43 protein-coding genes are annotated in these 57,671 nt (G+C 73.4%); 9 read left to right on the top strand and 34 right to left on the bottom strand.

What is annotated here, in order from left to right; all coding sequences use genetic code 11:
- Positions 1-142: 142 nt before the first annotated feature.
- The 6 genes from guaA to ACFVVX_RS22765 all read right to left on the bottom strand — a co-directional run bounded on the left by guaA (position 143) and on the right by ACFVVX_RS22765 (position 11,221).
- The gene (gene guaA, locus ACFVVX_RS22790; protein ID WP_387948351.1) at positions 143-1,738 is read right to left on the bottom strand and encodes a glutamine-hydrolyzing GMP synthase; all 1,596 of its coding nucleotides are present in this window, start codon (positions 1,736-1,738) and stop codon (positions 143-145) included.
- Positions 1,739-2,807: 1,069 nt separating this feature from the next.
- Positions 2,808-4,550 (bottom strand): hypothetical protein, encoded by a 1,743-nt coding sequence (locus tag ACFVVX_RS22785; protein ID WP_387948349.1) that lies wholly within the window; start codon positions 4,548-4,550, stop codon positions 2,808-2,810.
- A 120-nt stretch (positions 4,551-4,670) separates the two neighbouring features.
- Positions 4,671-6,476 carry a GMC oxidoreductase gene (locus tag ACFVVX_RS22780; protein WP_387948347.1) on the bottom strand — a complete coding sequence of 602 codons (1,806 nt, stop codon included), beginning with the start codon at positions 6,474-6,476 and terminating at the stop codon, positions 4,671-4,673.
- Positions 6,477-6,530: 54 nt separating this feature from the next.
- Positions 6,531-8,168 carry a succinic semialdehyde dehydrogenase gene (locus tag ACFVVX_RS22775; RefSeq protein ID WP_387948345.1) on the bottom strand — a complete coding sequence of 546 codons (1,638 nt, stop codon included), beginning with the start codon at positions 8,166-8,168 and terminating at the stop codon, positions 6,531-6,533.
- Positions 8,169-8,258: 90 nt separating this feature from the next.
- Positions 8,259-9,968, bottom strand: coding sequence for a serine/threonine-protein kinase (locus ACFVVX_RS22770; protein WP_387948343.1), 1,710 nt, complete (start codon positions 9,966-9,968; stop codon positions 8,259-8,261).
- A 158-nt stretch (positions 9,969-10,126) separates the two neighbouring features.
- A complete protein-coding gene (locus ACFVVX_RS22765; RefSeq protein WP_387948341.1) occupies positions 10,127-11,221 on the bottom strand; it encodes a hypothetical protein in 1,095 nt (364 codons plus the stop codon).
- 69 nt (positions 11,222-11,290) lie between these two features.
- On the opposite strand from ACFVVX_RS22765, the gene ACFVVX_RS22760 reads away from it, so the two are divergent.
- Positions 11,291-11,833 (top strand): SHOCT domain-containing protein, encoded by a 543-nt coding sequence (locus tag ACFVVX_RS22760; protein ID WP_387948339.1) that lies wholly within the window; start codon positions 11,291-11,293, stop codon positions 11,831-11,833.
- 36 nt (positions 11,834-11,869) lie between these two features.
- On the opposite strand, the gene ACFVVX_RS22755 is transcribed toward ACFVVX_RS22760, so the two are convergent.
- Positions 11,870-13,927 (bottom strand): serine/threonine-protein kinase, encoded by a 2,058-nt coding sequence (locus ACFVVX_RS22755; RefSeq protein ID WP_387948337.1) that lies wholly within the window; start codon positions 13,925-13,927, stop codon positions 11,870-11,872.
- A gap of 251 nt (positions 13,928-14,178) precedes the next feature.
- Here ACFVVX_RS22755 and ACFVVX_RS22750 point away from each other — a divergent pair, with 251 nt between their 5' ends.
- Positions 14,179-14,766, top strand: coding sequence for a hypothetical protein (locus ACFVVX_RS22750; protein ID WP_387948335.1), 588 nt, complete (start codon positions 14,179-14,181; stop codon positions 14,764-14,766).
- 94 nt (positions 14,767-14,860) lie between these two features.
- Here ACFVVX_RS22750 and ACFVVX_RS22745 read toward each other — a convergent pair whose 3' ends face one another.
- The 4 genes from ACFVVX_RS22745 to ACFVVX_RS22730 all read right to left on the bottom strand — a co-directional run bounded on the left by ACFVVX_RS22745 (position 14,861) and on the right by ACFVVX_RS22730 (position 19,566).
- The gene (locus ACFVVX_RS22745) at positions 14,861-15,988 is read right to left on the bottom strand and encodes a GuaB3 family IMP dehydrogenase-related protein (protein ID WP_387948333.1); all 1,128 of its coding nucleotides are present in this window, start codon (positions 15,986-15,988) and stop codon (positions 14,861-14,863) included.
- Positions 15,989-16,134: 146 nt separating this feature from the next.
- Positions 16,135-17,637: an IMP dehydrogenase gene (guaB, locus tag ACFVVX_RS22740; RefSeq protein WP_387948331.1), complete on the bottom strand. Its 1,503-nt coding sequence runs from the start codon at positions 17,635-17,637 to the stop codon at positions 16,135-16,137.
- Positions 17,638-17,896: 259 nt separating this feature from the next.
- A complete protein-coding gene (shbA, locus tag ACFVVX_RS22735) occupies positions 17,897-18,481 on the bottom strand; it encodes an RNA polymerase sigma factor ShbA (RefSeq protein ID WP_387948528.1) in 585 nt (194 codons plus the stop codon).
- A 473-nt stretch (positions 18,482-18,954) separates the two neighbouring features.
- Entirely contained in the window at positions 18,955-19,566 is a 612-nt protein-coding gene (locus ACFVVX_RS22730; protein ID WP_014136228.1) for a response regulator transcription factor, read from the bottom strand.
- Positions 19,567-20,128: 562 nt separating this feature from the next.
- Between ACFVVX_RS22730 and ACFVVX_RS22725 the strand changes: the two genes are divergently transcribed.
- Positions 20,129-20,455, top strand: a complete 327-nt coding sequence (locus ACFVVX_RS22725) for a WhiB family transcriptional regulator (RefSeq protein WP_387948329.1) — start codon at positions 20,129-20,131, stop codon at positions 20,453-20,455.
- 77 nt (positions 20,456-20,532) lie between these two features.
- Here ACFVVX_RS22725 and ACFVVX_RS22720 read toward each other — a convergent pair whose 3' ends face one another.
- From ACFVVX_RS22720 to groES, 3 genes are all read right to left on the bottom strand, one after another.
- Positions 20,533-21,561, bottom strand: coding sequence for a LysR family transcriptional regulator (locus tag ACFVVX_RS22720; RefSeq protein WP_387948327.1), 1,029 nt, complete (start codon positions 21,559-21,561; stop codon positions 20,533-20,535).
- 145 nt (positions 21,562-21,706) lie between these two features.
- On the bottom strand, positions 21,707-23,335 hold the full coding sequence (groL, locus tag ACFVVX_RS22715) for a chaperonin GroEL (protein WP_387948325.1): 1,629 nt from the start codon (positions 23,333-23,335) through the stop codon (positions 21,707-21,709).
- Between the two features lie 134 nt (positions 23,336-23,469).
- A complete protein-coding gene (groES, locus tag ACFVVX_RS22710; RefSeq protein WP_014136232.1) occupies positions 23,470-23,775 on the bottom strand; it encodes a co-chaperone GroES in 306 nt (101 codons plus the stop codon).
- A gap of 261 nt (positions 23,776-24,036) precedes the next feature.
- Here groES and ACFVVX_RS22705 point away from each other — a divergent pair, with 261 nt between their 5' ends.
- The gene (locus ACFVVX_RS22705; RefSeq protein ID WP_387948323.1) at positions 24,037-24,354 is read left to right on the top strand and encodes a hypothetical protein; all 318 of its coding nucleotides are present in this window, start codon (positions 24,037-24,039) and stop codon (positions 24,352-24,354) included.
- Between the two features lie 17 nt (positions 24,355-24,371).
- Positions 24,372-25,547: a methyltransferase domain-containing protein gene (locus tag ACFVVX_RS22700; RefSeq protein ID WP_387948321.1), complete on the top strand. Its 1,176-nt coding sequence runs from the start codon at positions 24,372-24,374 to the stop codon at positions 25,545-25,547.
- A 6-nt stretch (positions 25,548-25,553) separates the two neighbouring features.
- Here the strand turns inward: ACFVVX_RS22700 and ACFVVX_RS22695 are convergent, their stop codons facing one another.
- The 5 genes from ACFVVX_RS22695 to tsaB all read right to left on the bottom strand — a co-directional run bounded on the left by ACFVVX_RS22695 (position 25,554) and on the right by tsaB (position 29,108).
- Positions 25,554-26,525, bottom strand: coding sequence for a polysaccharide deacetylase family protein (locus tag ACFVVX_RS22695; protein WP_387948319.1), 972 nt, complete (start codon positions 26,523-26,525; stop codon positions 25,554-25,556).
- Positions 26,526-26,589: 64 nt separating this feature from the next.
- Complete coding sequence (locus tag ACFVVX_RS22690; RefSeq protein WP_387948317.1) at positions 26,590-26,853, bottom strand: hypothetical protein; 264 nt, start codon at positions 26,851-26,853, stop codon at positions 26,590-26,592.
- Entirely contained in the window at positions 26,850-27,956 is a 1,107-nt protein-coding gene (gene tsaD, locus ACFVVX_RS22685; protein ID WP_387948315.1) for a tRNA (adenosine(37)-N6)-threonylcarbamoyltransferase complex transferase subunit TsaD, read from the bottom strand. Before tsaD ends, ACFVVX_RS22690 begins: the two co-directional genes overlap by 4 nt.
- Positions 27,949-28,428, bottom strand: coding sequence for a ribosomal protein S18-alanine N-acetyltransferase (gene rimI, locus ACFVVX_RS22680; RefSeq protein WP_387948527.1), 480 nt, complete (start codon positions 28,426-28,428; stop codon positions 27,949-27,951). The genes tsaD and rimI overlap by 8 nt, the downstream gene beginning before the upstream one ends.
- 23 nt (positions 28,429-28,451) lie before the next feature.
- Positions 28,452-29,108 (bottom strand): tRNA (adenosine(37)-N6)-threonylcarbamoyltransferase complex dimerization subunit type 1 TsaB, encoded by a 657-nt coding sequence (gene tsaB / locus ACFVVX_RS22675; RefSeq protein WP_387948313.1) that lies wholly within the window; start codon positions 29,106-29,108, stop codon positions 28,452-28,454.
- A 174-nt stretch (positions 29,109-29,282) separates the two neighbouring features.
- Here tsaB and ACFVVX_RS22670 point away from each other — a divergent pair, with 174 nt between their 5' ends.
- On the top strand, positions 29,283-29,861 hold the full coding sequence (locus tag ACFVVX_RS22670; protein WP_387948526.1) for a hypothetical protein: 579 nt from the start codon (positions 29,283-29,285) through the stop codon (positions 29,859-29,861).
- A gap of 36 nt (positions 29,862-29,897) precedes the next feature.
- Here ACFVVX_RS22670 and ACFVVX_RS22665 read toward each other — a convergent pair whose 3' ends face one another.
- The 5 genes from ACFVVX_RS22665 to ACFVVX_RS22645 form a co-directional block, all read right to left on the bottom strand.
- Complete coding sequence (locus ACFVVX_RS22665) at positions 29,898-30,140, bottom strand: hypothetical protein (protein ID WP_387948311.1); 243 nt, start codon at positions 30,138-30,140, stop codon at positions 29,898-29,900.
- A gap of 163 nt (positions 30,141-30,303) precedes the next feature.
- Positions 30,304-30,822: a tRNA (adenosine(37)-N6)-threonylcarbamoyltransferase complex ATPase subunit type 1 TsaE gene (tsaE, locus tag ACFVVX_RS22660; protein WP_387948309.1), complete on the bottom strand. Its 519-nt coding sequence runs from the start codon at positions 30,820-30,822 to the stop codon at positions 30,304-30,306.
- Between the two features lie 93 nt (positions 30,823-30,915).
- Positions 30,916-32,250: an alpha/beta fold hydrolase gene (locus tag ACFVVX_RS22655; protein ID WP_387948307.1), complete on the bottom strand. Its 1,335-nt coding sequence runs from the start codon at positions 32,248-32,250 to the stop codon at positions 30,916-30,918.
- Entirely contained in the window at positions 32,247-33,464 is a 1,218-nt protein-coding gene (alr, locus tag ACFVVX_RS22650) for an alanine racemase (protein ID WP_387948305.1), read from the bottom strand. The genes ACFVVX_RS22655 and alr overlap by 4 nt, the downstream gene beginning before the upstream one ends.
- Positions 33,465-33,627: 163 nt before the next feature.
- Positions 33,628-35,175, bottom strand: a complete 1,548-nt coding sequence (locus ACFVVX_RS22645) for an NAD(P)H-hydrate dehydratase (protein WP_387948303.1) — start codon at positions 35,173-35,175, stop codon at positions 33,628-33,630.
- A gap of 287 nt (positions 35,176-35,462) precedes the next feature.
- Here ACFVVX_RS22645 and ACFVVX_RS22640 point away from each other — a divergent pair, with 287 nt between their 5' ends.
- Positions 35,463-36,020 (top strand): Uma2 family endonuclease, encoded by a 558-nt coding sequence (locus tag ACFVVX_RS22640; RefSeq protein ID WP_387948301.1) that lies wholly within the window; start codon positions 35,463-35,465, stop codon positions 36,018-36,020.
- A gap of 40 nt (positions 36,021-36,060) precedes the next feature.
- Here ACFVVX_RS22640 and glmS read toward each other — a convergent pair whose 3' ends face one another.
- Positions 36,061-37,917 (bottom strand): glutamine--fructose-6-phosphate transaminase (isomerizing), encoded by a 1,857-nt coding sequence (gene glmS / locus ACFVVX_RS22635; RefSeq protein ID WP_387948299.1) that lies wholly within the window; start codon positions 37,915-37,917, stop codon positions 36,061-36,063.
- Between the two features lie 111 nt (positions 37,918-38,028).
- Here glmS and coaA point away from each other — a divergent pair, with 111 nt between their 5' ends.
- Positions 38,029-39,024 carry a type I pantothenate kinase gene (gene coaA / locus ACFVVX_RS22630; protein WP_387948297.1) on the top strand — a complete coding sequence of 332 codons (996 nt, stop codon included), beginning with the start codon at positions 38,029-38,031 and terminating at the stop codon, positions 39,022-39,024.
- Positions 39,025-39,091: 67 nt separating this feature from the next.
- On the opposite strand, the gene glmM is transcribed toward coaA, so the two are convergent.
- From glmM to ACFVVX_RS22585, 9 genes are all read right to left on the bottom strand, one after another.
- A complete protein-coding gene (glmM, locus tag ACFVVX_RS22625; protein ID WP_387948295.1) occupies positions 39,092-40,456 on the bottom strand; it encodes a phosphoglucosamine mutase in 1,365 nt (454 codons plus the stop codon).
- Between the two features lie 189 nt (positions 40,457-40,645).
- Positions 40,646-41,149: a 30S ribosomal protein S9 gene (gene rpsI, locus ACFVVX_RS22620; protein ID WP_387948293.1), complete on the bottom strand. Its 504-nt coding sequence runs from the start codon at positions 41,147-41,149 to the stop codon at positions 40,646-40,648.
- Positions 41,150-41,194: 45 nt separating this feature from the next.
- The gene (gene rplM / locus ACFVVX_RS22615; protein WP_363605520.1) at positions 41,195-41,638 is read right to left on the bottom strand and encodes a 50S ribosomal protein L13; all 444 of its coding nucleotides are present in this window, start codon (positions 41,636-41,638) and stop codon (positions 41,195-41,197) included.
- Positions 41,639-41,846: 208 nt separating this feature from the next.
- On the bottom strand, positions 41,847-43,505 hold the full coding sequence (locus tag ACFVVX_RS22610; RefSeq protein ID WP_387948290.1) for an ABC-F family ATP-binding cassette domain-containing protein: 1,659 nt from the start codon (positions 43,503-43,505) through the stop codon (positions 41,847-41,849).
- Between the two features lie 267 nt (positions 43,506-43,772).
- On the bottom strand, positions 43,773-45,077 hold the full coding sequence (locus ACFVVX_RS22605; protein ID WP_387948288.1) for a PLP-dependent aminotransferase family protein: 1,305 nt from the start codon (positions 45,075-45,077) through the stop codon (positions 43,773-43,775).
- A complete protein-coding gene (locus ACFVVX_RS22600) occupies positions 45,074-46,132 on the bottom strand; it encodes an alpha-hydroxy acid oxidase (RefSeq protein ID WP_387948525.1) in 1,059 nt (352 codons plus the stop codon). Before ACFVVX_RS22600 ends, ACFVVX_RS22605 begins: the two co-directional genes overlap by 4 nt.
- Before the next feature lie 155 nt (positions 46,133-46,287).
- On the bottom strand, positions 46,288-47,397 hold the full coding sequence (gene hppD, locus ACFVVX_RS22595) for a 4-hydroxyphenylpyruvate dioxygenase (protein WP_387948286.1): 1,110 nt from the start codon (positions 47,395-47,397) through the stop codon (positions 46,288-46,290).
- A gap of 72 nt (positions 47,398-47,469) precedes the next feature.
- On the bottom strand, positions 47,470-47,682 hold the full coding sequence (locus ACFVVX_RS22590; RefSeq protein ID WP_387948284.1) for an MbtH family protein: 213 nt from the start codon (positions 47,680-47,682) through the stop codon (positions 47,470-47,472).
- A gap of 129 nt (positions 47,683-47,811) precedes the next feature.
- Complete coding sequence (locus ACFVVX_RS22585; RefSeq protein WP_387948282.1) at positions 47,812-48,585, bottom strand: thioesterase II family protein; 774 nt, start codon at positions 48,583-48,585, stop codon at positions 47,812-47,814.
- 711 nt (positions 48,586-49,296) lie between these two features.
- Here ACFVVX_RS22585 and ACFVVX_RS22580 point away from each other — a divergent pair.
- The coding region (locus ACFVVX_RS22580; RefSeq protein ID WP_387948280.1) for an amino acid adenylation domain-containing protein at positions 49,297-57,671 on the top strand (8,375 nt) is incomplete at its 3' end.

Here is a 57,671-nt window from a genome sequence, read left to right as displayed (position 1 = left end):
TCTGCACGTTTCTGAGCACATTCGGTGGGACGGCCCACCCGGCGAACGCCCGGTCCACCGCGAACGGCCGCGCCGCCGCTCCCTTGTATACGGGAACGACGGCGCGGCCGTTCAATGCCGGTTCACGCCCGACGGGGAGCGGTCACTCCCACTCGATGGTGCCCGGCGGCTTGCTGGTGCAGTCCAGCACCACGCGGTTCACATCGCGGACCTCGTTGGTGATCCGGGTGGAGATCTTCGCCAGCACCTCGTACGGCAGGCGCGACCAGTCGGCCGTCATGGCGTCCTCGGAGGACACCGGGCGCAGCACGATCGGGTGGCCGTAGGTGCGGCCGTCGCCCTGGACGCCGACGCTGCGGACGTCGGCCAGCAGCACGACCGGGCACTGCCAGATCTCGCGGTCCAGACCGGCCGCGGTGAGCTCCTCGCGGGCGATCGCGTCGGCCTCGCGGAGCAGGTCCAGGCGCTCGCGGGTGACCTCGCCGACGATCCGGATGCCCAGGCCCGGGCCCGGGAACGGCTGGCGCTGGACGATCTCCTCCGGCAGGCCGAGCTCCTGGCCGACCATCCGGACCTCGTCCTTGAACAGCTTGCGCAGCGGCTCGACCAGCTGGAACTGCAGGTCCTCGGGCAGGCCGCCGACGTTGTGGTGCGACTTGATGTTCGCGGTGCCGGTACCGCCGCCGGACTCCACCACGTCCGGGTACAGGGTGCCCTGGACCAGGAAGTCCACCGACTCGCCGTGCTCGCCGGCCTCGGCCACGATCTCGGCCTGCGCCTGCTCGAAGACCCGGATGAACTCCCGGCCGATGATCTTGCGCTTCTCCTCCGGGTCGCTGACGCCCTTCAGCGCGTCGAGGAAGCGCTCCTGCGCGTCGACGACCTTCAGCTGGACGCCGGTGGCCGCGACGAAGTCCTTCTCGACCTGCTCGGTCTCGCCCTTGCGCATCAGGCCGTGGTCGACGTAGACGCAGGTGAGCTTGGAGCCGATGGCCTTGTTGACCAGGGCCGCCGCCACCGCGGAGTCCACGCCGCCGGACAGGCCGCAGATGGCGCGCTTCTCGCCGACCTGGGCGCGGATCAGCGCGACCTGCTCCTCGACCACGTTGCCGGTGGTCCAGGTCGGGGCGAGGCCGGCGCCGCGGTAGAGGAAGTGCTCCAGGACCTGCTGGCCGTGGTCGGAGTGCAGCACCTCGGGGTGGTACTGGACGCCGTAGAGGCGGGCCTCGTCGTTCTCGAAGGCGGCGACCGGGACGACCGCGGTGGAGGCGGTGACGGTGAAGCCCTCGGGGGCGGCGGAGCAGGCGTCGCCGTGCGACATCCACACCGAGTGCTCCGCCGGGACGCCCTCGAACAGGGTCGAGCCGGAGCGGGAGACGGTCAGCGGGGTGCGGCCGTACTCGCGGGCGCCGCTGTTGTCGACGGTGCCGCCGAGCGACACGGCCATCAGCTGGAAGCCGTAGCACATGCCGAAGACCGGGACGCCGGCCTCGAAGATCGCGCGGTCGATCTGCGGCGCGCCCTCCTCGTAGACCGACGAGGGGCCGCCGGAGAGGATGATCGCCTTCGGGTTCTTGGCGAGCATCTCGGCGACCGGCATGGTGCTCGGCACGATCTCGCTGTAGACCCGGGCCTCACGCACCCGACGGGCGATGAGCTGGGCGTACTGGGCACCGAAGTCGACCACCAGGACGGTGTCGGTCTCAGGTGCGGACTGAACGGGAATAGCAGAGGACACGGACGGCCTTCCGGCAGCGGTACGAAAGGTGTCGCGCGCAGCGCGTCCTTCGAGGGTGGCGCCGGGCGACGGGCGGGGGTCTGAGGACGAGTCTACCGGCCGCCGCGTTTCACTCGTCTGCCCCGCCGGGCGGCCGTGACCGGCCGGGCAGCCGGTTCGTTGCTCCTGACGACCGTACGACCGCGCCGCGCCTGCCAGGTGCGCCGCCTCCGCCCCGGCCAGGGGCGCCGCCGTACGGGCTTGCAGGACCACGCGTGGAGCTCATCCCAGTCCACCGGCGCGCGTGGCGCAGCCGCGGTCCCGGCCCTGCCGGGAGCGGTGCGCCGTGGGACCGTGCGCGGGTGCCGCGGCCGGCCAGCAGGGGACAGCGACCCCGGCCGCGACTGGACCAAGGAGGTGGGGTGGTCGGCCTCCGGGGACGCCCGGAGGCCGACCACCGCACCCCGGCGCACACCTTTCACCGTCCCGCGCCGCTACGCGCGTCCCTGTGCGCTCCGGCCTACACCACTACTCACCGTGATCATCGATGCCACCCGTCCGCGCCCTCCCCGGGGCCTGCGAGTGGGTCCCGGCCGGACGCCCCGAAGCGGCCCGGCCGAAAATGGACTGTGCCGAAGTGTGCCGAATCGGTTGCAGAGCAAGCCCTTCGTCCAGCACGATGCTGGTGGACGGGGTTCTCCCGGCGGCCACCGGCCAGCCGCGGGGCACCTGTTCCGCTGCCACCGAGACCCGCGGTGACAACGATTATCACCTCACGCTCCGTGAGCGAGGGCCCGGCGCAGGCATGCACGCCGACCCGCCGCACCGCGAGCGTGCGCGCCCCGTGTGACCGGCCCACCCGCGCCGGAGCCGCGACGGCGCGCCCGACGAGCCATCCGACGCGACGGCGCTCCTCCCCCGGCGCCGTCACCCCCAGCACCGGCGCAGCCCTGACGCCGCGTGCTGAGCGACAAAGGGCCCCGTTCCCCCGCGGGGCCCTTTGCCCTGTCCGGGGCCGGCCGGGCCTCCCCCGCTCCCGCACGGCGCGCGGGGCCGGGTGCGCGCCGTGCGCACCCGGCCCCGCGCGCGGCTACGGCTGCTTGCGCCAGACGCTCGGGTCGGGGGTGTCCTCACCCGGCGGCCGCTCGGCGGACACCACGGCCGGACCGGAGGCCGGCGGCGCCTCGTGCGAGCCGATCACCTCGCCCACCACGGCCACCGGCGGGTCCGCCACCACCTGGCCGGGGCCGTACGCCTCCGGGCCGGGCCCGTACGGCGCGCCCTGCGCAGGGACGGTGCCGGGCGCGGTGGCGCCCGGTCCGCCGCGTCGCAGCGCCGCCAGGGCCGGGGGCACCGCCAGTGCGCCGACCGCCGCCCAGATCACGTTGGCCGCCAGCACGGTGGCGAACGCCAGGCTGACCGAGAACTCGCGTCCGCTGTCCCCCCGTCCGCTCCAGGTGCCGCTGCCCGAGGAGGTCGTCGTGGCCAGGAAGCCGGCCACCGCCATCAGCAGGGTCAGCCCGGCCGCGTACACGACGGCCAGTCGGATCCGGTCCAGCGCGTCGAGCCGGCGCCGGTAGGCCGTCCAGCCGAGGAAGGCCACCGCGGCCAGCGCCAGCAGCCCGGCCCAGCGCCAGTCGGCGCTCTCGCCGTGCAGGTCGAAGAAGGAGAGCTCCTCCGCCGGGCTGTCCGAGTCGCGGTAGCCGTCCCCGTCGTAGCCGCCCTCGTAGCCGGTGGTGCCCCGGCCCGCCCGGGCGGTCGCCCCCGAGCCCACGCCGAGCAGGAGCAGTCCGAGGTTCGGCAGGAACGCCAACGAGACGCCGGTCTGCCAGCCCTCGTCCTGCGCGGCGACCACGACGAACGCGGCCAGCGAGGAGAGGCCGACCGACAGCGCCAGCGCCCGGCCCGCCGTCAGCCCGGCCACCGCCCAGCCGCGGACCGCGCGGTTGCGCCAGGCCGCCCAGCGCAGCGCGTCGGTGCCGTGGACGGCGAAGGCGAGCAGCCCCGCGAGCAGCAGCGTCCAGCCGACCGCCTCCAGCCAGCCGGAGTCGGCGACGTACTCGAAGCCGCCGTAGGAGTCGCTGCCGAACACGCTCCGCCGGTCGACCACGGGGCGCCAGGTTGCCCCGCCGACCAGCCCGACCAGCAGGGTCACGCCGGCCGCGAGCACGGCGGTCCGCAGGGCCTCGCCGGCCGCCTGCGACCTGGTCGGCTGCGCGCCGGTACGGGCCTGGCGCAGTCGGGCCCCGGCCCGCAGGCCGAGCCAGAGCGTGAACAGCCACAGCACGGTGACCGTCATCGGCACCACCCGCAGCACGACGTCCGAACTGCCCGCCGACCGGATCATCCCGCCCGAGAAGCCCAGCTTGAACGGCGCGCCGAGCCCGCCCAGGGCCATCGCCAGCGTCATGCCGAACCGGTCGCCGAACTCGGGCGTGCCGACGAGTTCGCCGAGGTCGTAGTCGCTCGGGATCGCCGCGATCAGCGCCACCAGCAGCAGGACGGCGGTCGGCGCGATCACCGCCTTGAGCGCCGGGCGCCAGTCCGAGCCGGTCAGCCAGCGCAGCACGGCGGGCTGGGCGGCCGCCGCGTCGTAGGGCGTTCCGGTGCCCCAGCCGCCCACCGCCGGCGGGACGGCGGGCGGGGCGTGGCCCGGCGGGGCGACCGGCGGCGGCCCGTAGGAGGGCGGCCCGGCGGGCGGCGGCCCGTAGGAGGACGGCGGTCCGACGGGCGGCGCGGCCGGCGGCGGAGGCGGTGCCAGCGGCCTGCCGCACGAGGCGCAGGCGATCGCGCCCTCCGCCGAAGCCGCGCCGCACGATGCGCAGATGGCCATTCCCACGATCCCCCCGTCAGAACGAGTTCCCTGGTCCCCCCAGGAAGCCCCGTTTATCCCATCGGGTGCGGACGGCTGTCAACCGGCATGGGCATGGCGCACGTTGGGGCGTCCGGGCGGTCAGCTCCCCCGCTTCGGGACCTCGGGAACGGCGAGCAGCGGCAGCCTCAGCGCACCGAAGGCGTCCTTCGGCACGGCCGGCTCCAGCGGGGCCACCGCGGCGACCCGCCGGTACTCCTCACCGGCGGCCGGGCGCGGGTCCTCCTCGCCCTTGTTCGGCCACATCGACATGGCGCGCTCGGCCTGCGCGGTGATCGTCAGCGAGGGGTTGACGCCCAGGTTGGCGGAGACCGCCGAGCCGTCCACCACACTGATCCCGGGGTACCCGTAGAGCCGGTGGTACGGGTCGACCACCCCGCTCTCCGGGGAGTCGCCGATCGTGCAGCCGCCGAGGAAGTGCGCCGTCATCGGGATGTCGAAGATCTCGCCGACGGTGCCCCCGGGGAACCCGTTGATCTCGGTGGCCAGCGCCTGGGCGCCCTGCTCGGCGGCCGGGATCCAGGACGGGTTGGGCGCGCCGTGGCCCTGGCGGGAGGTCAGCTGCCCCTTGCCGAGGCCCTTCGTCTTCAGCGAGACGGTGATGGAGTTGTCCAGCGACTGCATCACCAGTCCGATGATGGTCTTCTCCGACCAGCGGTGCTGGTTCACCGACCGGGCGAAGTTCACCGGGTGGCGGGCCGCGGTGCCCAGGTAGCGCAGCCAGCGCGGGCCGCGCCCGACGCCCTTGACCTGCATGATCGACAGCGCGCCCATGGCGTTGGAGCCCCGGCCGTAGCGCACCGGCTCGATGTGGGTGTTCTCGTCCGGGTGGATCGAGGAGGTGATCGCGACGCCCTTGGTGAAGTCCACCCGGGAGCCGTACCGCCGGTCGGTGGTCTGCGCGCCGACCAGCGCCTCCGAGTTGGTGCGGGTCAGCTCGCCGAGCCGGCCGGAGATCCGGGGCAGGTGGCCGCCGTCGCGCATCCGGTGCAGCAGCGCCTGGGTGCCGTAGGTGCCGGCCGCGACCACCACCCGGGCGGCGGTGAGGGTCCGCGCGCCGGCCTTCACCGGGTCGGTGGTGGAGCGCGCGTCGGTGCGGCGCACGTCCACCGCGAAGCCCTCGGCGCCGTCGGCCCCGGCGAGCTCGCGGATCCGGGCCACCGTGGTGAGCGGGTGGATCTCGGCGCCGCCCTGCTCGGCCAGGTGGAGGTAGTTCTCGGTGAGCATGTTCTTGGCGCCGTGCCGGCAGCCGGTCATGCACTCGCCGCACTCCGTGCAGGCCCTGCGCTTCGGGCCGGCGCCACCGAAGTACGGGTCGTCGATCTCGGTGCCCGGGGCGGCGTGGGCGGTGCGGTCGGAGTCCTCGCCGTCGCCGAAGAAGACCCCGACCGGCGCCATGTGGAAGGTGTCCCCGACACCCATCCGCTCGGCGGCGGCCTTGAGGTGGACGTCGGAGGGGGTGACGGTCGGGTTGAGGCGCACCCCGAGCATCCGCTGCGCCTGGTCGTAGAACGGCGCCAGCTCGTCCTGCCAGTCGGTGATGTGGCCCCACTGGCGGTCCTCGAAGAACGCCTTGGGCGGCACGTACAGGGTGTTGGCGTAGTTCAGCGAGCCACCGCCGACCCCGGCGCCGGCCAGGATCAGCACGTTGGCCAGCAGGTGGATCCGCTGGATGCCGTACAGGCCGAGCTTGGGCGCCCACAGGTAGTTGGCCAGGTCCCAGGAGTTCCTGGGCAGTTCGCCGCGCTCGAAGCGCCGCCCGGCCTCCAGGACGGCGACCCGGTAGCCCTTCTCGGTCAGCCGCAGCGCGGAGACCGAACCGCCGAAGCCGGAGCCGATCACGATCACGTCGTAGTCGAACTCGGAATCACCGCGGGACCCCACCATGTGCCACTGCTCCTTCGGGAAGAGAACCGATGTCGGGGACGGTCCGGGGACCGGTTACTTGAACCGCAGGGCCTTCAGCACCCGCAGCCCGCCGGTGAACACCGCGGCGAACTGCCGGTCGTCCAGCCCGAGCGAGGGCGCGAGCGGCAGCAGCCGCTGGGTGGCGATGGTCTGCGCCTCGGTGAACCGCAGGATGCCCTCGGCCCCGTGCCGCCGGCCGAGCCCGGACTCGCCCATCCCGCCCATCGGCGCGCCGACCGAGCCGTACGCCGCCGCGAAGGCCTCGTTCACGTTGACGGTGCCGGTGCGCAGCCGGGCCGCGACCGCCCGGCCGCGCCGCAGGTCCTTCGTCCAGACGCTGGAGTTCAGGCCGTACGAGGTGGCGTTGGCGGCGGCGACCGCCTCGTCCTCGGTGTCGAAGCGGTAGACCGCGACCACCGGGCCGAAGGTCTCCTCGGCGCAGACCGCCATCTCGGGGGTGACGCCGTCCAGGATGGTCGGCTCGTGGAAGAACGGGCCCAGGTCGGGCCGGGGACGGCCGCCGGCCACCACGGTGGCCCCCGCCTTGACCGCCTCCTCCACGTGCCGGGTGGTGGCGTCCAGCTGCCGGACCGAGACCAGCGATCCCATGTCCGCGCCGTAGGCCAGGCCGCCGCCCAGGCGCAGCGCCCTGGTGCGCTCGGCGAACCTCGCCACGAACTCGTCGGCCACCGAGCGGTGGACCAGCAGGCGCTCGATCGAGATGCAGAGCTGGCCGGCGGAGGAGAAGCAGGCCCGGACGGCCCCCTCGGCGGCCCGGTCGAGGTCGGCGTCGGCGAGCACCAGCATGGCGTTCTTGCCGCCGAGCTCCAGCGAGGCGCCGACCAGCCGGGCGGCGGCGCGCTGCGCGACGTCCCGGCCGGTGCGGGTGGAGCCGGTGAACGAGACGTAGTCGGCGTGCTCGACCACGGCCGGTCCGATCACCGGGCCGTCGCCGACCACGATCTGCCAGAGGTCGGCCGGCAGCCCGGCCTCGACCAGCAGTTCGCGGGCCCAGAGCGCGGTCAGCGCGGTCTGCGTGTCCGGCTTGTTGACCACCGCGTTGCCGGCCACGAAGGCGGGCAGCGCATCACCGATGGACAGCTCCAGCGGGTAGTTCCACGGCGAGATGTGGCCGACCACGCCCTTGGGCCGACGGGCCTCGACGACGTGGGTGAGCACCGGAAGCGCCCCGCCGCGGCGCCTGTCGCGCAGGTAGGAGTGCGCGGCCCGGCCGTAGTGCCGGGCGGCCAGGGCGACGGCCAGCACCTCCTCGAAGGCGTGCAGCCGGGCCTTGCCGGTCTCGGCCTGGATCAGGTCGAGCACCTCGTCCTGGCGCCTGAGCAGCAGGTCGTGGAAGCGCAGCAGGACGGCGGCCCGGCGGCGAACCGGCTGGGCGGCCCAGCTGCGCTGGGCGCGGCGGGCCAGCTCGTACGCCACCTCGACGTCGGCCGGGGTGGACTGCGGCAGGCTCGCCAGCCGCTCGCCGGTCAGCGGGGCGACGGTCTCCACCAGGGCGGGCTCCCCGGCGGCGGTGATGCCGCCGGCGAGGCGGGCGACCAGCGAGGACGGGACGGCCGAGGCGACGGTGCGGCCGCCGCCGGGCGCGGCGGGGTTGCCGGCCCCGGAGCCGTTCTGCTCGGCGACCGGTGCATCTGCTGTGAGGTCCGTCATACGGCGCAGCCTAGGCGCTCGGCGGCCGGTTCGGTACCCGTCGGTAACAAGAAACTGCCGGTGCCGTCCGAAACCACCCGACGGGTGGGTTCAGCGGGTCGGGGTGAAGTGGTTGAGCACCGTGGTGAAGCGCTGCTCGCCCTCGGTCCAGTCCTTCTCCTTGTCCGGGCAGGACAGGTAGATGGCGTAGCCGGTGCCGTCGCCGTCGATGAACTCCGCCTCGATCGCGCGCCGGCGGCCGCCCTCCTTGGCCGCGTAGCTGAACTCCCAGACGGCCGCGTCGTGGCCGTTCACCTGGACGCTGGTCAGCTTGTGCTGGCGGTACTCCTTCAGCTTGGAGACGGTGGTCTCCATCTGCTGCAGGTGCTCCAGCGGCTTGACCGACTGGCCGACGGTGACCGCGAACTGCAGGTAGTGCGACTTGTTGTCGGGGCTGTAGAAGATCTGGTTCGCGGTGTCCGTACTGCGCTGCCACGCCGGGACGCCGCTCGGCAGCGGGAAGCGGAAGCCCGCCGGGTCGTCCACCCAGCGGTAGCCGGTGGGCGCGGCGGCGGCGGTGTCGGCCGGGTCCGGCCCGGCCGTGAGGGTCGGCGTCGGGTCGGCGCCCGGCGCGCCGCCGTGGCGGGTCGCGAGGTACGTCGCCCCGGCGGCCAGCACGGCGACCGCCAGCGCGGCCAGCGCGACCCGAAGCACTCGGCGGCGCTTGGCCGGCCCGCGCGCGGGCGCGACGCGGTGCGCGAGGGGCGCGCCGGGGGCGGTGTGCGCTTCGGCTCCCCCGGGTGCGCCCGCCTCGACGGCACCGGCCGGGCCCGCCGCGGCGGCCGGCTGCGGCGCGGTGACCGCCTCCGCCCCGCCCGGGTCCGCGGACTGCGCCCCGGCCGGACCACTGCTGCGGTCCACCACCGGCACCGCCTGGGTCGGCGTCTTCAGCGGCGCGACGGGCTTGAGGCCGACGGTGTGCCCGGCCTGCACCTCGGCCAGCATCCGGGCCGCCTCGTCCGCCGTGGGCCGCTCGGCCGGGTCCTTGGCCATCAGCGCGGCCAGCACCGGGCCCAGCGGCCCGGCCCGCTGCGGCTCCGGCAGCGGCTCCCCGACCACCGCGGCCAGCGTGGTCAGCGGCGAGGTCCGGCGGAACGGCGACTCGCCCTCCACCGCCGCGTACAGCGTCGCCCCCAGGCCCCACAGGTCGGAGGCCGGCCCCGGGCGCTCGCCCTGGGCCCGCTCCGGGGCCAGGTAGTCCGGCGAGCCGACCAGGTCGCCGGGGCGGGTCAGCTCGGCCGAGCCCTCGTAGGTCGCGATGCCGAAGTCCAGCAGCACCACCCGCCCGGTGCCGCGCTCCAGCAGCACGTTGGCGGGCTTCACGTCCCGGTGCAGCACGCCCAGCTGGTGGCCCCGGTGCAGCGCGGCCAGCACCTGGCCGCCGACCTCGGCGGCGGCCCGCGGCTGCAGTGTGCCGTCCTGGCTGATCACATCGGCCAGCGAACGGCCGTCGACCAGCTCCATCACGATCCACGGCCGACCGTCCTGCTCCAGCACGTCGTGGACGGTGATCACGCCGGGGTGCTTGATCCGGGCGGCCGCACTGGCCTCCCGCTTCATCCGGGCGTGCAGGATCTGCAGGTCCTCCTCGGGGAGGTGGCTGACGGTCAGTTCCTTGACCGCGACCTCGCGGTCCAGCATCCGGTCCCAGGCCCGCCAGACCGTGCCCATGCCGCCACGGCCCAGCCGCTCGCCCAGCTCGTAGCGACCGGCCAGCAGCCGCTCCGCGTCGGGCGACTGTGGCCCGTCCTGCACGCCCATCGGTGACCGCTCCCCCTCATCCACCTGCCGTCACCGCGACGGAGGGCCCGGTGCAGACCACTGTTCGAACAAATCCCATGCACACATTAGGCGCAGCGACCGTACCCCGGTAATCTCCCCCGGCCGCAGCGGAGGCGGCGGGGGCCCTGCGGGCACCGTCAGCCTGCGAACAGCACCACGGCCGCCACCCCGAGCACCAGCAGCACGAGGATCCCGCCGACCAGCAGCGGGCCGAGCAGAGCCGGAGGTATCCGCGGCGGCCGGACCGGTGCGGGGTCGCCCGCGTCCTGCGCCGGCTCCGCCGACCGTCTGCCGCGCCTGCGCTGACGCGGCACCAGGGGCACCAGCGGCCCGTCCGGGCGCAGCGCGAGCACCCGCCCGGCCCGCTCCCCGTCGACCGGCTCCGGCGCGCCAGCCAGCAGCGCCGCCAGCTCCCGCTGGATCTGCTCCGCCGTGGGCCGGATCGCCGGATCGGGCTGGAGCAGCCGCTCCACCAGCGGCGCCAGCGGCCCGCACACCACGGCCGGTTCCCGCCGCCCGTCCCGCACCGCCGTCACCAGCTCCGGCACCCCGCGGTCCGGGAACGGCGAGCGGCCGGTGACCAGCCGGTGCAGCAGCACGCCCAGCGCCCAGCAGTCCCCGGCCGGGCCGCCGTCCAGCGGCCAGCGCTCCGCCACCGGGCCGACCAGGGTGGCCCGGACGTCGTACCGGCGCCGGCCGCCCGGCCCGCCGAGCTCCTCGGCGAGCGCCTCCTGGGCCACCCCGGGGAGCAGTCCGCCGAGCAGGGCCGCGCCGTCCTCGCAGACCAGCACCGACTCGGTGGTGAGGTTCCCGTGCACGAGCCCGGCCTCGTGCAGCGCCCGCAGCGCACCCGCGATGTCCGCCGCCAACTCGGCCGCCCGGTAGGGCGGTACCGGGCCGGCCGCGGCCAGCGCGGCCAGCGACGCCCCGGCCGGATGCTCCTCGACCGTCCACAGCAGGCCGCCCTCGACGAAGGCCCCGGCCCCCTGGAGCAGTCGCTGGTGCGTCGGCGCGGCGGAGCCGACCGCCGCCACCCGGCGGACCAGCCGCTCGCCCTGCTCGGGCACCGGGTCGTCCGGGTCGTGACCGCTCGTCAGCAGGGCCGGCAGCTCCAGGCCGCGCAGCAGCACGGCGGCGCCGGTCCGCTCGTCCACCGCGAGCGCGCGCACCGCCTCCGGGTGGTCCGTCAGCCGGTATCGCCCTGCCAGAACCTGTCCCGGGCCCGCTCGCATGCGTGTTCCTCTCGCTCGCCGCCCAGCCTAGTTGGCCCCGGTGGACACCCCGATCGTTACCCTCGGTCCATGGACTGGACCGATCTGATCGACGCGGCCTTCGATGTGGCCGGCAACAGCAACAGTGACACCCGGGCCGAGGCTCTGCGCACCGTGGAGGCGAACGTCGTGCCCGACGAGAGGCCGGTCGCGTCGACGGCCGGACGGCACCCCGACCACTTCCGCAGGGGCGTCCTGGTCCTCACCACCCAGCGGCTGCTCTTCCTGAAGGACGGCAAGCCGCCGATCCCGGTTCCGCTCGCCGCGGTGACCGACGCGACCGTCACCAGGACCAGGATCAACGGCGAGGTGCTGCTGGTGGTCGCGCTGACCGGCTCGCACCGGTTCGAGGACGTGGTGAAGGCCGAGGTGTTCGCCGAGCAGGTCCGCGCGGCCGCCCAACTGGCCCGCGACGCCGCGCACAAGGCCGTCGCCGCCCCGGCCGCCGGGCCGGCGGCCGCCTCCTCGGGTGCGGAACTGCTGGACCAGCTGGAGCGGTTGGCGTCCCTGCACGGCGCCGGGGCGCTCACCGACGAGGAGTTCAGCCGCGCCAAGCAGCGCCTGATCGGCTGAGCCGCCGCACGGCCCCGGCGCGGGTCACGGCGCGGTTCACGGCGCGGGCTGGAAGGTCTCGAACGCGGTCTGCCGGGCCTGGGCGTTCGCGGGCGAGCCCCACTCCGCGTCCGGGGTGGTCCAGTAGATCGCGTAGCCGTACTTGGCCGGGGTGCCGGTGACGAAACCCCGGTTGAGCGAGTGCATCCGCGGGCTGCCGAAAGTCCACTCCCAGTCGGCGGCGTTGCTCCACTCGCGGTAGGTGAGCGCCTGCAGCGCCACCCGCTGGTAGTTGGTCAGCTGTCCGCGCAGCCCGGGCTCGGACTCCTGCCAGTCCGCGACGGCGCTCGGGCCGGGCGAGGTGGTCCACTCGATCTTCAGGGTGCTGCCGTTGCCCTTGAAGGTGCGGCGGATGGACTCCGAGCCGGCCGGCTGCAGCCAGTCCGGCAGCACGATCGAGAAGCCGGACTGGTCCTTGTACTCGTGGTAGCCGGCCGGCACCGCCGCGCCGGTCGGCGCCGGGGCGGCCGGAACCGGGGCGACCGGGGTCGTCACCGGGGGCGCGACCGGCGTCGTGGACACGGGCGCTGCCGTGGCCGGCGCCGGCGGCGCCGCCTCGGCGGGCGAACCCGCCGCCGTGGGGCCGGCCCCGGTGGCCGTCACCGCCGCGGACGCGGGCGCGCCCCCGCTGGTCGACGCCACCGGGGAGGTGGAGCCGGCGCCGGTCGCCGAACCGTCATCCGGGCCGCCCAGCGCCTGGACCACCGCGACCACCCCGGCGATCAGCAGCAGCACCAGGACCACCGCGACCACGGCCAGCCGCCGCCGGCCCTTGCGCGGGTCGGCCCCGGCGGCCTGGGTCGCGCCACGGGTCCACTCGCCGCTCACCGTCCGGACCGGATCGGGCCCCGGTGCGGCGCCCTCCCCCGTCTCCGGGACCGACGCGCCCGACGCGCCGGAGGTGCCCGACGGGGTCGAGGAGGCCGGCGCAGTGGCGGAGGCGGCCGGAGCGGCCTTCTCGGCGTCCCGCGCCCGGCTCCCCACCCGGACGGTGCCGAGCAGCCCACCGATGGTCCGCTTCCCGACCGGCGCGTCGCCGCCCCGACCGTCCTCGGCGCCCTCGGCACCCTGGGCGCCCTTGATGTCCTCGGAGCCCTCGGAGCCCTTGGAGTCCTCGGCCTTCCCGGCGGCGCCGGTGTCCTCGGTGCTCCGCTCCGCCCCGGCGCCCGGACCGGGCAGCGCCACCGGCACCGCGTGCTCGGTCGTCGACTCGGCCCGCGCGGTCGCCTCGGCCGCCACCCGCTTGAGCATCGAACGGGTCTGCGAGGCGTCCAGCCGCTTGGCCGGATCCTTCTCCAGCAGCCCCTCGATGACCGGCCTCAACGACCCGGCGTTGTACGGCGTGCCGAGGTCCTCGGTCATCACCGCCGTCAGGGTGGCCAGCGCCGACCCCCGGTCGTACGGCGGACGGCCCTCCACCATCGCGTACAGCGTGCCGCCCAGCGACCACAGGTCGGCCGGCGGGCCGGGCTTCTGCCCCCGGGCCCGCTCCGGGGATATGTACGAGGGCGCGCCGACCAGCATCCCGGTGGAGGTCACCGAGGCGTCGCCCTCCACGCTGGCGATGCCGAAGTCGGTGAGCACCACCCGGCCGTCCTCGCCGATCAGCACGTTGGACGGCTTCACGTCACGGTGCAGGATGCCGAGCGCGTGGGCGGCTCCCAGCACGCCCAGCACGTCGAGCGCGATCTCGGCGGCCCGGGCGGGCGCCAGCGGCCCGTCCTCCTTGATCACGTCCGCCAGCGAGCGGGACTCGACCAGCTCCATCACGATCCACGGCCGGTCGTCCTCCTCGACCACGTCGAAGACGGTGACCGCCGAGGCGTGCCTGATCCGTGCCGTCGCCTTGGCCTCGCGCAGCGTACGGACGATCAGCCGGTGCTTCTCGTCCTCGTCCACGCCGCCGTGCATCCGCAGTTCCTTGACCGCGACGATCCGGCCGAGCATCTCGTCCTCGGCCCGCCAGACGGTACCCATGCCACCGCGGCCGAGCACCGCGTCCAGCCGGTAGCGTCCGGCCAGGAGGCGGCCGGTGGAACCCTGCGCCTGGCTCATTCGGAACGCTCCCCCATGTGCTGCCGGCCTGTCGACGTGACGGCGTATCGGCCCGACGCCGGACCGGAATGCCAAGCCTCCATCATCCCCTGTCCCGAGGGCCCGCGGCCACCCGCCCCCCGGCCACCCTGCGGGAACCCGGCCCGGCGCGGCGCTCCGTGCCCGATCTGTGATCGAAAACCCTGTCCGCCCCGCCCCGCGCGCTGCTAACGTTCGGCCGCTCACAGTCTTTCCGGGGGGATTCGACACCCATGACCGCACCCGAACCGGGCACTGACGGCCAGTCGGTCCGGCCGCGCATGGCCCAGCACTACTCGGTGGCACCCGAACCGGACGCCCCAGAGGGCTATGTCGCCCCCGGCATGCCCGGCGCACCGGTGGCCGGTTACGACCCCGCCCCCGACCCCGCCGAACCGTCGGCCGGGCGCCGGCGCCGTCGTCGCCGCCGGCGGACCGGCCTGGCCGTGGCCGTCTCCGCCACCGCGATGCTGGTCGGCGCCCTCGCGTACGGCGCCGCCCTGTCCCGGGTGCAGAGCAGCATCGGCTGGCTGGCGATCGCCCTGGCCGCGGCCGTCGCCTGGCCGCTCGGCCGGATCGGCGGCCAGAACCGGACCCTGCCGCCGCTGGGCGCGCTGCTCTCGGCCACCGGGCTCCTGCTCGGCCAGCTGCTCGGCCAGACGCTGCGCCTGCACCGCCTGGAGGGCACCCCGTACGGGGAACTGCTCGGCGACGCCCTGCGGATCTGGCGCGCGGACCGGCACCCGGTGGACCTCGCCTTCTACGGCATCGCCCTGATCGGCGGCTTCCTGCTCACCCGCCGCACGGCCTCCACCGACTGAGGCCGGAAGCCGGGAGCCGGGGCCGGGTACGGCAGGGCCCCCGCCGGAACGCGTCCGGAGGGGGCCCTGAGACCGGCGGTCGGCGCCGGTCGGCTCAGCGGTGGCTGAGGCCCGGGTTGACCGTCACCTCGACGCGCTGGAACTCCTTGAGCTCCGTGTAGCCGGTGGTGGCCATCGCCCGGCGCAGCGCGCCGAACAGGTTCATGGTGCCGTCGGGGGTGTGCGAGGGCCCGGTGAGGATCTCCTCGGTGGTGCCGACGGTGCCGAGGTCCACCCGCTTGCCGCGCGGCAGCTCCTCGTGGACGGCCTCCATGCCCCAGTGGAAGCCCTTGCCGGGCGCGTCGGTGGCGCGGGCCAGCGCGGCACCGATCATCACCGCGTCGGCGCCGCAGGCGACGGCCTTGGGGATGTCACCGCTGTAGCCGACGCCGCCGTCCGCGATCACGTGCACGTAGCGGCCGCCGGACTCGTCCATGTAGTCGCGGCGGGCCGCGGCCACGTCGGCGACGGCGGTGGCCATCGGCACCTGGATGCCGAGCACGCCGCGGGTGGTGTGGGCGGCGCCGCCGCCGAAGCCGACCAGCACGCCGGCCGCACCGGTGCGCATGAGGTGCAGCGCGGCGGTGTAGGTGGCACAGCCGCCGACGATCACCGGGACGTCCAGCTCGTAGATGAACTGCTTGAGGTTCAGCGGCTCGGCCGCACCGGAGACGTGCTCGGCGGAGACGGTGGTGCCGCGGATGACGAAGACGTCGACGCCGGCGTCCACGACGGCCTTGGAGAACTCGGCGGTGCGCTGCGGGGAGAGCGCGGCGGCGGTGACCACGCCGGAGTCGCGGACCTCCTGGATCCGCTGCTTGATCAGCTCGGCCTTGATCGGCGCGGCGTAGATCTCCTGCAGGCGGCGGGTGGCGGCGGCCTGGTCGTTGATCGTGGCGATCTCGTCGAGCAGCGGCTGCGGGTCCTCGTAGCGGGTCCAGAGGCCTTCGAGGTTGAGCACGCCCAGCCCGCCGAGGCGGCCGATGGCGATGGCCTGCTGCGGGGAGACCACGCTGTCCATCGGGGCGGCCAGGAACGGCAGCTCGAAGCGGTAGGCGTCGATCTGCCAGGCGATCGAGACCTCCTTCGGGTCACGCGTACGCCGGCTGGGGACGACGGCGATGTCGTCGAATGCGTATGCCCGGCGGCCGCGCTTGCCTCGCCCGATCTCGATCTCAGTCACTTCGTTCGAGCCCTTCTGGTTTGTTGCTCATGCCCGCCGGGTCACCCCGGCCGCCCCCAGTATCCCGCACCTGCTCCGACGCGCGCGCTCGCCTCCCGGACACGCGCGAGGGGCCCGCGGCTGCGGGCCCCTCGGTGTCGGACGTGTCAGCGGGTGGTGTAGTTCGGCGCCTCGACGGTCATCTGGATGTCGTGCGGGTGGCTCTCCTTGAGGCCCGCCGAGGTGATCCGCACGAAGCGGCCCTTGCTCTCCATCTCGGCGACGGTGGCCGCACCGACGTAGCCCATGGTCTGCCGCAGGCCGCCGACCAGCTGGTACAGCACGGCGGAGAGCGGGCCGCGGTAGGGCACCTGGCCCTCGATGCCCTCGGCGATCAGCTTCTCGTCCGAGGTGACCTCGCCCTGGAAGTACCGGTCCTTGGAGAAGGACTTCGCCTGCCCGCGGGACTGCATGGCGCCCAGCGAGCCCATGCCGCGGTAGGACTTGAACTGCTTGCCGTTGATGAACAGCAGCTCGCCCGGGGACTCCTCGCAGCCGGCCAGCAGCGAGCCCAGCATCACGGTGTCGGCGCCGGCGGCGAGCGCCTTGCCGATGTCGCCGGAGTACTGCAGGCCGCCGTCGCCGATCACCGGCACCCCGGCCGCCTGACAGGCGACCGCGGCCTCGTAGATCGCGGTGACCTGCGGGACGCCGATGCCGGCGACCACGCGGGTGGTGCAGATGGAGCCGGGGCCGACGCCGACCTTGACGCCGTCCACGCCGGCGTCGATCAGCGCCTGGGCGCCGTCGCGGGTGGCGACGTTGCCGCCGACCACGTCGACGCCGACGGCGGCCTTGATCTTGGCGATCCAGGCCAGCGCGTTGTGGCTGTGGCCGTGCGAGGTGTCGACGACCAGGAAGTCCACGCCCGCCTCGACCAGGGCCTGGGCCCGGTCGAAGGCCTCGGCGCTGGCACCCACCGCGGCACCGACCAGCAGACGGCCCTCGGCGTCCTTGGCGGCGTTCGGGTACTTCTCGGCCTTGACGAAGTCCTTGACGGTGATCAGGCCCTTGATCCGGCCCTCGTCGTCGACCAGCGGGAGCTTCTCGATCTTGTGGCGGCGGAGCAGCCCGATCGCGTCCTCACCGCTGATGCCGACCTTGCCGGTGATCAGCGGCATCGGGGTCATGATCTCGCGGACCTGGCGGCGGCGGTCCGACTCGAAGGCCATGTCGCGGTTGGTGACGATGCCGAGCAGCTTGCCCGCCTCGTCCGCGATCGGCACACCGCTGATCCGGAACTTGGCGCACAGCGCGTCGGCCTCGGCCAGGGTGGTCTCCGGGCCGACCGTGATCGGGTCGGTGACCATGCCGGACTCGGAACGCTTCACCAGGTCGACCTGGTTGGCCTGGTCCTCGACCGAGAGGTTGCGGTGCAGGACGCCGACGCCGCCCTGGCGGGCCATCGCGATCGCCATCCGCGCCTCGGTGACCTTGTCCATCGCCGCGGACAGCAGCGGGATGTTGACGCGCACGTTCCGGGAGACCCGCGAGGAGGTGTCGACCTGGTTCGGCAGCACCTCGGAGGCCCCGGGCAGCAGCAGCACGTCGTCGTACGTGAGCCCGAGCATCGCGAACTTCTCGGGTACGCCTGCGGCGTTGTAGGACATTTTGGGGGTACCTTCCGTGGCCGGCCTAATCCGCTCGCGCCCTGAGGGTGGGGGCGCACTCCATCGCTCACTCGCTCAGGCCGCCGAAAGCTCGGTGCCATTGGAGGAACCTCCAGGGAAACCCCGCTCGCACCCACGGAACTTTGGCGACCCGCCCAGGCGCCGATACCCCATGGTACTGGCACCGCGAATGTGTCCTCGTGTGCCCTTGACAACACCAACCGCCCATGGGCCATTCCGGCCCCACCGGGGCGGACGATCAGGAGGACTCCTCCGCGAGCGCCCGCAGCCGGCTGAGCGCACGGTGCTGGGCCACCCGGACGGCGCCGGGCGACATCCCGAGCACCTCCCCGGTCTCCTCGGCCGACAGCCCGGCGGCCACCCGCAGCAGCACGAGTTCGCGCTGACGGGCCGGCAGGTTGGAGAGCAGTTCCTTGGCCCAGGCCGCGTCGCTGCTGAGCAGCGCCCGCTCCTCCGGGCCGAGCGCCTCGTCCGGCACCTCCGGCAGGTCGTCCTGCGCGATCACCGTCGAGCCGGGCCCGCGCATCGCGGCCCGCTGCAGATCGGCGATCTTGTGCGCGGCGATGCCGTAGACGAAGGCCTCGAACGGCCGCCCCTGGTCCCGGTAGCGGGGCAGTGCGCAGAGCACCGCCACACAGACCTCCTGGGCGACGTCGTCCACGTGGTGCCGGGCGCCGCCCGGCAGCCGCACCAGCCGGCCGCGGCAGTAGCGCAGCGCCAGCGGGTGGACGTAGGCGAGCAGCGCGTCGATCGCCGGACCCTCGCCGCGGACGGCCGCCGCGACCAGTTCGCCGACCAGCGGCGAGCTGCCGGCACCGAGCACCGGGGGCCGGACGACCCCGCTCCCGCCGGTCACGCCCCCGCCGGTCCCGTCGTCGGAATCCGCGTACGACGAATCGTGGCCCTGGCCGGAGGGCTCGGCCTCCACCGGGTCCGCCTCGCCGGTAGCACCGGCAACGTCGTCACGCATCGGTCCATGGTGCCTGGTCGAACGGGAAAACGCGGCACCGCGTCCGGAGTTGTGCACCGGAACGTTATGCGGTGCGGCACCGCCCACCACGGCACCGCGCACCACCGGCCCCTCCTGCACCGTGCCTCCCGCCCCGCCGCCGTCGGTGGCCTCGTCCGTTGCGCCGTCCGCCGAGTGAGCTGCGGCCGTGTGGTTCGCCGCAGTGCCTGTCCGCTGGTCCCCGAGGTGCTCCACTCCTCCATGGTGCAACCTCGGGACCGTAACGTCACACGCCTCGGCACGGGGAATCGCGAGCAGCCCGCCGATTCCGGCGGGGCCGCCGGCGGTCAGCGGACCAGGCCCCAGCGGAACCCGAGGGCCACCGCGTGCGCACGGTCCGATGCGCCGAGCTTCTTGAACAGCCGCCGGGCGTGGGTCTTCACGGTGTCCTCGGAGAGGAACAGCTCGCGGCCGATCTCGGCGTTGCTCCGGCCGTGGCTCATGCCCTCCAGCACCTGGATCTCACGTGCCGTCAGGGTCGGCGCGGCGCCCATGTCGGGGCTGCGCAGCCGGCGCGGGGCGAGCCGCCAGGTCGGGTCGGCGAGCGCCTGGGTCACGGTGGCCCGCAGCTCGGCGCGCGAGGCGTCCTTGTGCAGGTACCCGCGGGCCCCGGCGGCCACCGCGAGGGCGACGCCGTCGAGGTCCTCGGCGACGGTGAGCATGATGATGCGCGCGCCCGGGTCGGCGGACAGCAGCCGCCGGACCGTCTCGACCCCGCCGAGGCCGGGCATCCGGACGTCCATCAGAACGAGATCGGAGCGGTCGGCCACCCAGCGGCGGAGGACCTCCTCCCCGTTCGTCGCGGTGGTGACCCGGTCGACGCCGGGTACGGTCGCGACCGCGCGGCGAAGCGCCTCGCGGGCGAGCGGGGAATCGTCGCAAACGAGAACGGAAGTCATGACCGTCGTCCTCCGCAGCTGATCCGCGTCACGTTGAGCCTCCTGGCTGGTACGAATCTCTCCGACACGGCCGATTGGCGACAGACCCCGTACTGATCGCCGGTACTTCCCCGCGATCGTTCCCGACGTCCGGCGCCCGCTAACCGCCTCCGCACTTCCAACGACCGTCACTCGAATGAGTTACGGCTTTCAGGGCCATCTCCACCACTGTACGTGGCCAACCCGTTACCGATCAGCCGCATCGCGGTGCACACGCCGCACTTTTGTGCAGCTCGCGCGCGGTGGGCGCGCGACCCGCACACCGGCGCGGGGCGCCGTACGCCCGTCGACCACCCGATTGCCACGTCTGCGCCCGCCGAAGGCCATGCCCACTTTGCCCGTTTTTATAGCTTTTGTATGGTCATTGACTGTTGTGCCACTCTGTGGGTGACTTGTCCATGGAGTTGCCTTAAGTCATATTTCCAGGTGTCCACACCAGCGCATCGAAGCCTCGCCGTGCCGCACAGTCCAGCCCGCCGCTGGTGGCCGGCCCCGGCCGACGAGCCTCTGAAGGGAATGAGCCATGGCAGATTTCTCCCGCCTCCCCGGGCCCAACGCGGATCTCTGGGACTGGCAGCTGTCCGCAGCCTGCCGCGGCGTGGACAGCTCGCTCTTCTTCCACCCCGAGGGCGAGCGCGGGGCCGCACGCAGTTCGCGCGAGGCGAGCGCCAAGGAGGTCTGCATGCGCTGCCCGGTACGCACCGAGTGCGCCGCGCACGCGCTGGCGGTCCGGGAGCCGTACGGCGTCTGGGGAGGGCTCACCGAGGACGAGCGCGAGGAGATGATGGGACGCTCGCGCAACCGCCTGGTCGAGGTGCCGCTGGCCATGCCGTCCGGCATTCCGCGCTGAACGCGGTCCGTCCCGCGTCGTGAAGAAACGTTTCTTCGCGGCGCCTCAGGGCGCCTCCGAGCCAGTGTGATCGCGGCTCAGCGCCCGGCGGCCGCCCCCGCCAGCCGCTCCAGCATCAAGGCCACGGCCGGCACCTCGGCGAGGTCCGGCAGGGTCAGGGCGACCACCTGCCGCACCGCGGGCGCCCCCGAGGCGGTCCGCACCGGCACCGCCGACACGCCGTCAGGGCGTACCGACTCCAGCGCCAGACCCGGCAGCACCGCCACTCCGAGCCCGGCCGCCACCAGGCCGACCACCGCCGGGTAGTCGTCCGTCGCGAAGTCGATCCGCGGCTCGAAGCCCGCTCCCGCACACAGCTCCACCAGGTGGCCCCGGCACTGCGGGCAGCCGGCGATCCACTGCTCCCCCGCCAGCTCGGCCAGTTCCACCGGCTCCGCCGCGGCGCCCGACCCGCCGCCCGCCGCGCCGCGCCCCGCCAGCGGGTGCGCGGCCGGCAGCAGCCCGATCAGCGGGTCGTCCAGCAGCGGGGTGACCACCAGGTCGGACCAGTCGGTGACGGCGCTGAGCTGCTGCGCCTCCAGGTTCGCCTCGGCCCTCGCCTCGCGCGGGGTGCCGTGGGCGGGCGCCGGCGCCGGGGCGCCGCCGGGCGTGTGCGGGTAGCGGAACGCCAGCGCCACCTCGCACTCGCCGCCGCGCAGCATCGCCAGCGACTCCGGCGGCTCCGCCTCGACCAGCGACACGCGCACCCCCGGATGGCTGTCCCGCAGCCGGGCGACGGCGGGTGGCACCAGAGTGGAACTCGCCGTCGGGAAGGAGACCAGCCGCACCCGCCCGGCCCGCAGCCCGGCGATCGCCGCCACCTCCTCCTCGGCCGCGGAGAGCCCGGCCAGGATCCCGGTGGCATGCTTGAGCAGCACCCGCCCGGCCTCGCTCAGCTGCATGCCGCGGCCGGAGCGGACCACCAGCGGGGTGTCCACGGACTTCTCCAGGGCCTTCATCTGCTGGCTGATGGCAGGCTGGGTACAGCCCAGCTCACGCGCGGCGGCGGAGAAGGAGCCGGTGCGGGCGACAGCACGCAGGACGCGCAGGTGGCGGGCCTCGATCATGCCTCAGTTATAAGGCAATCTTTGCCGTAAGCAAAATTATACTGATGGTTGAATGCGGGACAACGCGCCGGCGCGTTGCAAAACGCCGGCGGCCCGGCCGCACCCCCGAGGGGGGCGGACCGGGCCGCCGGTCACTGATCAGGCGTCAGTGGGAGTGGCCGTGGCCGCCGTGCGCGTGGCCGTTGTCGGCCTCCTCTTCCTTCTTCTCCACCACGAGGGTCTCGGTGGTGAGCAGCAGGGAGGCGATCGACGCGGCGTTCTCCAGCGCGGAGCGGGTGACCTTGACCGGGTCGATGACGCCGGCCTTCAGCAGGTCGCCGTACTCACCGGTGGCCGCGTTGAAGCCGTGACCGGCCTCCAGCTCGGCGACCTTGTGGGTGATGACGTAGCCCTCGAGGCCCGCGTTCTGGGCGATCCAGCGCAGCGGCTCGGCGAGCGCCTTGCGGACGACCGCGACACCGGTCGCCTCGTCGCCCGAGAGGCCCAGGCCGCCCTCCAGCACCTTGGCGGCGTGGACGAGGGAGGCGCCACCGCCGGCGACGATGCCCTCCTCGACCGCGGCACGGGTCGCCGAGATGGCGTCCTCCAGGCGGTGCTTGCGCTCCTTCAGCTCCACCTCGGTGGCGGCGCCGACCTTGATGACGCAGACGCCGCCGGCCAGCTTGGCCAGGCGCTCCTGCAGCTTCTCGCGGTCCCAGTCGGAGTCCGTGTTGGCGATCTCGCCCTTGATCTGGGCGACGCGGCCGGCGACGGCCTCGGTGTCACCGGCACCGTCGACGACCGTGGTCTCGTCCTTGGTGATGGTCACGCGGCGGGCGGTGCCCAGCACGTCCAGACCGGCCTGGTCGAGCTTGAGGCCGACCTCCTCGGAGATGACGGTGGCACCGGTCAGGGTGGCCAGGTCGCCCAGGATCGCCTTGCGGCGGTCACCGAAGCCCGGGGCCTTGACGGCCACGGCGTTGAAGGTGCCACGGATCTTGTTCACCACGAGGGTGGACAGCGCCTCGCCGTCGACGTCCTCGGCGATGATCAGCAGCGGCTTGGAGGCACCGCCCTGCAGGATCTTCTCCAGCAGCGGCAGGAGCTCCTGGATGGAGGAGATCTTGCCCTGGTTGATCAGGATGTACGGGTCCTCGAGAACCGCCTCCTGACGCTCCGCGTCGGTGACGAAGTACGGCGAGAGGTAGCCCTTGTCGAACTGCATGCCCTCGGTGAAGTCCAGCTCCACGCCGAAGGTGTTGGACTCCTCGACGGTGATGACACCGTCCTTGCCGACCTTGTCGATCGCCTCGGCGATGAGCTCGCCGACCTGGGTGTCCTGCGCGGAGAGGGACGCGACGGCGGCGACGTCGTCCTTGCCCTCGATCTCGCGGGCGATGGACAGCAGGTGCTCGGAGACGGCGGCGACGGCCTTGTCGATGCCCTTCTTCAGGGCGGCCGGGCCGGCACCGGCGGCGACGTTGCGCAGACCCTCGTTGACCAGGGCCTGGGCCAGCACGGTGGCGGTGGTGGTGCCGTCGCCCGCGACGTCGTTGGTCTTGGTGGCGACCTCCTTGACGAGCTGCGCGCCAAGGTTCTCGTACGGGTCGTCGAGCTCGACCTCACGCGCGATGGTGACACCGTCGTTGGTGATGGTCGGCGCGCCGAACTTCTTGTCGATGACGACGTTGCGGCCCTTGGGACCGATCGTCACCTTGACGGTGTCGGCCAGCTTGTTCACGCCGCGCTCCAGCGAGCGGCGGGCGTCCTCGTCGAACTGCAGGATCTTCGCCATGTTCCCTATTCCCTCGGGGGTGCGGCCATCGCGGCGGCCGCGAACTACGTGAGCCAACAACCACGCCCCGGGCCCCTGTCACTAGGGACACGGATCCGGGGCGGGCTGGAACGTCTTACTTCTCGGTGGTGCGTTTACTTCTCGATGATGGCGAGAACGTCACGCGCCGAGAGAACGAGGTACTCCTCGCCCTGGTACTTCACCTCGGTGCCGCCGTACTTCGAGTACAGGACGATGTCGCCGACGGCGACATCGAGCGGCAGACGCTGGCCGTCCTCGAAGCGGCCCGGGCCGACGGCCAGGACGACGCCCTCCTGGGGCTTCTCCTTGGCGGTGTCCGGGATAACCAGGCCGGAGGCCGTGGTGGTCTCGGCGTCGAGCGGCTGGACCACGATGCGGTCCTCGAGCGGCTTGATGGCAACCTTGCTGCTGGTGGTCACGTCCGAGCTCCCCTTCGGAGATTACGGGGTTTTCTAACGGGTAGGGGCGAACCTGCGAGTCTGCCGTCGCGGGGGTCAGACACACGTTGTCCGCGTTAGCACTCCCCATGGGGGGAGTGCCAAGGACGACCATAGGCCGGTGTTAGCACTCAGTCAACCAGAGTGCCAACGGCGCGCCCTCCGGATTCGATTCGCGGGGCGCCCGCGGGATGAGTAGCCGTACTCATGTGCGGCCGGACGCCCCGGGCGCAGACTCGTCCCATGACCGCCCAACCGGCGCGCCCCGGGCCGCCCCTGTCGGAGGACGTGGTGCTCACCGCACTGCTCCTGCCCCTGCTGGCGGCCCTGCCGGTCGGCCTCCTCGCGCTCGTCGCGAGCATCGCCTGGAACACCTCCGGGCAGGCCCAGGGAACGGTCGTCGGCATCGGCCTGGCGATCGGTCCGCCGCTGTGCCTGGGAGCGGCCGGCCTGGTCGTCCGGCGCAGCTGGCGGTCCGGCTACCGGATCCTGCCGATCGCCGCCGGGGTGGCGCCCTTCCTGCCGCTGCTCTGGGCCTTCGCGGGCTTTCCCGGCGTGTGACCGGCGAGAATGGCCGGGTGGAGACCGAGAACCTGCAGCCCCTGCTGACGCCCGAGGGCCGAGCCCTGCTCGCCGAGCTGCGCGAGTTCGCGCCCGAGGAGGAACTGGCGCTGGCCACCCGGCTGCGGCGGGAGCACCCGGCGGAGCTGGTGTCCGCCGCGTTCGGGCAGGCCCGGCTGCGGCAGCGGGCGCGGGCGAAGTTCGGCGCGGACGCCGACCTGATGTACTTCACGCCCAACGGGGTCGAGCAGTCCACCCGGCGCAGCGTCGCCGAGTGGCGGGCGCGGCGGTTCGCCGAGCTCGGGGTCCGGCGGCTGGCCGACCTCTGCTGCGGGATCGGCGGGGACGTGCTGGCGCTGGCCCGGGCCGGGATCGAGGTGCTCGCCGTCGACCGGGATCCGGCCGCCTGCGCCGCCACCGCCGCCAACGCGGCCGCGCTGGGCCTGTCCGACCTGGTCGAGGTGCGCTGCGCGGACGTCGCCGACGTCGACGTCACCGGCTTCGACGCGGTCTTCACCGACCCGGCCCGCCGGACCGCGCGGGGCCGGGTGTTCGACCCGGAGGCGTACACCCCGCCGCTGTCCTGGGCGGTCGAGGCCGGCCGGCGCACCCCGATCGGCGCGCTGAAGGTGGCCCCGGGCATCCCGCACACGGCCGTCCCGGCGGACGCCGAGGCCGAGTGGGTCTCCGACCACGGCGACGTCAAGGAGGCGGTGCTCTGGTTCGGCACCGGGGCCGGGCGCCCGCACCGGGCCACCCTGCTGCCGCACGGCGACTCGCTGACCGGCGGCGACCTGCCCGACCCGCCCGCCGGGCCGGTCGGGCGCTACCTGTACGAGCCGGACGGCGCGGTGATCCGGGCCCACCTGGTCGCCGAGGTGGCGGGGCAGGTGGGCGGCCGGCTGATCGACCCGAAGATCGCCTACGTCACCTCGGACCGGCTGGTCGCCACCCCGTACGCGCACGCGTACGAGCTGACCGACGTGCTGCCGTTCCACATCAAGAAGCTGAAGGCACTGCTGCGCGAGCGGGCCGTCGGCACGGTGGTGATCAAGAAGCGCGGGATGGCGATCACCCCGGAGGACCTGCGCCGCCAGCTGAAGCCGAGCGGCCCGAACTCCGTCACGGTGATCCTCAGCCGCACCGACCACGGACCGCTGATGATGCTCGGGCAGCCCGTCACGTCCCCGTAGCGGCGCTCACGCGGGCGGCTGGATGTAGTCCTCCAGCCGCCCCACCGCGAAGCCCTGCTCCTGGATCCGGGCCAGCATCTCGCCGAACATCTGCGTCATGCTCTCGCCCTTGAGGTCCTTCGGGCCACGGAAGTGCGCGAGGACGATGTCACCGGGCTTCAGCTTCTTGTCCGCCGCCTGGTACTGCATGTCGTGGATCTGCATCGACTCGCGCCACAGCACGATCGCCCGCGGCCCGCACTGCTGCACCGAGGTGTTGAGCGCCGGGGTGTTGGCGCCGTCCCCGTACGGCGGGCGGAACAGCAGCGGCGCGGTGCCGTACTGCTGGGTGAGCGCGGACTGGGCGTCACAGATCTCGGACTTCTGCTTCTCCGGCGGGACCTTGCTCATCTGGGCGTGGTCCACGGTGTGGTTGTGGATGTGGTTGCCGAGCGCCTGGAGCGGCTTGAAGTAGCCGTAGTCGTCCTTGACGATGTCCCGGGTCAGGAACATCGAGACCGGCACCTTGAGGTCGGTCAGCATCTCGACGAACTTCGGGTCCTTCTCGGCGCCGTCGTCGATGGTGATGAAGACGACCTTGTCGTTCGTCCGCACCTCGCTGAACACCGGTACCGGGCCGGTCCGCTGGAGCTTGACCGGTTTGTCGGCCGGCGCCGCGGGGGTGGGCGGCAGCGGCTTGAGGCCCCACTTGGCCCAGGCCGCCGCGTCCCCGGCGGCGGGCGCCGCGGCCGGCGGCGAGGCGGCCGGGGGCGTGGTGGCCGCCGGGGTCTGTGCGGCGCCGCCGGCCGACGGCTTCGCCGCGCTCTGGGAGCCGCCGAGGGCGGCCGCCGCGCTGCCGGCGTCCCCGTCGCCGCCGCACCCCGTGGCGGCCGCCAGCACGGCCAGTGCCCCCACCGCGTACGCCCTCGTCCTGCCCCGCCCGTACTTCTTCACCGCGCTGCGCTCCCCGGTCCCGTTCAGCTTCTTATCAGCTTGCACGGTAACGGTCGGCTGTTCGGTTCCCCACCGGGGCGGGTGGGGCTCCGGGCGGGTGGGGCCCGGCCTACTCCGCGTGCGTACGGGTGAAGGACCAGCGGTGCACCGGGCGGCCGAGCAGCTCGGCGGGCGGCTCGGGCACGGGGACGGGCGCGCCCGTCCACCAGGTGATCAGCAGCACCCGGTCGCCGGGCGCGCCGAACAGCTCGGTGCGGACCAGGCCGTCCGAGCCGCGCAGCGCGGGCAGCGCCGCCTCGCGGACCCAGGCCTCCAGCGCGGCGCCGCGTCCCTCCGCGGCCCGGGCCTCCCACATCGCCGCGGTGGTGGTCACCGCGCGTCGCCGCCCAGGGCCAGGTACGCCTGGCCGTGGACGTCGCCGTGCGCGGCCGCCGCGGCGGGCACGTGCACGTCGGTGACGGGAAGCGAGGAGTCGGCCGACAGGTCGAACGACGACGGCGCGCGGTCGCGCCAGACCATCTCGGAGCCGAGCGCGGCGACCATCGCGCCGTTGTCGGTGCACAGGCCCGGACGCGGCACCCGCAGCCGGATGCCCGCCTTCTCGCAGCGCTGCAGGGCCATCTCGCGCAGCCGGGAGTTGGCCGCCACCCCGCCGCCGATCATCAGGTGGTCGACGCCGTTCTCCTTGCACGCCTTGACGGCCTTGCGGGTCAGCACGTCGGTGACCGCCTCCTGGAAGGAGGCCGCGACATCCGCGATCGGCACCTCCTCGCCGGCCCGGCGCTTCGCCTCCACCCAGCGGGCGACGGCGGTCTTCAGGCCGGAGAAGGAGAAGTCGTACGCCGGGTCCTTCGGGCCGCTCAGGCCGCGCGGGAAGGCGATCGCCTTTCGGTCGCCCTCGCGGGCGGTGCGGTCGACCACCGGGCCGCCGGGGAAGCCGAGGCCGAGCACCCGGGCGACCTTGTCGAAGGCCTCGCCGGCCGCGTCGTCGATGGTCGCGCCGAGCGGGCGGACGTCGGTGGTGATGTCCTCGCTCAGCAGCAGCGAGGAGTGCCCGCCGGAGACCAGCAGCGCCATCGTCGGCGAGGGCAGCCGGCCGTGCTCCAACTGGTCCACGCAGATGTGCGAGGCGAGGTGGTTGACCCCGTACAGCGGCTTGTCGAGCGCCCAGGCGTACGCCTTGGCGGCGCTGACGCCGACCAGCAGCGCGCCCGCCAGGCCCGGGCCCGCGGTGACGGCGATGCCGTCCAGGTCCGAGGCCTTGATCCCGGCGGTGTCCAGGGCGCGCTGGATGGTCGGGACCATCGCCTCCAGGTGCGCGCGGCTGGCGATCTCGGGGACGACGCCGCCGAAGCGGGCGTGGTCGTTGACGCTGGAGGCGACCGCGTCGGCGAGCAGCGTGGTGCCGCGCACGATGCCGACGCCGGTCTCGTCGCAGGAGGTCTCGATACCGAGGACGAGCGGTTCGTCAGCCATGGCGGTGTTCCTTCAGGTCCTTCGGTTCGGTGCTGGGGTGGTCGAGGCGCATCACCAGCGCGTCGACGTTGGCGGGCTGGTAGTAGCCGCGCCGGATGCCGACCGCCTCGAAGCCGAAGCGCTCGTAGAGCCGCTGGGCGCGCGGGTTGTCCACCCGCACCTCCAGCAGCAGTTCGGCGCAGTCGCGCCGGGCGGCCTCCCGGACGAGGTCGGTGAGCAGCGCCGCGCCGAGGCCGGCGCCCTGGTGGCGCCGGTCGACGGCGATGGTCTGCACATCGCCCTCGCCGGCCACCGCCATCAGTCCGGCGTAGCCGACGATCGCGCCGTCGGCGGTGGTGGCGACGGTGTAGTGGCGGGTGCCGCCGGGGTGGGCCTCGGCCAGTTCGGACCAGTACATCCCGGTCGACCAGGCGTCCTCGGGGAAGAGCCGCAGCTCCAGCTCCATCACCGGGGCGATGTCCCACCAGCGCATCGGGCGCAGGGTGGTGCCGCTGCTCACGCCGGGAGCACCGCCTTGTAGCCGGCCGGCACCTGGGCGTCCGGGCGGCGCAGGTAGAGCGGCACGGTGGGCAGCAGCTCGCGGCCGGCGGCCAGCTCGGCGGCGGCGAAGTCGGCGAGCGCGCCGGCCGAGACGTGCTCGGGGCCGTGCGCGCCGGGGAAGGCCTCCGGGTAGAGCAGCGCACCGGCGCCGACCGACCGCGACTGCGGCGTCAGCTCGGCCGGGCGGTCCACCGCGGGGCCCTCGGTACGGCGGCCGTCGGCGTCGTACGAGGCCCAGTAGACCTCCTTGCGGCGGGCGTCGGTGGCCACTGTGAACGGCACCCCGGCCAGGCCCTCGGCGCGGGCCCGGTGGGCGATCGCGTCCAGGGTGCAGACACCGTGCACGGGCAGGCCGAGCGCGTGGCCGAGCGCGGCGGCGGTGACCAGGCCGACCCGCAGGCCGGTGTACGGGCCCGGGCCGACGCCCACGGCGATGCCGGTGAGCCGGTGCTTGTCGACACCGGCCTCCCGCAGCACCCGGTCGATGGCGGGGAGGAGCAGTTCGCCGTGGCGCCTGGCGTCGACCTGGTCGGTCTCGGCGAGGACGGCCGTGCCGTCGTGGACGGCGGCGGTGACGGCGGGGGTAGCGGTGTCGAACGCGAGCAGCAGCACGGGTCAAGGTTAGACCGGTCGGCGCGGGAGGCGGCCGCCGGAGCCGGTCCACCCGGTCGACCGGGCGTCCGCATCCGGAACACACGTCCTACGGGGTGCGGGTCCGGGCGGGTGGACCTGGCACGATGGGGCCGACGGGTTTTGGGACGGCGGTGGGAGCGGCACGTGGCGAAGATGGGTCCGGGAGTGGTGGTCACCGGGCTGACCCTGGGGGCCCTGGCGGTGGTCAGTCTGCTGGCCTTCCAGGCCAACGGGGCGCAGGACCGCGCGGGCGGCCCGCACTCCAGTGCGAGCGCGTCCTCGTCGTCGAGCGGCCCGACGGCCTCGGCCACGGCCTCGCCCTCCGCCTCGCCCACGCCGACCGCCCCCGCGCTGCCCGCGAGCTCGGGCACCGGGCTGCGGGTCGTCTACTCGGTCGGCAGCCACAGCGTCTGGCTGGTCGACCCGAAGAAGACCCCGCAGGTGGTGGCCTCCTTCACGGTCACCCCGGGCACCGTGGAGCCGACCCCGGGCAGCTACCCCGTCTACAGCCGCACCCCCGCCACCACGGGCACGGACGGCCGCCAGATCGAGCACGTGGTGCGGTTCACCCAGCAGAACGGCGTGGTGTTCGGCTTCAGCGCGGCCGTCGACGGCGCCACCGCGACCACCGACCCGAAGGGCAAGACCGGCGGCATCCGCAGCAGCCGCCAGGACGGACAGCTGCTCTGGGACTTCGCGCCGAACGGCACCAAGGTGATCGTGATCGCCTAGGCCCTGGGCACCCCGCAGCAGAGCCGGTCCGCCGTGTCAGGCCGCGCGGGGGGCGGTGGCTCCCGCCGTCTCGGTGCAGTCCGCGGCCTCGCGGCGCTCCCGGCGCTCCGGCGGGGTGGACACCGCCTCCGCGGCCGCGCACGCGGCCAGCAGGGCCCGCATCGGTGCGCCCTGCGCCGCCGGGCTCCCGGGGGACGCCTGGGCGTGAGCGCTGTGGGCGGGCTCTCCGGCTCCGGCTCCGCGCGGCGCGCGCTCCGGAACGGGGGTGGTGCTCGACATGGCGCCTCCCTAGTTAGGCAGACCTAACCGCAGCACCCATCCCATCACGCCCGGCACCCCGCCCGCAACACTTTGCCGACAGCCTGTCGGGAAGCGGCCCTTTCGGGCAGGCGGCCCCTGCGGCGGCGTCCGACCGGGGCCGCCCGGCCCGGCGGGAGCCGGCTCAGCCGAGCGCGGTGAGCTCCACGCCCTGCCAGCGCGGGCCGATGCCGGTCAGCAGCACCCGGCGCGGGTCCAGCTCGCCGTCGTCCCCGCCGGCCGCGTCGCCGGGGGCCGTGTCACCGAGGGCGCGCTCGATCCGCACCTCCAGCCGGTTCTCGGAGAGCCGCTCGACCTTGCCCTCGCCCCACTCGACCACCACCACCGACTCCGGCAGCGAGACGTCCAGGTCGAGGTCCTCCATCTCGTCCAGGTCCCCGCCCAGCCGGTACGCGTCCACGTGGACCAGCGCCGGACCGCCGACCAGCGACGGGTGCACCCGGGCGATCACGAAGGTCGGCGAGGTGACCGCACCGCGCACCTGGAGGCCCGCTCCGAGCCCCCGGGTCAGCGTGGTCTTCCCGGCCCCCAGCTCGCCGGAGAGCAGCACGAGGTCCCCCGGCCGCAGCAGCGCGGCCAGCTCCCGGCCGAGCCGGCCCATCCGCTCGGGGGTGGGGACGGTGAGAGTGGCGTGCGAGCCCATGCGCGTGTCATGCCCTTCGGTCCGTACGGCGTGCCGACCTCCGGCCGCCCTCCGCTACGGTGCCACATCCGCGCGGCGGACCCGCCCGGGGTCTCAGTCCTGGGGCTCGGCCGGCTCGGACACCGGGGCCGCGTCCCGGAAGGCTGCGGCGCGGCGCAGCAGTGCGGCCAGCCGCCGGTCGACCAGGTCGGGGCGCTCCAGCATCACCAGGTGGCCGGCGTCCTCGACCAGCTCCAGCTCGGCGCCGGGCAGCCGTTCGGCGATCGCCGCGCTGTGGCCGGGCGGGGTGAGCAGGTCCTTCGTCCCGGCCAGCACCAGGGTGGGGATGCCGCTCAGGGTGGCCAGTGCCGCCGTCTTCTCGTGCGCGCCGAACACCGGGTAGAACTCGGCGACCACGTCGATCGGGGTGGCGTCCAGCAGCTGTTCGGCGAACCGGACGACGCCCGGGTCGACGTCCCGGCCGCCGAAGGAGAACTTCCGGTAGAAGACCGCGGCGAAGTCCGCCCCGAACCGCCGGGTCGCCTCCACCAGCTCGACCTGGCGGCCGAGCAGCTTCATCACTCCGGGCGCGGCGCGCTTGAAGAGCTTGGCGCCCAGGGCGGGCAGGCCGAGGGTGACGGCGTCCCAGTCGCCCGCCAGGGTGCCGATCAGCGCGACCCCGGCCACCCGCTCCCGGAACAGCTCCGGGTGCTGGTCGGCCAGTGCCATCACGGTCATGCCGCCCATCGAGTGGCCGACCAGCACGATCGGCCCCGTCGGCACGACGGCGTCGATCACGGCCTTGAGGTCCCCGCCGAGCTGGTCGATGCTCGCGGGTTCGCCGGCCAGGTAGGAGCGGGAGCGCTCGGAGCGGCCGTGGCTGCGCTGGTCCCAGAAGACCAGCCGCACGTCCTCGCGCAGCGCGGCGCGCTGGAAGTGCCAGCTGTCCTGGTTGAGGCAGTAGCCGTGGCAGAAGACGACGGTCAGCGGCTCCCGGCCGCGGGGGGCGTCCGCGCCGGGGCCCTGCCGGCTCCCGGCCCGGTCCAGCGGGCCCTCGGCGTCCGCGCCGGCCTCCTCGCCGCGGCGGCGGGCGAACCAGCCGCGCCGGCCGGCGGCGTCCTGCGGCGGCGCCGCGGGGGACGCCGGGGCGGGTGCGCCGGGCCAGGCGACGCCGTCCAGTTCGACGTAGAGCTCGGTGCCGTCCGGTGCGGGGACGACCCGCGGGCGTCCGCGCAGCGAGCCGTAGGGGGCCTCGGCGTCCAGCTCGGCGCGGGCCCGGCGGCGCATCGCCCGGCCGACGGTCAGCCGTTCGATCGCCACACCGGCGGCGGCGCCGGCCGCGACCACGCCGACCGAGATCCCGATCAGGCCCGCCCGGCTCACCCCGGACGCCGCCCCGGCCGCCTTGGCCACGGCGGCCACCGGGCCGGAGCCGGCGTCCTCGCTCATGCCGCCGGGCCTTCGGCGGCGCCGGCCGGGGCCTCGGCGACACCGCCGACGTAGGCGCGCGGCACCCGGGCACCGATCCTGGTCACGATCTCGTAGGAGATGGTGCCGCAGGCGCGGCCCCAGTCCTCGGCGGTGGGCTCGCCCTGCTCGCCGGCGCCGAACAGCAGCACCTCGTCGCCGACCTCCGGGGTGTCGCCACCGAGGTCCACCACGAACTGGTCCATCGCCACCCGGCCGGCCACCGTGCGCCACTTGCCCGCGATCTGCACCGGCCCGGTGCCGCTGGCGTGCCGGGGGATGCCGTCCGCGTAGCCGACCGGGACGAGGCCGAGGGTGGTCGGGCCGGGGGTGGTGTAGTGGTGGCCGTAGCTGACCCCGTGACCGCCGGGGACGTGCTTGACCAGCGCCAGGCGGGCCGTCAGGGACATCACCGGGCGCAGTCCGAAGTCGGCCGGGCCGCCCACCTCGGGGACGGGCGACAGGCCGTACATCGCCAGGCCGGAGCGGACCATGTCGAAGTGCGACTCCGGGAGCAGCAGCGTCGCCGGGGAGTTGGCGAGGTGGCGGACGTCCGGGCGCAGCCCGGCCGCCTCCGCGTGGGCGAGCGCCTCGCGGTAGGAGTCCAGCTGGGCCTGGATCGAGGGGTGGCCGGGCTCGTCCGCCGCGGCGAAGTGCGACCAGATGCCGACCACCCTGAGCAGGCCCTCGGCCTCGGCGCGGCGGAGGGCGTCGACCAGCTCGGGCCAGTCGTGCGGCTGGCAGCCGTTGCGGCCGAGGCCGGTGTCGGCCTTCAGGTGCACCCGGGCGGGGATGCCGGTCGCGCGGACGGCGGCCAGCAGCTCGTCGAGCGCCCACCGGCCGCTGACCGAGACGTCCACGTCCGCGCGCAGCGCCTCCCGCCAGGGGCCGCCGGGGGTCCAGAGCCAGCACAGGATGCGGGCCCGCTCGGGGCCGATGCCGGCGGCGCGCAGTGCCAGCGCCTCCTGCGGGAGCGCGGTGCCCAGCCAGCCGATCCCTGCGGCGACCGCCTCGCGGGCACACCGGACCGCGCCGTGGCCGTAGGCGTCCGCCTTGACCGTGGCCATCACCGCCGCCGGTCCGACCCGCTCACGCAGCGCGGCGAGGTTGCCGCGCAGGGCGGCCAGATCAATGGTCGCCTCGGCCCTTACGCCGTCGGTGAGGGTGGCCGAGCCGGTCGTCTTCGCAGTTGTCATCAGGGTCAGTCTCCCAGACGTCCCAGGGTCCTCGCCGAACGGCCTGTCGGCGCGGCGCCCCCACCCCCGCACCGCGCGCGCCCCGAACCGTCCGGCACCCCCATCCCGACGCGCGTGGAGCGCCGGCGGTTCCACCAGCGGTTTCCCCCCGGACTGCGCGGAACTACGCGGACCGGTCGGTCCGCTCCGCCCCGCCCGCCGCCGCGCGGACGTCCCGCCAGACCGCCGGCAGGGCGGCCGCCACCTCCATGGCCGTCACCGGGGCACCGCCCGTGTCCGCCGGGAGGGCCTCGGCGTGCGGTCCGCTCCGCGGGGCGGCGGCCGTGCGACCGGCCAGGCCGTGGAGGTACGCGGCGACGGAGGCGGCGTCCAGCGGGGGGAGTCCGGCCGCCAGCAGGGAGCCGGCCAGGCCCGCGAGGACGTCGCCGCTGCCCGCCGTGGCCAGCCAGGACGTCCCGGTGGGGTTGACCCGGACCGTCCCGCCGGGATCGGCGATCACGGTGGTCGACCCCTTCAGCAGCACCGTCGCCCGGTAGGCGCCCGCGAGCCGACGGGCCGTGGCCAACCGGCTCGCGGCCAGCTCGTCGGCGGCCGGCGGCGCACCCCCGTCCGCACCCGCCAGCAGCCTGGCCGCCTCGCCGGTGTGCGGGGTGAGCAGCGTGGGCGCCGTCCGCCCGGCCAGCGCCGAGGGTCCGAGCCGGGCCAGCTCGGTGAGCCCGTCGGCGTCCACCAGCACCGGCACGTCGCCCGCCAGCGCCTCCGCCAGCGCCTGCCGCGCCCCCTCCCCGCCGCCCGGTCCGACCACCCACGCCTGCACCCGCCCGGCCCCGGCCGGTCCGCCCTCGGTGACCAGCACCTCCGGGAACCGCCGCACCACCTCCTCGGCCGCCGTGCCCACGTACCGCACCGCGCCCGCCCCGCCCCGCAGCGCCCCCGCGACGGCCAGCAGCGCCGCCCCCGGGTACGTCGCCGACCCGGCCGCCACCCCGACGACGCCCCGCCGGTACTTGTCGCTCTCCGCCCCCGGCACCGGGAGCAGCGCCGCCGCATCGGCGTGCTGCAGCGCCTCCACCCCGCCCGCCGGGAGTTCCAGCCCGATCCCCACCAGCTGCACCACCCCCGCGTACGAGGCCCCGGGGTCGATCAGCAGCCCCGGCTTGTAGGTGCCGAAGCACACCGTGACGTCCGCCCGCAGCGCCGCCCCGGCCACCTCGCCGGTGTCGGCGTCCACCCCGCTCGGCACGTCGACGGCCACCACCACACCGCGCCGCGCCGCCCGCGCATAAGGCTGCGCCTGCGGCCGCAGACCGCCCCGGCCGCCGATGCCGACGATGCCGTCCAGCACCAGGTCCGCGCACGAGAAGTCGGCCAGGCCGACTTCCTGCTCCACCACCACCCGCCCGTGCGCCGCCCGCAGCGCCGCGAGGCCGCCCTCGTGGGCCCGGGGCGCGGCGAGCAGCACCGCCGTCACCCGCGCGCCCCGCCGGGCCAGGGCCGCACCGGCGTACAGGGCGTCACCGCCGTTGTCACCGCTGCCCGCCAGCACCACCACCCGGCTGCCGCGGACCCGGCCCCGGCGGCGCGTCAGCAGCCGGGCGCAGGTGGCGGCGAGGCCGACGGCGGCCCGCTGCATCAGGGTGCCCTCGGGCAGCCGGGCCATCAGTTCCGCCTCGGCGGCCCGGACCTGGTCGACGCGGTGCGCGCTGCGCATACGGAAAGCCCCTAACCCTCGGCGATGACTACCGCCGACGCTACGCCCGCACCCCGGCCGGGCGACACGTGGCACGATCCGACGCCCGCCCCGGCGCCGCCGCGAACCGGTCGATCCCCGCCACGTCGGTCCCGGCCCCGGCGATCACCTGCTGCTCCGCCACCGTTGCGGCACACTTTCGAGTGACAACCACTTCGATCCCCCACCGGTGTCGGTCCGTACGCCTACCGTGTCGCTCGCAGAAAAAGCACAGGCAGGAGCAGGGACCAGCAGGAGGGAGAAGGGCCATGGTCGCCATGCCGGCAGTCGAACGCCCCCTGGGCCGGGAAGACATCCTCCAGGCGTTCCTGGAGCTGGACACGCCTCCGGGCTTCAAGGCCGAACTCATCGAAGGGGAGATCGTCGTGACCCCACCGCCCGACGGTGACCACGAGGACGCGGTGGCCCGGTTCGGGCGCGCGGTCGCACGGCAGGCAGCGGAGGAGCTCTACGTCAGTGGGGGGAAGGGGCTGATCACCCCCAGGGGCCGCTTCGTCCCGGACGCCACCGTCGCCCCGGTGGGGCACTTCCGCGCCCAGGACTCCTGGTCGACTCCGGTCGGCGTCGCGCTCGTCCTCGAGGTGACGTCCACCAGCCCCGCGAAGGACCGCGAAACCAAGCGGCTGGGGTACGCCGAAGCCGGTGTTCCCTGCTATCTGTTGGTCGACCGCAGCGAGAACCGGGTGACGCTCTTCACCAAACCGAAGGACGGCGACTACGCCGTTCAGCACCGGGTCGCCTTCGGCAATCCGATCGACCTGCCCGCCCCGTTCTCCTTCACGCTCGACACGGCGCCCCTGCAGTAGGAAAGCGGCCACCGCAGGGACACCGTGCCGGGAGGGACCGCTACTCGACGGTGACCGACTTCGCCAGGTTGCGCGGCTGGTCGACCTCGTGGCCCTTGGCCGTGGCCAGCTCGCAGGCGAAGACCTGCAGCGGCACGGTGGAGACCAGCGGCTGCAGCAGGGTCGGCGTCACCGGGATGCGGATCAGGTGGTCCGCGTACGGGACGACCGCCTCGTCGCCCTCCTCCGCGATGACGATCGTGCGGGCGCCACGGGCCCGGATCTCCTGGATGTTGGAGACGATCTTGTCGTGCAGGATCGACCGGCCGCGCGGCGACGGAACGACCACCACGACCGGCAGCCCCTCCTCGATCAGCGCGATCGGGCCGTGCTTCAGCTCGCCCGCCGCGAAGCCCTCGGCGTGCATGTACGCCAGCTCCTTGAGCTTCAGGGCGCCCTCCAGGGCCACCGGGAAGCCGACGTGGCGGCCGAGGAACAGCACCGACTTGGCGTCGGCGAGCGAGCGGGCCAGCTCGCGCACCGGCTCCATGGTCTCCAGGACCTGCTCGACCTGCTTCGGCGCGTCGCCGAGCTCCTTGATGACCGCGGAGATCTCGTCGCCCCACTTGGTGCCGCGCACCTGGCCGAGGTACAGCGCCACCAGGTAGCAGGCCACCAGCTGGGTCAGGAACGCCTTGGTGGAGGCGACCGCGACCTCGGGCCCGGCGTGCGTGTACAGCACCGCGTCCGACTCGCGCGGGATGGTGGAGCCGTTGGTGTTGCAGATCGCCAGCACCTTGGCGCCCTGCTCGCGGGCGTGCCGCAGCGCCATCAGGGTGTCCATGGTCTCGCCGGACTGCGAGATCGCGATGACCAGCGTGCCCGGGCCCATGATCGGGTCGCGGTAGCGGAACTCCGAGGCCACCTCGACCTCGCAGGGGATGCGGGTCCAGTGCTCGATCGCGTACTTGGCGATCATGCCGGCGTGGAAGGCCGTGCCGCAGGCGACGATGACGACCTTGTCGACGGAGCGCAGGTCGGCGTCGGAGATCCGCAGCTCGTCGAGGGTGAGCCGGCCGTCGGTGCCGATCCGGCCGAGGAGGGTGTCGGCGACGGCCTTCGGCTGCTCGGCGATCTCCTTGAGCATGAAGTAGTCGTAGCCGCCCTTCTCGGCGGCCGAGGCGTCCCAGTCGACGTGGTACTCGCGCACGTCCGCCGGGGTGCCGTCGAAGTTGGTCACCGTGACGCCCTCGCGGCGCAGCTCGACGACCTGGTCCTGGCCCAGCTCGATCGCCTCGCGGGTGTGCGCGATGAACGCGGCCACGTCCGAGGCGAGGAAGTTCTCGCCCTCGCCGCGCCCGACCACCAGCGGCGAGTTGCGGCGCGCGCCGACCACCACGTCCGGCGCGTCGGCGTGCACGGCGACGAGGGTGAAGGCGCCGTCCAGCCGGCGGCAGACCACCCGCATGGCCTCCGCCAGGTCGCCCTCGTACACCTCGGCCAGCAGGTGCGCGACGACCTCGGTGTCGGTCTCCGAGCGCAGCGTGCAGCCGCGCTCGGTCAGCTCCGCCCGCAGCTGGGCGAAGTTCTCGATGATCCCGTTGTGGACCACGGCCACCCGGACGGCGTCGTCCAGGTGGGGGTGGGCGTTGGCGTCCGTCGGGCCGCCGTGGGTGGCCCAGCGGGTGTGCCCGATGCCGGTGGTGCTGCCGGGAAGAGGGGTCTCGGCGAGCGACTTCTCCAGGTTGGCGAGCTTGCCGGCCCGCTTGTCGGTGGCCAGGCTCCACTGCCCGTCGGAGCCCTGCACCTGCAGCGCGACACCGGCGGAGTCGTAGCCCCGGTACTCGAGTCGCTGCAGGCCTGCGATTACTACATCAAGAGCGGGCTGCGAGCCCACGTATCCAACAATTCCGCACATGCGTGCCAGCATAAGGGCGGTTCCGGCGCCCTATTCGCGCCGTTCGTCTCCACCTGGTGCCACCGCGCGTGACAGACACCACAACCGCCGTGAACGCCGCTACGGCCCACAATGGAGCATGTGCTGACCGAACTCTGTACGCGGGGCGCCGCCACGCCCGGCCCGTCCCCGTCGCCCTACGTGGACCTCAGCCGGGCCGAGTGGAGCGCGCTGCGCGAGCGTACGCCGCTGCCGCTGACCGCGGAGGAGGTGGAACGGCTGCGCGGCCTCGGTACCGCCCTCGACCTGGACGAGGTCCGCGACGTCTACCTGCCGCTGTCCCGGCTGCTCAACCTCTACATCCACGCCACCCATGAACTGCGTGGCGCCGTGGGCACCTTCCTGGACACCCCCGACACCGAGCGGACCCGGACCCCCTTCGTCATCGGGGTGGCCGGGTCCGTCGCGGTCGGCAAGTCCACCACGGCCCGTCTGCTGCAGGCGCTGCTGGCCCGCTGGCCCGAGCACCCCCGGGTCGAGCTGGTCACCACGGACGGCTTCCTGCTGCCCAACGCCGAGCTGCGCCGCCGCGGGCTGATGGCCCGCAAGGGCTTCCCGGAGTCCTACGACCGCCGGGCGCTGATGCGCTTCGTCGCGGACGTGAAGGCCGGCAAGGACCGGGTCACCGCGCCGGTGTACTCGCACCTGGTGTACGACATCGTGTCCGGGGAGCGGCTCACCGTGGAGCGCCCGGACATCCTGATCGTCGAGGGGCTGAACGTGCTCCAGCCGGCCCTGCCCGGCACCGACGGCCGGACCCGCCTGGCGGTGGCCGACTACTTCGACTTCTCGATCTACGTCGACGCCCGCACGGACGACATCGAGAACTGGTACCTGGACCGGTTCCGCAAGCTGCGGCAGACCGCCTTCCAGGACCCGAACTCCTACTTCCGCCGCTTCACCGAGGTCCCGGAGGAGGAGGCGATGGAGTACGGCCGCCAGGTCTGGCGCACCATCAACAAGCCCAACCTGCTGGAGAACGTGCTGCCCACCCGCGGCCGGGCCACCCTGATCCTGCAGAAGGGCCAGGACCACAAGGTCCGCCGCGCGCTGCTGCGCAAGCTCTGATCCCGCCCGCACGCGACAGGGCCCCCGCCGTACGCAACGGCGGGGGCCCTGCCGGTCGGGCGGGGGGTCAGCCCAGGTGCGTCCGGACCGCCTCGGCCAGCCGCTCGGCGACGGCCTTCGCCTGCACCTGGTCGGCGGCCTCGACCATCACCCGGACCAGCGGCTCGGTGCCCGAGGGGCGCAGCAGCACCCGGCCGGTGGCACCCAGCTCGGCCTCGGCCTCGGCGACGGCCGCGGCCAGCTCGACGCTGCTGTGCACCCGGCTCTTGTCGACGTCCTTGACGTTGATCAGCAGCTGCGGCAGCCGGGTCATCACGGCGGCCAGGTCGGCCAGCGGCTGCTTGGTGGCGGCCAGCCGCGCGCCCAGCATCAGGCCGGTCAGCGTGCCGTCGCCGGTGGTGGCGTGGTCCAGCAGGATGACGTGGCCGGACTGCTCGCCGCCCAGCGCGAAGCCCTGCTCCTTCATCGCCTCCAGCACGTAGCGGTCGCCGACCGCCGTCTGCACCAGCTCCACGCCCTCGCGCTCCATCGCCAGCTTGAAGCCCAGGTTGGACATCACGGTGGCGACCGCGGTGTTGCGGCGCAGCGTGCCGGCCTCCTTCATGGCGACGGCCAGGATCGCGATGATCTGGTCGCCGTCCACCTCGTTGCCGTCCGCGTCGGCGGCCAGGCAGCGGTCGGCGTCGCCGTCGAGCGCGATGCCGAGGTCGGCCCGGTACTCCTGCATCGCGACGCGCAGCCGGTCCAGGTGGGTGGAGCCGACGCCGTCGTTGATGTTGAGGCCGGTGGGCTCCGCCCCCAGGGTGTGGACGACCTCGGCGCCGGCCCGGGCGAAGGCCTCGGGGGCGACGTAGGCGGCCGCCCCGTGCGCGCCGTCGATGACGACCCGGATGCCGTCCAGGCGGTTGGGCAGCACGCCGATCAGGTGGGCGACGTACTTGTCGAAGCCCTCGGTGTACTCGCGGACCCGGCCGACGTCGGCGCCGGTCGGGCGCTTCCACTCCGAGCTGCCGACGGAGTACGTCCGGTAGTGCGCCTCGATGGCGTCCTCGATCCGGTCGTCCAGCTTGTGGCCGCCCCGGGCGAGGAACTTGATGCCGTTGTCCGGCATGGCGTTGTGGCTGGCGGAGAGCATCACGCCGAAGTCGGCGCCGAGCGCGCCGGTGAGGTAGGCCACCGCCGGGGTGGGCAGCACGCCGACCCGCAGTACGTCGACGCCCGCACTGGCCAGGCCCGCGATGACCGCGGCCTCCAGGAACTCGCCCGAGGCGCGCGGGTCGCGGCCGACCACCGCGACCGGCCGGTGGCCGTCGAAGGCCCCCGCCTCGCCGAGCACGTGCGCCGCCGCGACCGACAGGCCGAGCGCCAGCTCCGCCGTCAGGGTCTGGTTGGCCACACCGCGTACGCCGTCCGTACCGAAGAGTCGTCCCACTGTCCCGTCCTCCATCACCGCTGCTGGCACCGAGCCCGGCAGTAATCCCGGCAGTAAATCCGATCAAATCCCCGGCCGCCGCACAACGGGCGGGGAGCACAACGCCCCGGAGTACACGGGGTACTCCGGGGCGTGAGAGCGCATCCAGGGGTGTGCACCACCAGGGCGGTACGCACCCCTGGGGCGCAATTAGCGCTTGCTGTACTGCGGCGCCTTGCGGGCCTTCTTGAGACCGGCCTTCTTGCGCTCGACGGCGCGGGCGTCACGCATCAGGAAGCCGGCCTTCTTGAGGGCGGCGCGGTTGTTGTCCACGTCGGCCTCGTTCAGGGCGCGGGCCACGCCGAGGCGCAGCGCGTAGGCCTGACCGGACACGCCGCCACCCGAGATGCGGGCGACAACGTCGTAGCGGCCGTCGAGCTCGAGCAGCTTGAACGGCTCGTTGACGGTCTGCTGGTGCACCTTGTTGGGGAAGTAGTTCTCCAGGGTGCGACCGTTGATCTTCCAGACGCCGGTGCCGGGGACGATCCGCACGCGGGCGATCGCCTCCTTGCGGCGGCCGAGGCCGGCGCCCGGGGTGGCCTCGCCGAAGCGACCGGCCAGCGACTCGGAGGTGTAGCTCTCCTCGGAGGTGTACTCGCCCTCGACGACGGTGTCGTCGAACTCGACCTCAAGGGTTTCAGTGGTCTCGGCCACGGTGTTCCTCAGCTCTTTTCAGTGTTGGGGGGCTCGGTGGCCGAATTACTGCGCGACCTGGGTGATCTCGAACGGCACCGGCTGCTGGGCAGCGTGCGGGTGCTGGTCGCCCGAGTAGACCTTCAGCTTCGAGAGCATCTGGCGGCCCAGGCTGTTCTTGGGAACCATGCCCTTGATGGCCTTCTCGACGGCCTTCTCCGGGTTCTTGTCCAGGAGGTCGTCGTAACGCACCGAGCGGAGACCACCCGGGAAACCGCTGTGGCGGTAGGCCAGCTTCTGGGTCTTCTTGTTACCCGACAGGTGCACCTTGTCCGCGTTGATGATGATGACGAAGTCACCAGTGTCAACGTGCGGCGCGTAGATCGCCTTGTGCTTACCCCGGAGGAGGTTGGCGGCCTGGGAGGCCAGGCGGCCGAGCACGACGTCGGTCGCGTCGATGACGTGCCACTGACGCTGGACGTCGCCGGGCTTGGGGCTGTACGTACGCACGGTCGTAGCCTTCGCTTTTCAGTGAGTGAGTCCTGACAGGAGCACCTGGACGAGGGATCAGCCTGGCCCACCTTGGACGCAATTCAAGGGTGGCCGCCGGTCGTCGGCTAGGTGTCTCCGGCGTACCGACCTCTCACGTGAGATGGAGCGAGCCAATACGCACAACAAGCGACCAGCCTACCGGGCAGGCCGACGAGGGTCAAAATCCTCAGCGATCGCGCTCCACGCGGCTGACGTCCCAGACCGGCTCCGGGGCCTCGTAGACCCGTCCGTCCGAGCCGAACACCAGGAAGCGGTCGAAGGTCTTGGCGAACCAGCGGTCGTGCGTCACGCAGAGCACCGTGCCGTCGAAGGCCTCCAGCCCGGCCTGCAGCGCCTCGGCGCTCTCCAGGTCCAGGTTGTCGGTCGGCTCGTCGAGCAGCAGGGCCGTCACGCCGGAGAGTTCGAGCTTGAGGATCATCAGCCGGGCCTGCTGCCCGCCGGACAGCGACTCGAACTTCTGCTCCTCCTGGCGGTCCAGCTCGTACCGGCGCAGCGCGCCCATCGCGGCGCCGCGGCTGAGCGCGTGCTCCTCCTCGACGATCGAGCGCACCGTCCGCCCGAACAGCTCCGGGTGGGCGTGGGTCTGCCGGAAGTGGCCGGGCACCACCCGGGCGCCGAGCTTCCAGCTGCCGGTGTGGGCGACCGTGGTGTCCCCCGCCAGCAGCCGCAGGAAGTGCGACTTGCCGGAGCCGTTGGAGCCGAGCACGCCGATCCGCTCGCCGTAGAAGACCTCCAGGTCGAAGGGCTTCATCAGCCCGGTGAGCTCCAGCTGCTCCATGGTGAACGAGCGCATGCCGGTGCGCCCGCCCTTGAGCCGCATGGTGATGCTCTGCTCGCGCGGGGGCTCCTCCGGGCGGCCGGCCTCCTCGAACTTCTTCAGCCTGGTCTGCGCGGCGGCGTAGCGGGTGGCGAGCGCGTGGCTGATGGAGGCCGCCTGGCGCAGGTTGACCACCAGCTTCTTGAGCTTGGCGTGCTCCTCGTCCCAGCGCCGGCCGAGCTCCTCGAAGCGCGCGAAGCGGTCCTTGCGGGCCTCGTGGAAGGAGTCGAAGCCGCCGCCGTGCACCCAGACGCTGCTGCCGGCCGCGCCGGACTCGACGCTGATGATCTTCTCGGCCGTCCGGGAGAGCAGCTCGCGGTCGTGGGAGATGTACAGCACCGTCTTGGAGCTGGCCTTGATCGCCTCCTCCAGCCAGCGCTTGCCCGGGACGTCCAGGTAGTTGTCCGGCTCGTCCAGCAGCAGCACCTCCTCGGGGCCGCGCAGCAGCGCCTCCAGCACGAGGCGCTTCTGCTCGCCGCCGGAGAGCGTGTTCAGACCGCGCCACTGGGCCTTGTCGAAGGGCATCCCGAGGGCCGCCGTCGTGCAGACGTCCCAGTCGGTCTCGTAGTCGTAGCCGCCGACGTCCGCCCAGTCGGAGAGCGCCTGGGCGTAGGCCATCTGCGTCTTCTCGTCGTCCTGGGCGATCATCGCCAGCTCGGCGGCGTCCACCGCGCGGGCCGCGACGGCGATCCGCTCGGGGGCGACCGAGACCAGCAGGTCGCGGACGGAGGCGTCGGCGGCGAGCGCGCCGGGCGTCTCGCGCTGGTCCTCGCGGCCGGTGGTGCCGACGAACTGACGCATCACGCCGAGGCCGCCGCTGATCGTCACCGTGCCGCCGTGCGGCTGGATGTCGCCCGCGATCATACGCAGCAGCGTGGTCTTGCCGGCCCCGTTGGCGCCCACCAGGGCGACCGCGGAGCCCTCGCCGACCCGGAAGGACGCGTCGTCGAAAAGCACCCGCCCGTCCGGCAGGTAGTACTCAAGGTGCGAAATCTCGACGTGTCCCATACGTCGGATTTTGCTACGTACAGGCCGACGGACCCAAATGCATTTCGGTCCGCCGGCCATGGGGTCCGTCTTCAAGCTCCCGTCGTTCGCCCGGAGGGCGGGCTCGGCGGCGTTCGGGTGCGTGCATCGCAAGGCGGAGGAGGGAGCCACTGCGGTGGGGGCACCTCCCGGCCGGAGGCTGGGGGCCATTGGCGACTGACGACAACGCGGCGAGGTGCGTGCCCGGGCGCCGCCAAGCAGGCGGGAGCTTGAAGACGGACCCCAGGCTCAGCTGTCGGACTGCCCGTGGACGAAGCCCGCGAGCCGGTCCAGGCCCTCCTCGATCTCCTGCGGCTGCAGGTGGCTGAACGAGAGCCGGATCACCCGGCGCGGCTCGGGGTCGGCGTAGAAGTGGTGCAGCGGCGTCCACAGCACCCGGTGCTGCTGCGCGCTGGACTCGAGCAGCGCGTCGTCGGCGGTGAAGGGCACGGTGAGCAGCACGAAGAAGCCGCCCGACGGGGTGTTCCAGGAGACGCCGGGGGCCTTCCCCCCGCCGAACCGCCGCTCCAGCCCGTCCAGCACCTGGCGGAGGTTGCTCCGGTAGGTCCCGATCTCACGGGCGTTGGCGGCCCGCAGGCTGCACCCGTGCTCCAGCAGCTTCCCGGCGATGACGGCCTGGGCGATCGGCGAGGTGTTCACCGTCACCATGCTCTTGATCTTGGCGAGCTGGTCCGCGAGGGTCTCCGGGCCGCCGGACCCGCCCACCACGCGCTGGTCCGCGACCACGTAGCCGACCCGGGCCCCGGGGATCCCGGTCTTCGCGAACGACCCCAGGTAGACCACCCGCGCGGCCTCGTCGAGCGACTTGATCGTCGGCGGCCCGTCCGGGTCGCCGAGCAGGCCGTAGGGGTTGTCCTCCAGGATCAGGAAGTCGTGCTCCTCGGCGAGGCGCAGCAGCCGGCGGCGGGCTTCCAGGGTCAGCCTGACCCCGCTCGGGTTGGCGAAGTCGGGGACGACGTAGCAGGCGCGCGGGGTCAGCCCGTCCGCCTTGGCGCGCTGCACGACCTCGACCAGCCGGTCGAGGTCGATGCCCTCCGCGGTCTCCTCGACCGGCAGCACCGGCATGTCGACCAGCTGGGCCGCCCCGTGCATCCCGACGTAGGCGGGCACCACCGACAGCAGCACGTCGGTGTCGCTGCGGCGCAGCGCACGCAGCGTCAGGTACAGGGCCTCCTGGCAGCCGACCGTGACCACGATCGACTCCGGGTCCGCCGTGATGCCCTCGTCCACGCCCAGGTGCCGGGCGATCAGCTCGTGGATGATCCCCTTGGTGCGCCCGTACTGCATGACCGTCCGGCTCACCGCGGCCTCGTCGCCGCCCAGGCGCTCCCGCAGGTAGCCGCGGTAGGTCTCCAGGTGGCGGTGGATGTCGTCGAGGTCGAAGAAGCCCTCGTACGGGCGCCCGGCCGCGAAGGAGATCGCGTCCGGATAGCGCTGCGCCACCTCGTTGAGGAAGTTCATGGACTCGCTGACGGGCGACCCCAGGGACTCGTGGAGGGTCCCGAGGGCGAGCTCCACCGCTTGGCTGTTCATCGTGCTGAACCACTTTCCCTGTCGTAGTCGGCCCGGACGGTGCGCAGCAGCCGGGCGGCGGCCACCGAGTCGCAGCCGGCCAGGCCCAGCGCGTCGCGGATCTCCTCGGCGAGGATCCGCAGGACGGTGTCGGCGCCGGCCTCGCCGCCGACCGCCAGCCCCCAGAGCAGCGGGCGGCCCAGCAGGACGCCCGACGCGCCGAGGGCCACGGCCTTCAGGACGTCCGTGCCGGTGCGGACCCCGCTGTCGAAGAGGACCTCGACGCGGTCGCCGACAGCCTCCCGCACCTCGGGGAGCATCGTGCTGGCCGGGACGGCGCCGTCCAGCTGGCGCCCCCCGTGGTTGGAGACCACCAGCGCGTCGACGCCGTGGTCGGCGGCGATCCGGGCGTCCTGCGGATCGAGGACGCCCTTGAGGATCAGCGGCAGGCGGGTGCGGGCCCGCAGGCGCTCCACGTGCTCCCAGGTGAGCGCCTCGGTCATGGCCACGCTGGTGTGGGCGGCCACCGCGGAGGCACCGCGGCGCGCCGTGTGCGCCTCGGAGCCGGTACCGGCCGGGAGGTTGGCCGCGGTGACGTCCGCGGGCAGGCTGAACCGGTTGCGGATGTCGCGCAGCCGCCGTCCCATCCACGGGACGTCGACGGTCAGCATCAGGGCCTCGCAGCCGGCGTCCTCGGCCCGCGCGACCAGGTCGAACAGCCGGGCCTCGTCGCGCAGCCAGTAGAGCTGGAACCAGCTGCGGCCGGCCGCGGCGGCGACCTCCTCCAGCGGGTAGCTGCTCAGCGTCCCGATGGTGAACGGCACTCCGGCGCGGCGGGCCGCGCGGGCCGTGGCCAGCTCGCCCTCGGGGTGGAGCAGCCGGTGGTACGCCACCGGAGCCACCGCCAGCGGCATCGCCGCGTCGCGTCCGAGCAGGGTCGTCCCGGCGGTGCAGCCGGACACGTCCCGCAGGATGCGGGGTACCAGGTGGACGGCGTCCAGCGCGGAGCGGTTGGCCGCCAGCGTGAGCTCGCGGCCGCTGCCCCCGGCGACGAAGTCCCAGACGTCCTTCGGCACCGTCGCGAAGGCGGCGCGCTCGACGTCCGCGAGGCAGACCGCCTCGTCGGCTCCGGCCGTGAGAGCGCCGGCGTTCGCGAGGGCCCCGGCGGTCGCGAGGGCCCCGGCGTTCGCGGGATCCGGTGCCGCCACGGACTCCTGACGGTCCGGAAGGCTCACTGCGCGGTGCCGCTCTGCTTGGACCTCTCCAGCTCGACGGCCTCGTAGAGCGCCTTGATGTTCGAGCTGCCGAAGGTCTCGGCACCGATCCGCTCGATCACCTCGAAGAAGAGGGTGCGGCGCGGGTGGGTGGACCGGGTGAAGATCTGGAACAGCTGGCCGCCGTGGTCCTCGTCGACCAGGAGGTTCAACTCCCGCAGCACGTCCAGCTCGTGGTTCTTGGGCGTGATCCGCTCGGTGAGCAGGTCGTAGTACGAGCCCGGGGTCGTCAGGAACGCCACCCCGCGCTCCCTGAGGGCCCGGACGGAGCGTGCGGCGTCCTCGACCGAGAACGCGATGTGCTGGATGCCCGCGCCGTCGTGGCTGGCGAGGAACCCGTCGATCTGGCCCGGCTCGGCGGTGGTGTCCGGCTCGATGATGGTGAACGTCACCTCGCCGGAGGCGCTCTGGACGACCTTGGAGATCATCGCCTGGGGACCGACGACGATGCGCTCCTCGAAGATCTCCCGGAAGCCCAGCGCGCTCCGGTAGAACTCCACGGTGGGGTCGAGCTCGCCGGCGTTCACGCAGACGGCGAAGTGGTCGATCAGCTGCGCGCCCACCGGCCCGGCGCCGCCGTGGCCCGGCCCGGCCGGGGCCGACCCGGGCTCCGCGACGAAGCCCGGCGGCAGACCGGGCTCGCCGTCGGCGCCGCCCTGGACGAAGGTGTGGACCAGGTCCCCGAAGCCGGCGATCGTGGCGGCGGGCGCCGCACCGTCCTGGAGCGGCCGGTCGACCCGGCGCGCGCCGCGCTCCACCGCCGCGGCGAAGGCCGCCGACGCGTCCGCGGTCCGCAGGGCGATGTCCGCGACACCGTCACCGTGGCGCCGGACGTAGCGGGCGGCGGGGTGGTCGTCCGAGGTCCCTTCGGTCAGGACCAGCACGACCCGGCCCTGCCGAAGCGCCGTGCTCCGGAATCCCAGGGCCTCGGTTCCGCTTCTGCCGATCACCTCGAACGCGTAGTGGTCGACCCACTCCGCGGTCCTTGCCTCAAGATTCTCGACATAGAACTCGACATACTCGATACCGAGATCGGCGGGGAAGTCGGATCCGTCCACGATATGCACGCCTCTAACTTGTTCGGGGGTCACGGCAGTTGTGCCGCGACCTGGTTCGACCGACGGAAGGAGGGGTCGGTCTCAGCTCTCCTGCACGGCGGCGACGAGACTCTTCGGGCGCATGTCCGTCCAGGACGCCTCGATGTAGTCGAGGCATTCCTGGCGGGCCGCCTCGCCGAAGGCCTTATTCCAGCCCTCGGGCACCTCGGCAAAGGCCGGCCAGAGCGAGTGCTGCCCCTCCTCGTTGACCAGCACGAGGTAGCTGCCGTCCGGGTTCTCAAACGGATTCGTCATTGTTGGAGCCTTTCCGTGGTGGTTCGATGGGGGATCCGGGGATGCCCGAAGGAATATCCGGGCATGGCGGGGCCGACGAATGCGGGGAGGCGCACCCGTTGACTCACGGACGGAACATCGGATTGACGATCAGACCCTGATCGCGGAGTCGATTCGGAGGAAGAGATCTCGGAGCACGGCCTCGGCGTGCTCCACGAGGTAGAAATGGCCGCCGTCGAAGGCGCGCGCGGCGAAGCCGGCCCGCGTCACCGCTGACCAGGATTCCATTGAATCCTCGCTCAGCTCTGCGTCCTGACTTCCATAGTAGGCATAGATGGGCGCGTCCACCATGGCATTCTCAGCCTGGGGCGCCCGATACCGTTCGATCAGTCGGTAGTCGGCGCGGATGGCCGGCAGGATCAGCTCCCGCAGGTCCGCGTTCTCGAAGGTGCCCGCCACCGTGCCGCCCAACAGGCCGACGTCCTCGATGAGTTGAAGGTCACTCGCGTCGGCGAGCCCACGCGCGACCTCCCGCCCGGGACCGGCCCGGCCGGACACCGCGAGGGCCGACAGGGTGACACCGCACTCGACCTGGAGGCGCACGGCGACCTCATGGGCGACCGACGCGCCCATGCTGTGGCCGAAGAACACCAGCGGCGCGTCGGAGAATCGGGAACATTCGCGTACCAGCGGCTCCACCAGCTCCGCCATCGTCGCGGCCGGAGGGTCGAGCAGACGGTCTTCCCGCCCCGGGTACCGAACCGCCACGAGTTCCACACCGTCGGGCACGAACCCGTCCCAGGAGCGGAAGAAGCTTGCCGCGCCGCCCGCGTGGGCGAAACAGACGAGTCGGATCTTCGGGTTCGAAATCGGACGTACGGCCCGAAACCATCGATCGGCCGGTTCCCCACCCCTGCTGTACATAACAACCCTTCCAGCCCGAGTTCGGGCCGCCCCCGTGCATCACAAATCACCAGGAGGGACACTCCGGCGATAACGGACAGAACGTCGGTCCGGTTATCGGGCGGAATGGGGCAGGAGTTTGAGAACGGCGCCCCCCAGCCCCTCCTGTTGCGGTCGCACAATCGTGGCCGCACGGATTCAGCTGATCACAGCCCGGTGGACCCGGTCAAGGCAAGATCGGTCATATTCGATCAAGTACGGTCGCGGGCGATCGACAGTCAGCTATGCTTCTCGACTGCCTCTGTGATCGAGCGTCAACCCGGCTGCCGCCGGGCGGTCGCTCACGACCGGAGGCACCTCAAGAGGGCTGGCCCAGCGGGCCGGCTGCCGCGTCGGGAGGGACTGCGGCACGCCCCCGCAGCCGACCGTCCCTCTACGCACGCGGACACGCAGACGGGCCATGGCGGTGATGACCTCGCCCCGGCCCGCGTCCGGAATGTGGAATAGAACACACCTGAACGCGGACGGTGGCAGGCCACCGATGAGTCGAGCGTCACAGGATCCACCGGACGTCCCGTCACCACAGGCACACCATGCCGCCCTGCTCCCAGGTGCACCCCGCACCGGGGTGCCGGGGCCAGTCGCCGACGCTCGCCGCCGTCACGCGCGAGGTCAGGCCGCCCACGGGTCACCACCCGACGAAGAACGCTGACGAAACCGGAGCGCCGAAGCATGTTGGACACCCAGGCCGAGACCCTTCCCCTGCTCGCCGGCCAGTCCGGCATGTGGTTCGCCCAGCAGCTGGACCCGGCGAGCCACGCCTACCAGATCGCCGAATGTCTGGAGATCCACGGCCCGGTCGATGCCAGGCTCTTCGAGGTGGCCCTGCGTCAGGTGCTCCACGAGGCCGAGGGTTTCCGGCTGTGCTTCGTCGAGTCCGACAGCGGCGTCCGGCAGCGCATCAACCCGTACGCCGACTGGCCGCTGCACCTGGTGGACGTCTCGGCCGAGCCCGACCCGTGGGCCGCCGCGCAGGCCTGGATGTGGGCCGACCTGAAGCGCCCCTCCGACCTGCAGCAGGGCCCGCACTTCACCATGGCCCTCCTGCGCGCGGGCGAGGACCGCTTCATCTGGTACCAGCGCGCCCACCACGGAGTCGTCGACGGCTACAGCGGCTCGCTCATGGCGGCCCGCGCCGCCGAGCTCTACACCGCCCTGGTCGAGGGGCGCCCCGACGAGGGCAGCCCGCTCCCGGCCTTCCAGCACCTGCTGGACGACGAGGCCGCCTACCGCGGCTCCGAGCAGCACGCCGAGGACCGCCGGTACTGGCTGGACCGCCTCGCCGACCGCCCCGAGCCGGTCAACCTCGCCGGCCGCTTCGCGCCCCCCGCCCGCGGCCACCTGCGCCACACGGTCGACCTCGGCGTCGAGCACTCCGCCCGGCTGAAGGCGGCCGCCCGCCGCCTCGGCGTCGGCTGGTCCGCCTTCGTCCTGGCCGCGACCGCCGCCTACACCCACCGCCTGACCGGCGCCCACGACGTCGTCCTCGGCATGCCCGTCATGAGCCGCTCGGGCCGGACCGTCCGCGCGATCCCCGGCATGCTCACCAACGTCCTGCCGCTGCGCCTGACCGTCGGCCCCGAGCTGACCCTGGTCCAGCTGGTCAAGCAGACCAGCGCCGCCGCCCGCCAGGACCTGCGCCACCAGCGCTACCGCTACGAGGAGATGCGGCGGGAGCTCGGCCTGGCCGGCGCCTCCGGCCCGCTCGTCGGCGCCACCGTCAACATCCAGGCGTTCAACTACGACCTGACCTTCGGCGGACACCCGTCCACCGCCCACAACCTCACCAACGGCCCCGTCGAGGACCTGTCCTTCGTCGTCTACGACCGGGCCGCCGGACAGGGCATGCTCTTCGCCCTCGACGCCAACCCCTCGGTGTACGACGCCCAGCAGGTCGCCGAGCACGCCGACCGCTTCATCCGCTTCCTCGACGCGCTCGCGGCGGCCGACGAGCACCAGCCCATCGGCCGGGTCGAGCTGCTGACCGGGGACGAGCGCCGGCGGATGCTCGCCGAGTGGAACGACACCGCGGCCGCCGTGCCGGCCGGGGTGCTGCCGGAGCTGTTCCAGGCGCAGGTCGCCCGCACCCCCGAGGCGACCGCCCTCGTCTTCCAGGACACCGAGGCCACCTACACCGAGCTGAACGAGCGGGCCAACCGGCTCGCCCGGCTGCTGATCGAGCGCGGGGCGGGCCCGGAGCGGCTCGTCGCGCTGGCCGTACCGCGCTCCGTCGAGATGGTGGTGGCACTGCTCGCCGTCATCAAGACCGGCGCCGCCTACCTGCCGGTCGACCCGGAGTACCCGGCCGAGCGGATCGCCTACATGCTGGCCGACGCCGAGCCGGCGCTGGTGCTGGCCGGCGCCCGGACCGAGGCCGGCCTGCGCGCCGCCACCCCGGCGCCCCTGCTCGTCGTCGACACCCCGGAGCTGGCCGCCGAGCTCGAACGGTTCCCCGCCACCGACCCGACCGACGCGGACCGGACCGCCCCGCTGCGCCCGGAGCACCCCGCCTACGTCCTCTACACCTCCGGGTCGACCGGCCGCCCCAAGGGCGTCGTCGGCCTGCACGCCAGCGCCGCCAACCTGCTCACCGCGATCGCCCGCAGCTACCCCTACCGGCCGGGCGCGCCGACCCTGGCGAAGAGCTCCATGAGCTTCGTCGACGGCTCCACCGAGCTGCTCGGCTCGCTGTTCCACGGCGACCCGGTCGTGCTGGCCGACGCGGCGTCCGCCAAGGACCCGCTGGCCCTGGCCCAGCTGATCGCCCGGCACGGCATCGGCCGCATCACCGTCGTGCCGAGCCTGCTCGCCGCCCTGCTGGAGGTCGGCACACCGCTGCTGACCTCGTGCACCCACTGGGTCACCACCGGCGAGAACATCCCGCAGTACCTGGCCGAGCGGTTCGCCGAGGCGCTGCCGGATGCCCGGCTGCTCAACTTCTACGGCGCCTCCGAGACCAGCGGCGACGTGCTGTTCGGCGACTGCGGGGCGACCGAGACCCCGATCGGGCGACCGATCGCCAACACCCGGGTCTACGTCCTGGACAACGCGCTGCAGCCGGCGCCGGTCGGCGTGACGGGTGAACTGTACGTCGCGGGCGCCGCGTTGGCGCGTGGCTACCTGGGCCGTCCGGAGCTGACGGCCGACCGCTTCGTGGCCGACCCGTTCGGCCCGGCGGGCGGGCGGATGTACCGCACGGGCGACCTGGTGCGGTGGAGCGCAGCGGGCAGCCTGGAGTTCGCCGGGCGGGCGGACGCGCAGGTGAAGATCCGCGGCTTCCGCATCGAGCTCGGCGAGGTCGAGTCCGCGCTGGCCGGCCACCCGTCGGTGGGCCGGGCCAGCGTCGTGGTGCGCGAGGACCGCCCCGGGGACCAGCGGCTGGTGGGCTACGTCGTCCCGGCCGCGGAGTCCGCAGAGCCTGTGGACGGCGAACTGCTGCGCAGGCACGTCGCGTCGGAGCTGCCGGAGTACATGGTCCCGAGCGCGGTGGTGGTGCTGGACTCGCTGCCGCTGACGCCCAGCGGGAAGGTGAACCGGCTGGCGCTGCCCGCGCCGGACTACGCGACCGGCGCCTCCGGGCGCGCGCCCTCGTCGCGGCAGGAGGAGATCCTCTGCGGTGTGTTCGCCGAGGTGCTCGGCGTGGCGTCGGTGGGCGTGGACGACAGCTTCTTCGAGCTCGGCGGCCACTCCCTGCTCGGGACGCGGCTGATGAGCCGGATCCGTGCGGTGCTGGGTGTCGAGGTCGGCATCCGCGCCCTGTTCGAGGCGCCGACCGTCGCCGGTCTGGCCGCCCGTCTGGGCGGGGCCGGTGCTGCCCGACCCGCGCTGACCGCGGGCGAGCGCCCGGACGCGGTGCCGCTGTCCGCCGCCCAGCGCCGACTGTGGTTCCTCGGCGAACTCGAAGGCCCCAGCGCCACCTACAACATCCCGGCGGCCCTGCGGCTCAGCGGCGCCCTGGACCGGGAGGCCCTGCGGGCCGCGCTCGGCGACGTCATCGGGCGCCACGAGGTGCTGCGTACGGTGTTCCGCACCGCCGACGGCCGACCGCACCAGCACGTCCTCGACCCGGCGGCGGTCGCCTTCGAGCTGCCCGTCACCGAGGTCGCGGAGGCCGCGCTGGAGCAGGCCCTCGCCGACGCGGCCGGGTACGTCTTCGACCTGTCCGCCCAGGTGCCGCTGCGCGCCGAGCTGTTCAGCACCTCCGCGAACGAGCACGTGCTCGTTCTGGTCGTGCACCACATCGCGGGTGACGGCTGGTCGATGGGCCCGCTGGCCCGGGACCTGTCCGAGGCCTACGCGGCCCGGCTCGACGACAACGCGCCGGTGTGGCAGCCGCTGCCGGTGCAGTACGCCGACTACACCCTGTGGCAGCAGAAGCTCCTCGGGGACGACACCGACCCCAGCAGTGTCCTGTCCCAGCAGCTCGCCCACTGGCGCGAGGCCCTGGCCGGCCTGCCGGAAGAGCTCCAGCTGCCCACCGACCGACCGCGCCCGGCCATCGCCACCCACCACGGCGCCACCCTGCCCGTCGAGGTGCCCGCCGAGCTGCACCAGCAGCTCGCCGACCTCGCCCGGTCGCGCGGCGTCACCCTCTTCATGGTCCTCCAGGCCGGGCTCGCGACCCTGCTCTCCCGTCTGGGTGCGGGCACCGACATCCCCGTCGGCACCCCCATCGCCGGTCGTACCGACGAAGCCCTCGACGACCTGGTCGGGTTCTTCGTCAACACCCTCGTCATGCGCACCGACGTCTCAGGCGACCCGACCTTCGGCGAGCTCCTCGGCCGTGTCCAGGACGCCGGGCTCGGTGCCTTCGCCAACCAGGACATCCCCTTCGAGCGCCTCGTCGAGGACCTCGCCCCCACCCGCTCCATGGCCCGGCACCCGCTGTTCCAGGTCGTCCTCACGCTCCAGAACACCACGGCGGCCGTCGTCGAACTCCCCGGCCTTGAGACCGAGTTGGTGTCGACCGGACAGGCCCCGGCCAAGTTCGACCTGGACTTCCAGCTCAACGAGGCCTTCGACCCCACCGGCCGGGCCGCCGGCCTCCACGGCCTGGTCACCTTCGCGACCGACCTGTTCGACCGGACCACGGCCGAGGCGATCGCGCAGCGTTTCGTCCGCGTCCTGCACGCCGCCGTCGCCGACCCCGAGCAGCCCGTCAGCCGGATCGAGATCCTGGACCCGGCCGAGCGCGAACTGATCCTCACCGGCTGGAACGACACCGCCCGGGACCTGCCGACCGGCACCCTGCCCGAGCTGTTCGAGGCCCAGGCGGCCCGGACGCCCGACGCCACCGCCGTGGTGTTCACGGACACCCGGCTCAGCTACGCCGAGCTGAACGAGCGCGCCAACCGCCTCGCCCACCTGCTGGCCGAGCACGGCGTCGGCCCGGAGCAGCTCGTGGCGCTGGCCATGCCGCGCTCTGCGGAGATGGTGGTCGCCCTGCTCGCCGTGCTCAAGGCCGGCGGCGCCTACCTGCCGATCGACCCGGACTACCCGGCCGACCGCATCACCTACATGCTCGGCGACGCCCGGCCCACCCTGGTCATCACCAGCCGGTCCGTCCAGGACACGTTGCCCGAGGCCACCGCCCGGATCGTCCTCGACGACCCCGACACCCTCGCGCGCCTCGCCGACCTCGACACCGGCAACCCCGCGCCGGGCCTGCTGCCGAACCACCCCGCGTACGTCATCTACACCTCGGGCTCCACCGGCCGCCCCAAGGGCGTCGTCGTCCCGCACGGCAACGTGGCCCGCCTGCTGTCCGGGACCGACCACTGGTTCCACTTCGCCACCGACGACGTGTGGACCTGGTTCCACTCCTTCGCCTTCGACTTCTCCGTCTGGGAGCTGTGGGGCGCCCTCCTCAAGGGCGGCCGCCTCGTCGTCGTGCCCTTCGACGTCTCCCGCTCCCCGCAGGACTTCCTCGGCCTCCTCGTCCGCGAGCAGGTCACCGTCCTGAACCAGACCCCCTCCGCCTTCTACCAGTTGATGCAGGCCGACGCGCAGGACCCCGAGCTCGGCCGGCAACTCGCCCTGCGCACCGTCGTGTTCGGCGGCGAGGCACTCGACCTCAAGCGCCTGCGCGACTGGTACGGCCGCCACCAGGACGACGCGCCGCTGCTCGTCAACATGTACGGCATCACCGAAACCACCGTGCACGTCAGCTACATGGCCCTCGACGCCGCCATCAGCGCCGACACCGCCGTCGGCAGCGTCATCGGCCGCGGCATCCCCGACCTGCGTCTGTACGTCCTCGACAGCGGGCTGCAGCTGGTCCCGGCCGGTACCGCAGGTGAGCTGTACGTGGCGGGCGCGGGTCTGGCGCGCGGCTACCTGGGCCGTCCGGGCCTGTCGGCCGAGCGCTTCGTCGCCGACCCCTTCGGCGAGGCCGGCGAGCGGATGTACCGCACGGGCGACCTGGTGCGCTGGCGCGCGGACGGCAGCCTGGAGTTCGCCGGCCGTGCCGACGACCAGGTGAAGATCCGCGGCTTCCGCATCGAACTCGGCGAGGTCGAGTCCGCGCTGGCCGCGCACCCGGCCGTCGCCCAGGCCACCATCACCGTCCGCGAGGACAACCCCGGCGACAAGCGCCTGATCGGCTACGTCGTCCCGGCCACCGGCGGCGACGACCACGCGGCGCTCACCGCCGCCATCCGCGCCGACCTCCAGCAGCACCTGCCGGAGTACATGGTCCCCAGCGCGATCGTGGTGCTGGAGGCCCTGCCGCTGACCGCCAACGGCAAGCTCGACCGCAAGGCCCTGCCCGCGCCGCAGTACACCGCCACCACGGCAGGGCGCGCGCCCCGCACCGTGCAGGAGGAGATCCTCTGCGGTGTCTTCTCCGAGGTGCTCGACGTGGCGTCGGTGGGCGTGGACGACAGCTTCTTCGAGCTGGGCGGCCACTCCCTGCTGGCGACGCGGCTGGTCAGCCGGATCCGTGCGGTGCTGGGTGTCGAGGTCGGCATCCGCGCCCTGTTCGAGGCGCCGACCGTCGCCGGTCTGGCCGAGCGCCTGGGCGGAGCCGGTACGACCCGGCTCGCGCTGACCGCGGGCGAGCGCCCGGATGCGGTGCCGCTGTCCGCCGCCCAGCGACGGCTGTGGTTCCTCGGCGAGCTCGAAGGCCCCAGCGCCACCTACAACATCCCGGCCGCGCTGCGGCTCAGCGGCGCCCTGGACCGGGAGGCCCTGCGGGCCGCGCTCGGCGACGTCATCGGGCGCCACGAGGTGCTGCGCACGGTGTTCCGCACCGCCGACGGCCAGCCGCACCAGCACGTCCTCGACCCGGCGGCGGTCGCCTTCGAGCTGCCCGTCACCGAGGTCGCGGAGGCGGAGCTGGAGCAGGCCCTCGCCGACGCGGCCGGGTACGTCTTCGACCTGTCCGCCCAGGTGCCGCTGCGCGCCGAGCTGTTCAGCACCTCCGCGAACGAGCACGTCCTCGTTCTGGTCGTGCACCACATCGCGGGTGACGGCTGGTCGATGAGCCCGCTCGCCCGCGACATCTCCCAGGCCTACGCGGCCCGGCTCGACGGCCACGCCCCCGCGTGGCAGCCGCTGCCGGTGCAGTACGCCGACTACACCCTGTGGCAGCAGAAGCTCCTCGGCGAGGACGCCGACCCGCAGAGCGTCCTGTCCCAGCAGCTCGCCCACTGGCGCGAGGCCCTGGCCGGCCTGCCGGAAGAGCTCCAGCTGCCCACCGACCGGCCCCGCCCGGCCATCGCCACCCACCACGGCGCGACGCACGACCTGGACATCCCCGCCGAGCTGCACCAGCAGCTCAGCGACCTCGCCCGCTCGCGCGGTGTGACCGTGTTCATGGTCCTCCAGGCAGCACTGGCCACCCTGCTCTCCCGTCTGGGTGCGGGCACCGACATTCCCGTCGGTACTCCCATCGCCGGTCGTACCGACGAAGCCCTCGACGACCTGGTCGGGTTCTTCGTCAACACCCTGGTCATGCGCACCGACGTCTCAGGCGACCCGACCTTCGGCGAGCTGCTCAGCCGCGTCCAGGACACCGGCCTCGGTGCCTTCGCCAACCAGGACATCCCCTTCGAGCGCCTCGTCGAGGACCTCGCCCCCACCCGCTCCATGGCCCGGCACCCGCTGTTCCAGGTCATGCTCACCCTCCAGAACAACACCGAGGCCGCCCTCGAACTCCCGGGTATCGAGGCCGCGTTGGTCGCTACCGGGCAGCTGCCGGCCAAGTTCGACCTGGACTTCCAGCTCAGTGAGCTCCACGACACGCACGGGAAGGCGGTCGGCCTGCGCGGTGCGCTGACCTACGCCACCGACCTGTTCGACGGGACCACGGCCGAGGCGATCGCGCAGCGTTTCGTGCGGGTTCTGCAGGCCGCTGTCGCCGATCCCGAGCTGCCGGTCAGCCGGATCGAGATCCTGGACCCGGCCGAGCGCGAGCTGATCCTCACCGGCTGGAACGACACCGACCGGGACCTGCCCCCCACCACCCTGCCCGAGCTCTTCCACGCCCAGGCCGCCCGCACCCCCGACGCCACCGCCCTCGTCTTCGCCGACACCGAACTCACCTACGCGGAACTCAACGAGCAGGCCAACCGCCTCGCCCACCACCTCACCGCACACGGCGTCGGCCCCGAAACCATCGTCGGCGTCCTCATGGAACGCTCCACCGACCTCGTCATCGCCCTCTACGCCACCATCAAGGCCGGCGCCGCCTACCTCCCCCTGGACCCCGACCACCCCGCCGAGCGCATCGCCTACATGCTCGACGACGCCCGACCCGCCCTGGTCATCACCCACCACGACCACCAGGACACCCTCCCCGAGGCCACCACCCGCATCATCCTCGACGACCCGAGCACCCTCGCCCGCCTCGCCGAACTCGCCGCCGACAACCCCGCGCCGGGCCTGCTGCCCAGCCACCCCGCGTACGTCATCTACACCTCAGGCTCCACCGGCCGGCCCAAGGGCGTCACTATCCCCCACCACGGCGTCACCAACCGCCTCGCCTGGATGCAACACGCCTACCAACTCACCCCCACCGACCGCATCCTCCAGAAAACCCCCTTCGG

The organism is Kitasatospora sp. NPDC058170 (genome assembly GCF_042883905.1).
Classification (GTDB): Bacteria; Actinomycetota; Actinomycetes; order Streptomycetales; family Streptomycetaceae; genus Kitasatospora.
The sequence above is the reverse complement of the archived record's forward strand: the minus strand, read 5'-3'. Positions and strand labels throughout refer to the sequence as shown.

What these genes read in the sequence shown, in the direction of transcription:
- groL (WP_387948325.1), bottom strand. Translation starts at nt 23,335, where the DNA reads ATGGCGAAGATCCTGCAGTTCGACGAGGACGCCCGCCGCTCGCTGGAG.
- ACFVVX_RS22750 (WP_387948335.1), top strand. Translation starts at nt 14,179, where the DNA reads ATGACCGCACCCGAACCGGGCACTGACGGCCAGTCGGTCCGGCCGCGC.
- ACFVVX_RS22725 (WP_387948329.1), top strand. Translation starts at nt 20,129, where the DNA reads ATGGCAGATTTCTCCCGCCTCCCCGGGCCCAACGCGGATCTCTGGGAC.
- coaA (WP_387948297.1), top strand. Translation starts at nt 38,029, where the DNA reads ATGGAGCATGTGCTGACCGAACTCTGTACGCGGGGCGCCGCCACGCCC.
- ACFVVX_RS22610 (WP_387948290.1), bottom strand. Translation starts at nt 43,505, where the DNA reads ATGGGACACGTCGAGATTTCGCACCTTGAGTACTACCTGCCGGACGGG.
- tsaE (WP_387948309.1), bottom strand. Translation starts at nt 30,822, where the DNA reads ATGGGCTCGCACGCCACTCTCACCGTCCCCACCCCCGAGCGGATGGGC.
- ACFVVX_RS22585 (WP_387948282.1), bottom strand. Translation starts at nt 48,585, where the DNA reads ATGTACAGCAGGGGTGGGGAACCGGCCGATCGATGGTTTCGGGCCGTA.
- ACFVVX_RS22670 (WP_387948526.1), top strand. Translation starts at nt 29,283, where the DNA reads ATGGGTCCGGGAGTGGTGGTCACCGGGCTGACCCTGGGGGCCCTGGCG.
- ACFVVX_RS22775 (WP_387948345.1), bottom strand. Translation starts at nt 8,168, where the DNA reads ATGACGGACCTCACAGCAGATGCACCGGTCGCCGAGCAGAACGGCTCC.
- ACFVVX_RS22605 (WP_387948288.1), bottom strand. Translation starts at nt 45,077, where the DNA reads ATGAACAGCCAAGCGGTGGAGCTCGCCCTCGGGACCCTCCACGAGTCC.
- ACFVVX_RS22590 (WP_387948284.1), bottom strand. Translation starts at nt 47,682, where the DNA reads ATGACGAATCCGTTTGAGAACCCGGACGGCAGCTACCTCGTGCTGGTC.
- ACFVVX_RS22665 (WP_387948311.1), bottom strand. Translation starts at nt 30,140, where the DNA reads ATGTCGAGCACCACCCCCGTTCCGGAGCGCGCGCCGCGCGGAGCCGGA.
- ACFVVX_RS22705 (WP_387948323.1), top strand. Translation starts at nt 24,037, where the DNA reads ATGACCGCCCAACCGGCGCGCCCCGGGCCGCCCCTGTCGGAGGACGTG.
- ACFVVX_RS22780 (WP_387948347.1), bottom strand. Translation starts at nt 6,476, where the DNA reads ATGGTGGGGTCCCGCGGTGATTCCGAGTTCGACTACGACGTGATCGTG.
- tsaD (WP_387948315.1), bottom strand. Translation starts at nt 27,956, where the DNA reads ATGGCTGACGAACCGCTCGTCCTCGGTATCGAGACCTCCTGCGACGAG.
- rimI (WP_387948527.1), bottom strand. Translation starts at nt 28,428, where the DNA reads ATGCGCTGGTGGGACATCGCCCCGGTGATGGAGCTGGAGCTGCGGCTC.
- ACFVVX_RS22760 (WP_387948339.1), top strand. Translation starts at nt 11,291, where the DNA reads ATGGACTGGACCGATCTGATCGACGCGGCCTTCGATGTGGCCGGCAAC.
- ACFVVX_RS22785 (WP_387948349.1), bottom strand. Translation starts at nt 4,550, where the DNA reads ATGGCCATCTGCGCATCGTGCGGCGCGGCTTCGGCGGAGGGCGCGATC.
- alr (WP_387948305.1), bottom strand. Translation starts at nt 33,464, where the DNA reads ATGACAACTGCGAAGACGACCGGCTCGGCCACCCTCACCGACGGCGTA.
- glmS (WP_387948299.1), bottom strand. Translation starts at nt 37,917, where the DNA reads ATGTGCGGAATTGTTGGATACGTGGGCTCGCAGCCCGCTCTTGATGTA.
- ACFVVX_RS22770 (WP_387948343.1), bottom strand. Translation starts at nt 9,968, where the DNA reads ATGGGCGTGCAGGACGGGCCACAGTCGCCCGACGCGGAGCGGCTGCTG.
- ACFVVX_RS22755 (WP_387948337.1), bottom strand. Translation starts at nt 13,927, where the DNA reads ATGAGCCAGGCGCAGGGTTCCACCGGCCGCCTCCTGGCCGGACGCTAC.
- ACFVVX_RS22645 (WP_387948303.1), bottom strand. Translation starts at nt 35,175, where the DNA reads ATGCGCAGCGCGCACCGCGTCGACCAGGTCCGGGCCGCCGAGGCGGAA.
- ACFVVX_RS22720 (WP_387948327.1), bottom strand. Translation starts at nt 21,561, where the DNA reads ATGATCGAGGCCCGCCACCTGCGCGTCCTGCGTGCTGTCGCCCGCACC.
- guaB (WP_387948331.1), bottom strand. Translation starts at nt 17,637, where the DNA reads ATGTCCTACAACGCCGCAGGCGTACCCGAGAAGTTCGCGATGCTCGGG.
- ACFVVX_RS22655 (WP_387948307.1), bottom strand. Translation starts at nt 32,250, where the DNA reads ATGAGCGAGGACGCCGGCTCCGGCCCGGTGGCCGCCGTGGCCAAGGCG.
- ACFVVX_RS22730 (WP_014136228.1), bottom strand. Translation starts at nt 19,566, where the DNA reads ATGACTTCCGTTCTCGTTTGCGACGATTCCCCGCTCGCCCGCGAGGCG.
- ACFVVX_RS22765 (WP_387948341.1), bottom strand. Translation starts at nt 11,221, where the DNA reads ATGCGAGCGGGCCCGGGACAGGTTCTGGCAGGGCGATACCGGCTGACG.
- ACFVVX_RS22640 (WP_387948301.1), top strand. Translation starts at nt 35,463, where the DNA reads ATGGTCGCCATGCCGGCAGTCGAACGCCCCCTGGGCCGGGAAGACATC.